53 protein-coding genes and 2 pseudogenes (1 of these 55 cut by a window edge) are annotated in these 56,964 nt (G+C 55.8%); 37 read left to right on the forward strand and 18 right to left on the reverse strand.

The features are described from left to right. Positions 1 to 606, reverse strand: a pseudogene (locus THISIDRAFT_RS04975) (IS5 family transposase); the annotation flags it as partial. Between the two features lie 169 nt (positions 607 to 775). Here THISIDRAFT_RS04975 and THISIDRAFT_RS04980 point away from each other — a divergent pair. The 10 genes and pseudogenes from THISIDRAFT_RS04980 to THISIDRAFT_RS05025 all read left to right on the forward strand — a co-directional run bounded on the left by THISIDRAFT_RS04980 (position 776) and on the right by THISIDRAFT_RS05025 (position 11,221). Next, positions 776 to 2,005 carry an iron-containing alcohol dehydrogenase gene (locus THISIDRAFT_RS04980; protein WP_006788381.1) on the forward strand — a complete coding sequence of 410 codons (1,230 nt, stop codon included), beginning with the start codon at positions 776 to 778 and terminating at the stop codon, positions 2,003 to 2,005. A 14-nt stretch (positions 2,006 to 2,019) separates the two neighbouring features. Continuing rightward, complete coding sequence (locus THISIDRAFT_RS04985; RefSeq protein ID WP_006788382.1) at positions 2,020 to 2,268, forward strand: hypothetical protein; 249 nt, start codon at positions 2,020 to 2,022, stop codon at positions 2,266 to 2,268. Positions 2,269 to 2,374: 106 nt separating this feature from the next. Then, a complete protein-coding gene (fusA, locus tag THISIDRAFT_RS04990) occupies positions 2,375 to 4,429 on the forward strand; it encodes an elongation factor G (protein WP_006788383.1) in 2,055 nt (684 codons plus the stop codon). A 123-nt stretch (positions 4,430 to 4,552) separates the two neighbouring features. Further along, complete coding sequence (locus tag THISIDRAFT_RS04995) at positions 4,553 to 5,587, forward strand: type IV pilus twitching motility protein PilT (protein WP_006788384.1); 1,035 nt, start codon at positions 4,553 to 4,555, stop codon at positions 5,585 to 5,587. A 277-nt stretch (positions 5,588 to 5,864) separates the two neighbouring features. Then, positions 5,865 to 6,596 carry a hypothetical protein gene (locus tag THISIDRAFT_RS05000; protein ID WP_006788385.1) on the forward strand — a complete coding sequence of 244 codons (732 nt, stop codon included), beginning with the start codon at positions 5,865 to 5,867 and terminating at the stop codon, positions 6,594 to 6,596. 188 nt (positions 6,597 to 6,784) lie between these two features. Beyond that, positions 6,785 to 7,105 (forward strand): tetratricopeptide repeat protein, encoded by a 321-nt coding sequence (locus THISIDRAFT_RS05005; protein ID WP_006788386.1) that lies wholly within the window; start codon positions 6,785 to 6,787, stop codon positions 7,103 to 7,105. A gap of 82 nt (positions 7,106 to 7,187) precedes the next feature. Then, positions 7,188 to 7,694: pseudogene (locus THISIDRAFT_RS05010) on the forward strand (IS607 family transposase); the annotation flags it as partial. 55 nt (positions 7,695 to 7,749) lie between these two features. Then, positions 7,750 to 8,850 carry an RNA-guided endonuclease InsQ/TnpB family protein gene (locus THISIDRAFT_RS05015; RefSeq protein ID WP_246585327.1) on the forward strand — a complete coding sequence of 367 codons (1,101 nt, stop codon included), beginning with the start codon at positions 7,750 to 7,752 and terminating at the stop codon, positions 8,848 to 8,850. A 31-nt stretch (positions 8,851 to 8,881) separates the two neighbouring features. Beyond that, positions 8,882 to 9,943 carry a glucokinase gene (gene glk / locus THISIDRAFT_RS05020; RefSeq protein ID WP_006788388.1) on the forward strand — a complete coding sequence of 354 codons (1,062 nt, stop codon included), beginning with the start codon at positions 8,882 to 8,884 and terminating at the stop codon, positions 9,941 to 9,943. 246 nt (positions 9,944 to 10,189) lie between these two features. Further along, on the forward strand, positions 10,190 to 11,221 hold the full coding sequence (locus THISIDRAFT_RS05025; RefSeq protein ID WP_006788389.1) for a Fe(3+) ABC transporter substrate-binding protein: 1,032 nt from the start codon (positions 10,190 to 10,192) through the stop codon (positions 11,219 to 11,221). A 135-nt stretch (positions 11,222 to 11,356) separates the two neighbouring features. Here the strand turns inward: THISIDRAFT_RS05025 and znuB are convergent, their stop codons facing one another. Continuing rightward, complete coding sequence (gene znuB / locus THISIDRAFT_RS05030) at positions 11,357 to 12,196, reverse strand: zinc ABC transporter permease subunit ZnuB (protein WP_006788390.1); 840 nt, start codon at positions 12,194 to 12,196, stop codon at positions 11,357 to 11,359. A 90-nt stretch (positions 12,197 to 12,286) separates the two neighbouring features. On the opposite strand from znuB, the gene THISIDRAFT_RS05035 reads away from it, so the two are divergent. Beyond that, positions 12,287 to 12,496 (forward strand): YjfB family protein, encoded by a 210-nt coding sequence (locus tag THISIDRAFT_RS05035; protein ID WP_006788391.1) that lies wholly within the window; start codon positions 12,287 to 12,289, stop codon positions 12,494 to 12,496. Between the two features lie 518 nt (positions 12,497 to 13,014). On the opposite strand, the gene THISIDRAFT_RS05040 is transcribed toward THISIDRAFT_RS05035, so the two are convergent. The 5 genes from THISIDRAFT_RS05040 to dxs form a co-directional block, all read right to left on the reverse strand. Further along, complete coding sequence (locus THISIDRAFT_RS05040; RefSeq protein ID WP_006786205.1) at positions 13,015 to 13,935, reverse strand: ADP-ribosylglycohydrolase family protein; 921 nt, start codon at positions 13,933 to 13,935, stop codon at positions 13,015 to 13,017. Positions 13,936 to 13,958: 23 nt separating this feature from the next. Next, entirely contained in the window at positions 13,959 to 14,783 is an 825-nt protein-coding gene (locus tag THISIDRAFT_RS05045; protein WP_217159103.1) for an endonuclease domain-containing protein, read from the reverse strand. A gap of 79 nt (positions 14,784 to 14,862) precedes the next feature. Beyond that, the gene (locus THISIDRAFT_RS05050) at positions 14,863 to 16,587 is read right to left on the reverse strand and encodes a proline--tRNA ligase (protein WP_006786203.1); all 1,725 of its coding nucleotides are present in this window, start codon (positions 16,585 to 16,587) and stop codon (positions 14,863 to 14,865) included. Between the two features lie 111 nt (positions 16,588 to 16,698). After that, entirely contained in the window at positions 16,699 to 17,532 is an 834-nt protein-coding gene (gene ppsR / locus THISIDRAFT_RS05055; protein WP_006786202.1) for a posphoenolpyruvate synthetase regulatory kinase/phosphorylase PpsR, read from the reverse strand. Then, on the reverse strand, positions 17,529 to 19,400 hold the full coding sequence (gene dxs, locus THISIDRAFT_RS05060) for a 1-deoxy-D-xylulose-5-phosphate synthase (protein ID WP_174269462.1): 1,872 nt from the start codon (positions 19,398 to 19,400) through the stop codon (positions 17,529 to 17,531). Before dxs ends, ppsR begins: the two co-directional genes overlap by 4 nt. A gap of 487 nt (positions 19,401 to 19,887) precedes the next feature. On the opposite strand from dxs, the gene yajC reads away from it, so the two are divergent. From yajC to queG, 9 genes are all read left to right on the forward strand, one after another. After that, the gene (yajC, locus tag THISIDRAFT_RS05065; protein WP_006786200.1) at positions 19,888 to 20,217 is read left to right on the forward strand and encodes a preprotein translocase subunit YajC; all 330 of its coding nucleotides are present in this window, start codon (positions 19,888 to 19,890) and stop codon (positions 20,215 to 20,217) included. Between the two features lie 33 nt (positions 20,218 to 20,250). Further along, positions 20,251 to 22,116: a protein translocase subunit SecD gene (gene secD / locus THISIDRAFT_RS05070; protein WP_006786199.1), complete on the forward strand. Its 1,866-nt coding sequence runs from the start codon at positions 20,251 to 20,253 to the stop codon at positions 22,114 to 22,116. 21 nt (positions 22,117 to 22,137) lie between these two features. After that, a complete protein-coding gene (gene secF / locus THISIDRAFT_RS05075; RefSeq protein ID WP_006786198.1) occupies positions 22,138 to 23,085 on the forward strand; it encodes a protein translocase subunit SecF in 948 nt (315 codons plus the stop codon). 76 nt (positions 23,086 to 23,161) lie between these two features. Next, positions 23,162 to 24,100 carry an HPr(Ser) kinase/phosphatase gene (hprK, locus tag THISIDRAFT_RS05080; protein ID WP_006786197.1) on the forward strand — a complete coding sequence of 313 codons (939 nt, stop codon included), beginning with the start codon at positions 23,162 to 23,164 and terminating at the stop codon, positions 24,098 to 24,100. A gap of 25 nt (positions 24,101 to 24,125) precedes the next feature. Further along, positions 24,126 to 24,986 carry an RNase adapter RapZ gene (rapZ, locus tag THISIDRAFT_RS05085; protein ID WP_040851329.1) on the forward strand — a complete coding sequence of 287 codons (861 nt, stop codon included), beginning with the start codon at positions 24,126 to 24,128 and terminating at the stop codon, positions 24,984 to 24,986. Between the two features lie 16 nt (positions 24,987 to 25,002). After that, on the forward strand, positions 25,003 to 25,398 hold the full coding sequence (locus THISIDRAFT_RS05090) for a PTS sugar transporter subunit IIA (protein WP_006786195.1): 396 nt from the start codon (positions 25,003 to 25,005) through the stop codon (positions 25,396 to 25,398). Positions 25,399 to 25,402: 4 nt separating this feature from the next. Continuing rightward, a complete protein-coding gene (locus THISIDRAFT_RS05095) occupies positions 25,403 to 25,672 on the forward strand; it encodes an HPr family phosphocarrier protein (RefSeq protein WP_006786194.1) in 270 nt (89 codons plus the stop codon). Further along, entirely contained in the window at positions 25,669 to 26,406 is a 738-nt protein-coding gene (locus tag THISIDRAFT_RS05100; RefSeq protein ID WP_006786193.1) for a hypothetical protein, read from the forward strand. The genes THISIDRAFT_RS05095 and THISIDRAFT_RS05100 overlap by 4 nt, the downstream gene beginning before the upstream one ends. Continuing rightward, a complete protein-coding gene (gene queG / locus THISIDRAFT_RS05105) occupies positions 26,348 to 27,442 on the forward strand; it encodes a tRNA epoxyqueuosine(34) reductase QueG (RefSeq protein WP_006786192.1) in 1,095 nt (364 codons plus the stop codon). The genes THISIDRAFT_RS05100 and queG overlap by 59 nt, the downstream gene beginning before the upstream one ends. Before the next feature lie 255 nt (positions 27,443 to 27,697). Here the strand turns inward: queG and THISIDRAFT_RS05110 are convergent, their stop codons facing one another. The 3 genes from THISIDRAFT_RS05110 to THISIDRAFT_RS05120 are packed head-to-tail and all read right to left on the reverse strand — an operon-like array spanning position 27,698 to position 30,507. After that, positions 27,698 to 29,086 carry an NAD(P)(+) transhydrogenase (Re/Si-specific) subunit beta gene (locus THISIDRAFT_RS05110; RefSeq protein ID WP_006786191.1) on the reverse strand — a complete coding sequence of 463 codons (1,389 nt, stop codon included), beginning with the start codon at positions 29,084 to 29,086 and terminating at the stop codon, positions 27,698 to 27,700. Further along, a complete protein-coding gene (locus THISIDRAFT_RS05115) occupies positions 29,087 to 29,380 on the reverse strand; it encodes an NAD(P) transhydrogenase subunit alpha part 2 (RefSeq protein WP_040851324.1) in 294 nt (97 codons plus the stop codon). Next, on the reverse strand, positions 29,377 to 30,507 hold the full coding sequence (locus THISIDRAFT_RS05120; protein WP_006786189.1) for a Re/Si-specific NAD(P)(+) transhydrogenase subunit alpha: 1,131 nt from the start codon (positions 30,505 to 30,507) through the stop codon (positions 29,377 to 29,379). The genes THISIDRAFT_RS05115 and THISIDRAFT_RS05120 overlap by 4 nt, the downstream gene beginning before the upstream one ends. Before the next feature lie 533 nt (positions 30,508 to 31,040). On the opposite strand from THISIDRAFT_RS05120, the gene flgB reads away from it, so the two are divergent. From flgB to flgF, 5 genes are all read left to right on the forward strand, one after another. After that, a complete protein-coding gene (gene flgB, locus THISIDRAFT_RS05125) occupies positions 31,041 to 31,439 on the forward strand; it encodes a flagellar basal body rod protein FlgB (RefSeq protein WP_006786188.1) in 399 nt (132 codons plus the stop codon). Between the two features lie 24 nt (positions 31,440 to 31,463). Then, positions 31,464 to 31,919 (forward strand): flagellar basal body rod protein FlgC, encoded by a 456-nt coding sequence (flgC, locus tag THISIDRAFT_RS05130; protein ID WP_006786187.1) that lies wholly within the window; start codon positions 31,464 to 31,466, stop codon positions 31,917 to 31,919. A gap of 27 nt (positions 31,920 to 31,946) precedes the next feature. Continuing rightward, positions 31,947 to 32,627: a flagellar hook assembly protein FlgD gene (locus THISIDRAFT_RS05135; RefSeq protein WP_006786186.1), complete on the forward strand. Its 681-nt coding sequence runs from the start codon at positions 31,947 to 31,949 to the stop codon at positions 32,625 to 32,627. A 148-nt stretch (positions 32,628 to 32,775) separates the two neighbouring features. After that, complete coding sequence (gene flgE / locus THISIDRAFT_RS05140) at positions 32,776 to 34,023, forward strand: flagellar hook protein FlgE (RefSeq protein ID WP_006786185.1); 1,248 nt, start codon at positions 32,776 to 32,778, stop codon at positions 34,021 to 34,023. 19 nt (positions 34,024 to 34,042) lie between these two features. Continuing rightward, positions 34,043 to 34,783, forward strand: coding sequence for a flagellar basal-body rod protein FlgF (gene flgF / locus THISIDRAFT_RS05145; RefSeq protein WP_006786184.1), 741 nt, complete (start codon positions 34,043 to 34,045; stop codon positions 34,781 to 34,783). Positions 34,784 to 34,904: 121 nt separating this feature from the next. Here flgF and THISIDRAFT_RS05150 read toward each other — a convergent pair whose 3' ends face one another. After that, positions 34,905 to 36,440, reverse strand: a complete 1,536-nt coding sequence (locus tag THISIDRAFT_RS05150; protein WP_006786183.1) for a methyltransferase regulatory domain-containing protein — start codon at positions 36,438 to 36,440, stop codon at positions 34,905 to 34,907. A gap of 667 nt (positions 36,441 to 37,107) precedes the next feature. Between THISIDRAFT_RS05150 and THISIDRAFT_RS05155 the strand changes: the two genes are divergently transcribed. From THISIDRAFT_RS05155 to tsaE, 10 genes are all read left to right on the forward strand, one after another. Continuing rightward, positions 37,108 to 37,863 (forward strand): LytR/AlgR family response regulator transcription factor, encoded by a 756-nt coding sequence (locus THISIDRAFT_RS05155; RefSeq protein ID WP_006786182.1) that lies wholly within the window; start codon positions 37,108 to 37,110, stop codon positions 37,861 to 37,863. Positions 37,864 to 37,999: 136 nt separating this feature from the next. Beyond that, positions 38,000 to 39,514 carry a threonine ammonia-lyase, biosynthetic gene (gene ilvA / locus THISIDRAFT_RS05160; RefSeq protein ID WP_040851380.1) on the forward strand — a complete coding sequence of 505 codons (1,515 nt, stop codon included), beginning with the start codon at positions 38,000 to 38,002 and terminating at the stop codon, positions 39,512 to 39,514. A 509-nt stretch (positions 39,515 to 40,023) separates the two neighbouring features. Further along, entirely contained in the window at positions 40,024 to 40,443 is a 420-nt protein-coding gene (locus THISIDRAFT_RS05165; protein WP_006786179.1) for a rubrerythrin family protein, read from the forward strand. A 23-nt stretch (positions 40,444 to 40,466) separates the two neighbouring features. Next, positions 40,467 to 40,976: a FixH family protein gene (locus THISIDRAFT_RS05170; RefSeq protein WP_006786178.1), complete on the forward strand. Its 510-nt coding sequence runs from the start codon at positions 40,467 to 40,469 to the stop codon at positions 40,974 to 40,976. Between the two features lie 53 nt (positions 40,977 to 41,029). Beyond that, the gene (locus THISIDRAFT_RS05175) at positions 41,030 to 41,488 is read left to right on the forward strand and encodes a YbjN domain-containing protein (protein ID WP_006786177.1); all 459 of its coding nucleotides are present in this window, start codon (positions 41,030 to 41,032) and stop codon (positions 41,486 to 41,488) included. A 73-nt stretch (positions 41,489 to 41,561) separates the two neighbouring features. Beyond that, positions 41,562 to 42,056, forward strand: coding sequence for a YfbM family protein (locus THISIDRAFT_RS05180; protein WP_006786176.1), 495 nt, complete (start codon positions 41,562 to 41,564; stop codon positions 42,054 to 42,056). A 127-nt stretch (positions 42,057 to 42,183) separates the two neighbouring features. Further along, complete coding sequence (locus THISIDRAFT_RS05185; RefSeq protein WP_006786175.1) at positions 42,184 to 42,582, forward strand: acyl-CoA thioesterase; 399 nt, start codon at positions 42,184 to 42,186, stop codon at positions 42,580 to 42,582. Between the two features lie 40 nt (positions 42,583 to 42,622). Further along, the gene (locus THISIDRAFT_RS05190) at positions 42,623 to 46,558 is read left to right on the forward strand and encodes a hybrid sensor histidine kinase/response regulator (RefSeq protein ID WP_159098493.1); all 3,936 of its coding nucleotides are present in this window, start codon (positions 42,623 to 42,625) and stop codon (positions 46,556 to 46,558) included. Beyond that, positions 46,555 to 46,767, forward strand: a complete 213-nt coding sequence (locus THISIDRAFT_RS05195; protein ID WP_006786173.1) for a helix-turn-helix domain-containing protein — start codon at positions 46,555 to 46,557, stop codon at positions 46,765 to 46,767. Before THISIDRAFT_RS05190 ends, THISIDRAFT_RS05195 begins: the two co-directional genes overlap by 4 nt. 2 nt (positions 46,768 to 46,769) lie before the next feature. Then, positions 46,770 to 47,237, forward strand: a complete 468-nt coding sequence (tsaE, locus tag THISIDRAFT_RS05200; RefSeq protein ID WP_040851321.1) for a tRNA (adenosine(37)-N6)-threonylcarbamoyltransferase complex ATPase subunit type 1 TsaE — start codon at positions 46,770 to 46,772, stop codon at positions 47,235 to 47,237. 4 nt (positions 47,238 to 47,241) lie between these two features. On the opposite strand, the gene THISIDRAFT_RS05205 is transcribed toward tsaE, so the two are convergent. The 3 genes from THISIDRAFT_RS05205 to THISIDRAFT_RS05215 form a co-directional block, all read right to left on the reverse strand. After that, entirely contained in the window at positions 47,242 to 47,544 is a 303-nt protein-coding gene (locus THISIDRAFT_RS05205; RefSeq protein ID WP_006786171.1) for a P-II family nitrogen regulator, read from the reverse strand. Continuing rightward, complete coding sequence (locus THISIDRAFT_RS05210; RefSeq protein ID WP_006786170.1) at positions 47,544 to 48,500, reverse strand: sodium-dependent bicarbonate transport family permease; 957 nt, start codon at positions 48,498 to 48,500, stop codon at positions 47,544 to 47,546. The genes THISIDRAFT_RS05205 and THISIDRAFT_RS05210 overlap by 1 nt, the downstream gene beginning before the upstream one ends. A gap of 72 nt (positions 48,501 to 48,572) precedes the next feature. Then, on the reverse strand, positions 48,573 to 52,091 hold the full coding sequence (locus THISIDRAFT_RS05215) for a response regulator (protein WP_159098492.1): 3,519 nt from the start codon (positions 52,089 to 52,091) through the stop codon (positions 48,573 to 48,575). Between the two features lie 495 nt (positions 52,092 to 52,586). Here THISIDRAFT_RS05215 and THISIDRAFT_RS05220 point away from each other — a divergent pair, with 495 nt between their 5' ends. Continuing rightward, a complete protein-coding gene (locus THISIDRAFT_RS05220) occupies positions 52,587 to 53,303 on the forward strand; it encodes an ADP-ribosylglycohydrolase family protein (protein WP_006786168.1) in 717 nt (238 codons plus the stop codon). Between the two features lie 276 nt (positions 53,304 to 53,579). Here THISIDRAFT_RS05220 and THISIDRAFT_RS05225 read toward each other — a convergent pair whose 3' ends face one another. From THISIDRAFT_RS05225 to THISIDRAFT_RS05240, 4 genes are all read right to left on the reverse strand, one after another. After that, a complete protein-coding gene (locus THISIDRAFT_RS05225; protein ID WP_006786167.1) occupies positions 53,580 to 54,911 on the reverse strand; it encodes a UDP-glucose dehydrogenase family protein in 1,332 nt (443 codons plus the stop codon). Between the two features lie 36 nt (positions 54,912 to 54,947). Next, positions 54,948 to 55,313, reverse strand: coding sequence for a helix-turn-helix domain-containing protein (locus THISIDRAFT_RS05230; protein ID WP_006786166.1), 366 nt, complete (start codon positions 55,311 to 55,313; stop codon positions 54,948 to 54,950). Further along, on the reverse strand, positions 55,294 to 55,521 hold the full coding sequence (locus THISIDRAFT_RS05235; RefSeq protein ID WP_006786165.1) for a type II toxin-antitoxin system Phd/YefM family antitoxin: 228 nt from the start codon (positions 55,519 to 55,521) through the stop codon (positions 55,294 to 55,296). Before THISIDRAFT_RS05235 ends, THISIDRAFT_RS05230 begins: the two co-directional genes overlap by 20 nt. A 110-nt stretch (positions 55,522 to 55,631) precedes the next feature. Then, on the reverse strand, positions 55,632 to 56,615 hold the full coding sequence (locus THISIDRAFT_RS05240; RefSeq protein ID WP_006786164.1) for a dihydroorotate dehydrogenase: 984 nt from the start codon (positions 56,613 to 56,615) through the stop codon (positions 55,632 to 55,634). Between THISIDRAFT_RS05240 and THISIDRAFT_RS05245 the strand changes: the two genes are divergently transcribed. Further along, positions 56,614 to 56,964: the 5' portion of a tRNA (cytidine(34)-2'-O)-methyltransferase gene (locus THISIDRAFT_RS05245; protein WP_040851319.1), read on the forward strand. It continues 126 nt past the right edge of the window; 351 of the gene's 477 nt are visible here — the first part of the coding sequence; its start codon is at positions 56,614 to 56,616; its stop codon lies off the right edge, out of view. The two genes, THISIDRAFT_RS05240 and THISIDRAFT_RS05245, sit on opposite strands and share 2 nt — an antisense overlap.

The following is a 56,964-nucleotide window of genomic DNA, read 5'->3' on the forward strand; positions in this document are numbered from 1 at the left end:
GAAACGAAAGCGCTGGGCAACCCAGTCAACCAGGCGTCCACTGTAGCCGCCGTCAACCCAGATCGTGCGCAGCTTTTGCAATGACCGGGGAGATGGCGCAGGAGTTGGCGCGCCCCATCACGGTCTTGCACGCTGGCGGCGGTGACAAGGACGGCCAGCACCAGCCCCAGGGTATCGACCAGAAGATGGCGTTTGCGGCCCTTGATCTTCTTGCCGGCGTCATAGCCGCGCTCGCCAGGAATCGCCGTGGTCTTGACGCTTTGGTTGTCCAGACACCCGGCGCTCGGATGCTTGTGACGCCCGTGGCGTTGCCGTAGCCGAGCGCGTAGCCTGTCATGAAGACGCTGCCAGGTTCCATCGCGCCGCCAGCGATTGAAGTCATAGTACACTGCCGACCAGGCAGGAAAGTCGCGCGGCAGCTGACGCCACTGGCAGCCCGTCTGCAGGATATAGAAGATCGCATTGATGACTTGGCGCATGCTGAGCTTACGAGGGCGCCCGACCGGGGCGCTCGGCAACAGCGGCTTGATCGCCTTCCAGGCGCCGTCGCTGAGGTGACTCGGGTAGCGTTTTTTTGCGAATCTTCTTGCTGCATTTCTGGGGCATGTGGGCCACTTCCTAGAAAAAATCGTAGGTTAAGCCATTACGCGATTAATTTCCAAACAGCCTCTTAGACTTAAAGCAGTAACGCATCGCCTTGGATTGGTGCAGTATAGTACATTGCAACCGCGTACCAGCGCGATAACCCGCGCCAATAGCAACCCAGGATAACCTTATGTCATTTGATCACGATGCATCAATGCCTAGGCAATTATTTAGCCATTTTGTGCTGCCGCAGATTGACTTTGGCAGCGGGGTGCGCCGGCTGATTGCATCACGGGCCCGTCGCTTCGGACCGCGTATTTTACTGATTACCGGCGCCCAGTCTTTGCAGCGTGGCCCATTTTGGCCGGAGATGCTGGCCCGCTTTGAGGCCGAAGGGCTGGAAGTGTTGATCCACGCGGTTGCCGATGAACCCTCGCCGCACGGGGTTGATGCGGTGGTTCGGGAGTATCACAGCGCAGGCATTGCGGCGGTGGTTGCCATTGGCGGTGGCAGTGCGCTGGATGCCGCCAAGGCCATTGCGGGCTTGTTGCCCAGCGGAGATTCTGTGCTGGAATATCTGGAAGGCGTTGGCCCGCAACGGCCTTATCATGGACCGGCGCTGCCCCTGATTGCCGCACCGACCACCGCCGGTACCGGCGCAGAGATGAGCAAAAACGCGGTGTTGAGTGTACGCGGTGGGGATGGCTATAAAAAATCCTTTCGCAGTGATTTGCTGATGGCGCGTCATGCGCTGATTGATCCGGATTTTCTGCAGCACTGCCCGCCTGAGGTCTTGGCGGGCAATGGCATGGATGCCTTGACACAATTACTCGAATCCTATGTTTCCCGGCGGGCCTATGCGCACACCGATGCCCTGGTACTGAGCGCGTTACACCGCCTGCGTGTGAGTCTGCTGCCGCTGGTGCAGGACTCTGGTAATGCCGAGGCGCGCTCCGGGATGGCTTACGCGGCGATGGTGTCGGGGATCACCCTGTCTCAGGTAGGGCTGGGCGTAGTACACGGGCTGGCCTCGCCGCTGGGGGCCTTTTTCCCGATTCCCCACGGCCTGGTCTGTGGTGCCCTGCTGGCCCCGGCCACGCACAGCAATATCGAGGCCTTGCGCCACGCTGAGCCTGGCAGCGCGGCCTTGCAGCGTTATGCCACCTTGGGACGGGTGCTGGCGGGTAACCCGGCGCTGGACGATAACGCCGCGCATGACGCCTTGATACAACAGCTGTATGCCTGGAGCAAGGCTCTGGGGCTGCCAACCCTGGGGGCTTTGGGGGTCACAGCGCAGGATTATGCGCGTATCATTGCCCACTGTCGCGGTTCCAGTATGCAGACCAATCCTATTCATCTCAGCGATGCACAGCTTGCCGAGCTGCTGGCACGCTGCCAAACCACCGCCTGGCTGGCCTGATTCGGAGTTTCCTCATGCCCATACGTTTTGAAGAACAAACGGCGATTCTGGAAGAATTTTGTACGGTTGAAGAGGCCGATACCCTGTTGGCCTGGCTGATGGAACACCCCGATGCACAAGTGGATCTGGCACCCTGCAAGCATCTGCACGCAGCTATTTTGCAGGTGCTGTTATCCTGCAAACCCACGCTGAAAAACCTGCCACAGGAGGATGGCGAGCTGCGCGCCTGGATGCAGACCCTGCGTGATAGCCCGCCGTCCTGATCACAGTCCGAACGTAGCGGCATCGTCCAGGTGCCGCACCCAAAAAAGCGACGGCTGGGAGCCGCCGCCACGATAATCCCTTTATTTTGTAAGGAGTTGACACACGATGGCACAGTATGGACCGCATGATATCCGCAACATTGCCCTGGTTGGTCCGGGCGGTAGCGGTAAAACCACGCTGATTGAGGCATTGCTGGTGCAGGCCGGGGCCTTGCCAGAGGCGGGCAGCATCGAAAAAGGCACGACGGTGTGCGATTTTGACCCGCTGGAAAAATCCATACAGCACTCGCTGGAACCGGCCATTGTCCACCTGGAAAACGCCGGTTGCCATATCCATCTCATTGATACCCCCGGAATGCCGGATTTTCTCGGGCGGGCGGTGAGTATCTTGCCCGCGATTGAAACCGTAGCGATTACCATTGAGCCGCAATATGGGGTAGATATCACCACCACGCGCTTGCTGGAGCGCGCCGATGATATGCGCGCCTGCCGCCTGGTGATTATCAACAAAATTGAGCAGCCGGGCATTGATTGGGAGGCGGTCATGAACCGCCTGCGCGACACCCTGGGGCCGGGCTGTCTGCCCATCAATCTGCCCGCAGATCAGGGACGCCGCGTGGTGGATTGTTACTTTGCCCCGGATACTGCGGCACAGACTGATTTTTCCTCGGTCAAAGCGGCGCATGATGCGCTGATTGATCAGGTGGTTGAGCTCGATGAGGCGCTGATGGAGCGCTATCTGGAGCAGGGCCAGGCGCTTGATCCACAGCAGTTGCATGATCCCTTTGAAGAAGCCCTGCGGCAGCGTCATTTGATACCGATCTGCTTTGTGTCGGCCAAAACCGGCGCGGGCCTTGCGCAGTTACTGCGCGTCTTTTGTGAGCTGATGCCCAATCCGGCCGAGGGCAATCCACCGCCCTTTGTCAAAGGCGAGGGCGAAACCGCCAAGCCGGTGATGGTGCTGCCCGACCCGCAACAGCACGTTGTGGCGCATGTTTTTAAGATCAGCTTTGACCCGTTTATCGGCAAACTGGGCATTTTTCGCATCCATCAGGGCACGATCACCCCCAATACCCAACTGTTTATCGGCGATGCCCGCAAACCGTTCAAGGTCTCGCATCTGTATCGGGTGCATGGCAAAGAACACAAAGAGATTCCCCTCGGCCTGCCCGGCGACATCTGCGCCGTGACCAAGGTCGATGAGCTGCACTTTGATGCGGTTTTGCATGATTCGCATGACGAGGATCATTTTCATCTGCGCTCTATCCGCTGTCCGGCGCCGATGTTTGGCCTGGCGGTTCAGGTCAAAAAACGCGGTGACGAACAAAAATTTTCCGATGCCATTCACAAAATCGCCGATGAAGACCCCTGTCTGGTCATTGAGCAGGCCAAGGATGCCAACGAAACCGTGCTGCGCGCCGTCGGGGAGCAACATTTGCGGGTGATTCTGGATAAGCTGCGTGAGCGCTATCATCTGGAGCTGGAGGTCCGGCCACCGCGCATCCCCTACCGCGAGACCATCACCCAGCCCGCCGAAGGCCATGCCCGCCATAAAAAACAAACCGGCGGCGCGGGCCAGTTTGGCGAGGTGTTTTTGCGCATCGAACCGCTGCCACGCGGCGAGGGCTTTGTGTTTGGTAACGCCGTTGTCGGCGGGGCCATCCCCGGACAGTTCATTCCGGCGGTGGAAAAAGGCGTGCGTCAGGTGCTGGAAAGCGGCGCCATCGCCGGTTATCCGCTGCAAGACCTTAAAGTGACCGTGTATGACGGCAAATATCACGCGGTTGATTCCAAGGAAATCGCCTTTATCGCCGCTGCCCGCAAGGCTTTTCTGGATGCCATCCACAAAGCCAAAGGAGTGTTACTGGAGCCGGTGGTAAATATCCAGATCAAAACCCCCAGTTCCGCTGTGGGCAGTATCACCGGCGATTTGGCCAATCTGCGTGGGCGCATCAATGGCACCAGCGTATTGCCGGATGGGCGTTCTATCATTGACGGGCAAGTGCCGCTCAGTGAGCTGGATAATTACCAGTCCAAGCTCAAATCCGTCACCGGCGGCGAGGGTTCTTACACCATGGAATTCAGTCATTACGAGGCCGTCCCGGCGCGTATCCAGCAAGAACTGATCGCTGCCTTCAAACCCAAAGACGACGAGGATTAAATCCGGCCCTGCCCCGCCGTATTATGGCCGCTGGCCTTATGCCCAAGACCTGTGACAGGCCAGCGGGTGGGTGCTATATTGACGGCGCTGTACGTGCCTTCATCTTAAATCGCGGGGATTTTTATGGACATTGCTCAACTGTTGACTTTTAGCGTCAAAAACGGCGCTTCTGACTTGCACCTATCCGCCGGGCTGCCGCCGATGATCCGCGTGGATGGCGACGTGCGGCGCATCAATGTGCCCGCGATGGAACACAAAGCGGTGCATGGCATGATCTATGACATCATGAACGATAAACAGCGCAAGGATTATGAAGAATTTTGGGAAACCGACTTTTCTTTTGAAATCCCGGGGCTGGCGCGCTTTCGTGTGAATGCCTTCAATCACAACCGGGGGGCCGGGGCGGTCTTTCGTACCATTCCCACCAAAATCCTCACCCTTGAAGAACTCAAATGCCCCAAGATCTTTGCACGCATTGCCGAATATCCACGCGGCATTGTATTGGTGACCGGGCCGACCGGCTCGGGTAAATCCACCACCCTGGCGGCGATGGTCCATCACAAAAACGAAAATGAATACGGCCACATCCTCACCGTAGAAGACCCCATCGAATTTGTTCATGAATCCAAACGCTGCCTGATCAATCAGCGCGAGGTGCATCGTGACACCCTGGGTTTTAATGAGGCACTGCGCTCGGCCCTGCGTGAAGACCCTGACACCATCCTGGTCGGGGAAATGCGCGACCTGGAAACCATCCGCCTGGCCTTAAGTGCGGCAGAAACCGGGCATTTAGTGTTTGGCACCCTGCATACCAGCTCGGCGGCCAAAACCATTGACCGCGTGGTGGATGTCTTTCCTGCGGCTGAAAAAGACATGATCCGCGCCATGTTGTCTGAATCCTTGCGGGCGGTGATTTCCCAGACCTTGCTCAAGCGCATTGGCGGCGGGCGTGTCGCTGCCCATGAAATCATGCTCGGCACCCCGGCCATCCGTAATCTCATTCGTGAAAACAAGATTGCCCAGATGTACTCGGCGATTCAGACCAGTCAGGGTGTGGGGATGCAAACCCTGGATATGTCGCTCAAAGAGCTGCTCAGCAAGGGCCTGGTTGGCAAAGAAGAAGCCCGTCGTAAAGCCACCAACCCCGATGCCCTGTAGTCAATAATCCACTTTTTATCATGCGCTGGGCGGTCCGCACCCACACAACAGGCACTGGCCTGACCAATGCCTGTTTGTATCTTGCCGTTTTCCCGATGGATACACAGCAAGGCCCTCTTTTCCCAGTAATTCATAATTAAGAATATGCTTATTTTATTTAGCAATAAATTGATTTAAGCTTCAGCGTTATGCACATTTGGCGGACCTATCACTGAAGTGATACCGTGCATCCCCCAACATCCTCACGATTTCAGGCTGCAAAAAGGTATTTTTTAGAATGCATACAACATGGCTCAATCTGCCGGGATTGCACGTCCCGCTCAAGGCATTATTTACCGGTTATCTGATCGTTGTCGGCTTTGGTTTTTTAGCCGCCGGCACACAGATTTTGCTCACGCATGGCATGGCCGATGGCAAGCTGGGGCTATCGATGAACGATATTGTCTACAGTTTTTACGGCAATCGTGAAAATTCCCGCCTGGAAGCCAAGCTCAGGGGCTCCATGAGCGACAAAGCCACGCCCGAGGAAAATGAGATCATGATCCAATGGGCACGACGCGGCGCGCCTTTCAGCGAATGGGAAGGCACCATCAAGCCCATTGTGGATGCCAAATGTGCGGCCTGTCATACCAACATCCCCACCCTGCCCAATGTCACCCTCTTTGAAGTCATGCAAGAATCAGCCGAGGTGGATAAAGGCCCTTCCATTGAACACCTGACGCGGGTTTCACATATCCATCTGTTCGGCATGTCCTTTATCTTCTTTTTCATCGGCCTGATTTTCTCCATGGCCGTTGGATTTAAACCCTGGATCAAAGGGCTCATCATCTTCATCCCGTTTTTCTCGCTGGCGCTGGATGTTGCCGGCTGGTGGCTGACCAAATTCAACCCCGGATTTGCCTGGATGATCCTGGTCGCTGGCCTTGGCTATGGTTCCACCGTGGCCATCATGTTGCTGACTTCGCTGTATCAGATGTGGCTGATGCCCTTAGCCCGTCGCCCTGCATAAGCGCGCTATAGCTACCTGCTTTTATCCACATGATGCGCCATATTCACTGTAACATGGCGCATCGTGTGCCATCCATTCCCCATAAAACACCGCGAAGCCTGCGGCTTCGTGCCAAGCCAGTGCCTGGTGCTCCCGCAACGCTTAAATCGTGTGATATTTAAATCCTGTGATATCAAGAGGGCTTTGCTATGGCGACCATTGCCGTGCTGGAGGATTTATTAACCCGAGGACAAGACAATGCCCTGTTGCGTTTTTCGCTGGGCAATGCTTATTTGCAAGCCAATGACGCCGCACAGGCAATCGTGCATTTGCGTCAGGCTCTGGTTTATGATCCGGACTATTCTGCTGCCTGGAAGCTGCTTGGCAAAGCCTTGACGCTGGATGGACAGACCGCCGAGGCCCTCAGCGCCTATACCCAGGGTATTGAGGTTGCCGCCCGACGCGGCGATAAACAGGCCGAAAAGGAAATGCAGGTGTTTAAAAAACGCCTGGAGCAGCACGCCGATTAAGCGGATCATTTCTCATGGAGTTGACATCTAGGCTTTATTATACTAACTTTTGCTTACATTCTTAAGTAAACGCGGAGCACACATGCCCAGGTATGTTCCATCCAGAGAAGCCGCTAAAATACTCGGACTCCATGCAAACACACTTAGAAAATATGCCGATGAAGGGCGAATCGCCACTTACCGAACTGCCAGTGGGCAGCGAAGGTTTGATGTCGACTCCTATCTTGGCGCCGCCGTTGAAGCCAAGCCAGTTATCATTGGCTATTGCCGAGTGTCTTCACCTGCCCAAAAGCCAGACCTTGAGCGACAAGCCCAATACCTGCGTGAGTGCTACCCAGGTGTCGAGATCATCCAAGATGTCGGCTCCGCCCTCAACTATCAGCGTAAAGGGCTTAAATCCTTACTGGGACGATGCCTGCGAGGCGAGAAGCTCACAGTTGTGGTTGCCCACAAAGACCGACTCGTTCGTTTCGGATTTGAACTCATTGCGTGGATTATCCGCGAGTGCGGCAGTGAACTCGTGGTTCTCAGTGGAGATAAAAGAGAACCCGAACGTGAACTCGCCGAAGATTTACTGGCCATCGTTCATGTCTTCGCTTGCAGGCGCTACGGGCGAAGAAATTACCAGAGCAAAAAGAATCAAGATGCGGCCAACGCGGTCGCAAGCGAAGCTGCTGAACTCGTGGTTGGGCGTCTATCGGTTCGTCTACAACGAGACAATTTGGCTACTGAATCTGCGGATCGTCCATCCGAACTTCATGGCCATCAAGAAGTACCTGATCCCCCATCTCGCTGAGGAATACCCCTGGACAAAGGAGTGTCCGAGAGCGATTCGTGATGGTGCAGTTGCAGAAGCCTGCCAGACCGTGCAGCAGGCGATTGCGAAATTCAAGCGCACGGGCGAGGTCAGCCGGTGTCGCTACAAATCGCGTAAAGATGCGCAACAGTCATTCTTTCTCAGGAATGATCAGTGGTCAAAAGATCGGCGCGGGTTCAACGTTAGGGCCTTGGGCGACATGAAGTTCGCAGAGGCACTACCGATGAATCTGCGTGATGGTCGTGTCATAAAGTTTGCCAACAAGTGGTATGTCTCCCTCCCGGTTCTAAAAGAACCAGATGCAGCCGAGAACCAAGGCCGTCTGGTTGCCCTTGACCCCGGTGTGAGAACCTTCCAGACATTCTTTAGCGACCTTCACGTTGGTCATCTAGGGCAAGACGATTTCCAGAGGATTGTGCGCCTAGCGCATCATCTGGATCTGGACCGTCTCTTGTCTCGTCGCGATAAAGCGGAAGGGAAGCGCAAACGTCTGTCTTTTACGAAAGCGGCGGATGCTATCCGATTGAAGATCAAGCACCTGATCGACGAACTCCATTGGAAAGTCGCTCGTTTTCTAACGGACAACTTTGATGTCATCCTTCTGCCAACATTTGAAACAAAGCAGATGACGTCAAAGGCTGGGCGAAAGCTCCGCCGCAAGTCTGTCCGCAGCCTCCTCTCGTTCGCGCACTATCGGTTCGGCCAACGGCTAGAGCAGAAGTGCATCGAACGCGGGAAGAAGCTGGTGCGCGTCTGTGAGGCGTACACATCAAAGACAGCGAGCTGGTCAGGTGAGATCATCAACATCGGTTCTGCGAAGGTCATTCGCTCAAACGGCATTGAAATGGAACGCGACGAGAATGGCGCCCGTGGGATTTTCCTGCGGGCTTTGGTGGATTCACCCATCCTCATCGAGGGTGCGCGTTAGCGTATGTTAACGAAACAGAATCAGCGTATCGATGCACACAGCCTGTTCAGATCAATATATCCTCGCCGGCGATATCGGCGGCACCAAAAGCCTGTTGCTCTTGGCACAGCTTGACGGCAAGCGCCTAAAACCGCTGTATCAGCGGCGCTATCTCAGTGCGGCCTATGCCGATATCCATACCATGCTGGATGATTTTTGCACCCGGGCGGGTCTGAGCGCGCCGCCGCACATCGCCTGTCTGGCACTGGCCGGGCCGGTGGAATCGCTGGAGGAGGATGACACACAGGCGCAATTGACGAACCTGCCGTGGTGTTTACAAGGCAGCGTCATCGCGCAGCAATCCGGTATTGCCAAGGTGGTGCTGCTCAATGACTTTGCCGCCATTGCGCATGCCCTGGATGCGCTGGAAGAGGAGCAGCACTGTACCTTGCAATCGGGCAAGCCCCCGCTGCGCGGTACGCGGCTTATTCTGGGCGCGGGAACCGGGCTTGGGGTCTGCATTGTGCCACCCGGCTGCGCCCGTCAGGCCTTATCCACCGAAAGCGGTCATGCCGGTTTTGCCCCCGCCGATGCCCAGCAGCAGCGGCTATGGTCATATATCTTCGCTCAGGAGGGCCGCTGTACCCGCGAACATGTGCTCAGCGGACAGGGCATTGTGCGCATTGCACAATTTTTGCGGACGCAGGGTGAATCCGCCAGTCCCGCCTTGGAGGCGGCATTGGCGCAGTCCTCGGCAGATCCGGCGGCGGTGCTCAGCGAATTTGCCCTGCAGCATCAGGAGCGACTGGCCTATAAAAGTCTGGCCTTGTTTGCGCGGATTTACGGCAGTCTGGCTGGTGATCTGGCGCTATCCTGCCTGCCCTTTGGTGGGGTATATATCGCCGGGGGGATTGCCCCCAAAATCCTGCCCCTGTTGCAGGAAGACAACCGCTTCATCCAGGCCTTTGCCGACAAACCACCGATGACCCACCTGCTGACCCAGATGCCGGTTGCCGTCATTCTGGATACCGCCATCGGCCTGCGCGGCGCGGCCCACTTCGCCGCCAATCTGAGCCGCAATGCCTCCGGAAATGCCGAACTGCGCCCGACATAAACCAACTTTACCGTTAAAGCCCTCATGGCAAACCCGCAGCGACCGCACGCATGGCGCTCTGCGCTGTGCGTGAATTGTCAGTGCAAGATGTACATCTCTAATGCAAATAGTTATTGTTTGTGTTTCTTTTTGATGTATACTGGCACCCATGTTTTTACAGGTAATACACAGGTTTTCGATCTGTGCATTATTGGGCTAGGCGGGTGTTTGCAGCACTTGCCATTTATTGACTGAGGTGATTGAAGCATGTCTGTTTCTTTGTCCCGATTTTTCATTCCTGGCCTGCTGCTGGCAGGCTTGGCCTTTCCAGTCTCAGCCTCTGCCGATGGCGAGGTCAATCTGTATTCCGCCCGTCAGGAAAACCTGATCAAGCCGCTGCTTGATGAATTTACCCAGGAAACCGGGATTCGCGTCAATCTGGTCACGGCGCGGGCTGATGCCCTGTTGCAGCGACTGCGCAGCGAGGGCCGCAATAGTCCGGCGGATGTGTTGATCACGGTGGATGCCGGCAATCTGCACAGTGCCAAAGAGGCCGGCGTGTTACAGCCCATTAGCTCTGAGATCCTGACGCGGGATATTCCGGAAACCTACCGTGACCCGCAAGGTTACTGGGTTGGTTTGTCACAGCGGGCGCGTCCCATCATGTACGCCAAGGATCGGGTAGACCCCAGCAGCCTCTCAAGCTATGAGGCGCTGACCGGTGAGGCGTGGCGTGGACGCATCTGCATTCGCTCCTCCGATAATGTTTATAACCAGTCGATGCTGGCCTCGATGATTGCCACCCAAGGGGAAGAGGCGACGCAGAACTGGGCCAATGCCTTTGTCAAAAATTTTGCCCGTCCGCCGGTGGGTGGGGATCGTGACCAGATCAGTGCCGTTGCGGCGGGTCAATGTGATATTGCCATCGCCAATACCTACTATCTGGCCTTGATGCTTAATTCAGAAGATGCTGCCGAACGCACCGCCGCCGAGAAAGTTGGTGTTTTCTGGCCTAATCAGGCAGATCGCGGGGTACATGTCAACATCAGCGGCGCTGGCGTGACCGCACATGCCCGTAACAAAGACAATGCCATCCGTTTGCTGGAGTTTTTGGTCAGTGATCAGGCGCAGCAATGGTATGCCCAGGCCAATCAGGAATACCCCGTCAAGCCTGGCGTTAGCTGGAGCGAAACCCTGCAAGGCTTTGGTGAATACCAAGCGGATAGCGTGAACATGACGCTTTTGGGTGAATACAACGCCCCGGCTGTGCGCATCATGGACCGGGCGGGTTGGCGCTGATCTTTGTCGCAACAATATAGCGACCTATAACAAACACATAGCGCCCACCGTCACGGTGTCGCTGCAACCGTGTCATGCAAGCCTGTGCAAGGATTTGCATGGCACGATGCCCCGAGAAGCTTATAAGCCAGCGTGTTATTTGAAGAAGCGCCTTGCTGACCTAACGGCATAGGGCCACAACCCCCATACAAGATGGATCGCACCAAACAACACTGCCGCCATCACCACAATAGATGGGCCGGTGGGCGTATCCCAACGTAAAGAGCCCCCCAAGCCCCCCACAACCGCCAAACACCCAAAGCCCGCCGCAAACCACGCCATTTGTTCCGGGGTACTCGCAAGGCGCCGCGCCGTAGCCGCCGGGATGATCATCAAGGAGGTAATCAGCAACACCCCGACGACTTTCATGGCCACCGCAATTACCACCGCAATCAATAGCATAAACAGCATACTGACCAGAGTAGCTGGCACACCCTCCACCCGCGCTAGATCCTCATGCACAGTCATCGCCAGCAACGGTCGCCATAAAAAGCCCAAAATCACCAACGCCAACAAACCGCCCCCCAGAATCCAGCCAAGATCGTCATACGAAATAGCCAGAATATCGCCAAACAGGTAAGCCATCAGATCAATGCGTATCCCTTCCAGAAAGGCCACCGCAACCATCCCTAACGATAGCGTGCTATGCGCCAGAATACCCAGCAGCGTATCCGATGCCAGACGTTGCTGATGCTGCAAAAACACCAGCAGCAGGGCCAGCCCCAGGCAAACCGCAATCACACTCAGATTGAGATTGAGACTCAATAAAAAGCCCAGCGCGACCCCTAACAGCGCCGAATGCGCCAAAGTATCGCCGAAATAGGCCATACGCCGCCAAACCACAAAGGTTCCAAGCGGCCCTGCAACTATTGCAACCAGCACGCCTCCAATAAAGGCGCGTATAATAAAATCGTCCACATTAACGGATTCAATCATGAGGGGGCGAGCATCTTAGCGTACCGCCATCTGTGCGGGCAACCTTGATACACTGACCTGATCTTTGATTTTGAACACTCGGAGGATATTATGGATGTGAATGCCATTGCCAGCCTGGCAACGCAGCTTTCCCAGCAAAAACTGGCTCAACAACTCGATATCGCTGTCATCAAAAAAACGCTGGAGGTCCAGGAACAAAGCCTGGACAGCTTGCTTGGCACGATGAATGTCGCTCTGGAAGCCCCACCGTCAACCCAACTCCCGGCTAACCTGGGAAATTACATCAATACCACCGCCTAAAGGCACCCCGTGCCCTCATCAGTTTCTCCGCGAGAAACCCCGCCGTTCAGGGCGGGGAAGTATAGCGCACGGCGCGGGAATCTCCCTTGCGGAGATTCGCATAGCGCCGCTATACTGGCCATGTTCTATAAACCTACGGTCGGGCGGACCGAAAGTAACGCCTGTCAGATACGAGAATGTGAGTCCTGGGGAGCACCTGCCTGCGCCGCGCCTGCCTGCCGCGACGCGCGCGGCGCAGGCAGGTGCGTCGCGGCAGGCAGGTGGGTTGGTTCGCCACCGTAAAAGCTCCCGCGTGGAGCTTAGCGGCGATAACCAAGCCTTCTCCTTGGGCGGTCTCGGGGCAGGAACCCACCGAAGCGTGTGTTGTATGTGCATTGTGCAACCTCGCCGTAGGAATCCTCTTCCTTCAGGGAGAGGAGGACGTCAACGTCAAAACAACTGCATACGCCTAAATTTGAAGATTTAGCCCGCCGAATGTCCTGAGCAAAAATAGCGCCGGAGTGTATCCGGCGCTATTTTTATGGAAATACCGTGTTGATGTAGGCGATGGGCTTTAGAAGGTCCAGCCTTGATACTAATTCAGGGGGCGGGGTCATACCGTTTAACACGGCAAGGCCACCGGCAATGGCGCCTACGGTATCAGAGTCACCGGCTATCACCACGGCGTTACTGATCATTTGCATAAAATCACGGGCATGCAAGACTGACCCGACGGCCAAGGCCAAGGCTTCCTCTGCGACCCAACCGTCGTGATTTCTTTTGTAGGCCGCATAGTCATGCGGGGTGTCTACCGCTGTCAAATGCTCAAGAAATTCCTCTGACACACCATAATCACGCGAGCGTGCCAGCGCTTCACGATATGCCTCATAAAAGGTACAGCCTTCAAGCACTAACCAGTGAATAATGCAACAGACTTCGCTGGCATAACGGGCGAATGGATGATCATGCGTGACTTTCGCATCCGTCCCAGCCCATGCGACCACCTTATCCATATCCCAGCCAAGCGATTTTCCATAGTACGGGATCGGCGTGCAACGCATCACCGTACCGTTGCCTTTGGAGTTGTTGTTTTCATGTGGGCTACGCGCTTTTGCGGCAGACGCCATGCAGGTATTTCCGGGCGCCCGGGCGATGTACATTTCTATAAAACGCATCAACCCGGTTTCTGCCTTCGCCTGTAGGTCTGTCGGTGCGGGGCTTGTCTGCGTCTGAAACCATTGATGATAGCCCTGCCACAAACAACGCCCCAATATCAATGACTCCGCCAGAAACAAGGTCATTTGGGTGTCGTCAGACACGACCAAGGTATCTTTAGCATCCACCATTGCCTGTAAATCACTGAGCCTTGGATTGGACATAAATTCCAACGGGTAGCCAAGGGCATCGCCAACCGCTACCCCTTGGATAACCTCACTGAACGACACTTGCGTTAGTTTCATACGATTTGCTGCAATGTTATATTTTAATTTAAGTTTTTTTCTAAACCACCTAAGCGGCTGATATTTTGTTTGATTATCGGAATGCAGTATTTATTCATTTCATTTTTAACCTGATATGTGTTAAAACGCAACACGCGCCAGCCTTCCGTGGATATTTCGTTGTCACGGATATTATCTAGCCGGGCTTGTTCTTTATTGCAATGCCAGGTATCACCATCGGTTTCAAGATTTAGCTTGCCCTGATTGCAATACACTGCGAAATCCAAAAAATAACCAGTGTTTTTAATTTTAATCCATTCTTGTCTTTCCGCATTGATTTCCCAGCGTTTAAGTGCCGCCCAAAGACGGTCTTCAAGCGGGCTTCCGTCATATAGGTCATTAATTTCTGAGGCACTTATGAATTTTTTCCATGTTGTAGGGATAAAGATTATGCGCCGCCAGCGGCGACTGAAAATAGGGTTTTCAAGCGTCTGCAATGGCTTGATATTTAATTTATAATATAATTTTTTTTGTTTGCTGTTTGGTGGCTCATCAGGGAATAGATCCCAGCGCCTGGCTTCCTGAATGTCAATGACTTCGGCGTAATATCTGACGGCGTAAGCATGTTTTCCAAATACTTTTGTTTGGTAAAACGCTAACCACCGAGGTGGCCAACGCCCTTTAAGTAATTTATTCACGCTGGCAACAGGGATACGATACCAGTGCTGTTCATAAAGTATATTTAAATCATCTTTATTATTAAGAATAGCGACAAGAACTTCGCCTTGCATCGTTTTTATCTCCTCTTCCTTTTTATCCTGAAAACCGCTAAAGCTTAACTCGCTCGGCATCTGCCGGTTTACTGTCATGGAATGCCGAGCAGGAGGTGGCGGCGGCTTCTAGCCGTCGCTTCTTTTAAGCGACACCTGGAAGGTGTCGCCACACTTTCTAGGCCGTTTTACCCAGTTGCTCCAATATAAACGCTTCAAGATTTTCGACCGGGATGTTTTGCGATTCGCTGGCGGTGCGTGCCTGATATTCAACTTCGCCTTTATCCAGTCCGCGTTCGCCGATGACGATGCGATGGGGGATGCCGATCAGTTCCATATCGGCAAACATGACGCCGGGGCGGGCGTTGCGGTCGTCATATAAGACCTCAATGCCTAATTCGCTAAAGCGTTGATACAGGCGTTCGGCGGCCTCGGCAACGGCGGCGGATTTATGTGCGTTGATGGGGCATAAGGCGAGCTGAAACGGGGCGATGGCCAGTGGCCAGACGATGCCTCGGGGGTCGTGGTTTTGTTCAATGGCGGCGGCGACTACCCGTGATACGCCAATGCCATAGCAGCCCATCGTCATGATGATTTCCTGGCCTTGTTCATCGAGTACGCCGGCCTGCATGGCGCGACTGTATTTGTCGCCGAGCTGGAAAATATGACCGACCTCAATGCCGCGCTTGATTTCTAGCTGGCCTTGGCCGTCGGGGCTGGGGTCACCGGCAGTGACATTGCGCAGATCGGCCACCGGCGGGGCGGGTACGTCGCGTTCCCAGTTGATGCCGAAGTAGTGTTTGCCCTCCATATTGGCACCCGCTGCAAAATCAGCCAGGACGGCCACGCTACGATCCATGATGCAGGGGATATTCAGCCCCACCGGCCCCAGGGAGCCGGGTCCGGCACCGATAACGGCGCGGATTTGTTCTTCACTGGCCATGCGCAGCGGGCTGGCGACCTCGGGCAGTTTTTCTGCCTTGATGGCATTGAGTTCATGATCGCCGCGTATCAATAAGGCCACCAGCGGGGCCTTGCAGCCCTCGGCGGCTTCAACGACCAGGGTTTTCAGGGTGCGCTCGATGGGCAGGCCAAATTGGTTCACCAGATCGCTGATGCTTTTGGCGTTCGGCGTGTCGGTGAGGGTGAGCGGCTGTGAAGGTGCGGGACGCGGGTTTTGTGGGACCAGGGCTTCGGCCAGTTCCACATTGGCGGCGTAATCGCTTTGGTCGGAAAAGGCGATGGCGTCTTCACCGGAATCGGCCAGCACATGAAATTCATGCGAGGCGCTGCCGCCGATGCTGCCGGTATCGGCCTCGACGGCGCGAAAATGCAGGCCACAGCGGCGAAAGATGTTGCTGTAGGCGGTGTACATCTGCTGATAGGTGTGTACCAGACTTTCCCGGTCGGCGTGGAAGGAGTAGGCGTCCTTCATGAGAAATTCACGCGCCCGCATGATGCCAAAGCGTGGGCGGATTTCATCGCGGAATTTGGTTTGAATCTGATAGTAATTGACCGGTAATTGCCGATAACTGCGCACTTCGCGGCGCACCAGGTCGGTGATCACCTCTTCATGGGTGGGGCCAACGCAAAATTCACGGGCGTGGCGGTCGCGCAGCCGTAACAGCTCCGGGCCGTATTGTTCCCAGCGCCCGGATTCTTGCCATAATTCAGCGGGTTGTACGGCGGGCATCAGAACCTCCAGGGCTCCGGCGCGGTTCATTTCCTCGCGCACGATGGCCTCGACCTTGCGCAAAACACGCAGGCCAATCGGCATCCAGGTATACAAACCCGAGGCCAGGCGGCGGATATAGCCCGCCCGCAGCATCAGTTGGTGGCTGATGATTTCGGCATCGGCGGGGGTTTCTTTGAGGGTGGCAAGTGGAAATTGAGACAGACGCATGGTGTGGTGAGTCCAGGGTAGCAGCGATTGAGCAAAGGTCGTGTGGGTGCGCCCAGGCGGCGCGGTTCAGGGGATGGCATCGGGCGGATGCCATCACGGTTTAAGCGGTTTTTAATAAATTCGGCGGACTACGGCGGCCTGTTGAATGATCTGTGCCGAGATTTCCTCAACAGACATCTGGGTGACATTTAAAAAGGGGATGCGCTCGCGGCGAAACAGCCGTTCTGCGGCACTGACTTCATCATTGACCTGATCTGTGCTGGCGTAGCGGCTGTTGGGGCGACGTTCCTGACGAATCTGTTGCAGGCGTTCGGCATCAATGGTCAGACCGAAGAGTTTGGTGCGGAAAGGTTCCAGCTGCGCGGGCAGGCGCTTGCTGTCAAAATCCTCATCGGCCAGCGGATAATTGGCGGCGGCGATCCCAAATTGCAGGGCCAGATACAGACAGGTCGGGGTTTTGCCGGTGCGCGACACGCCCATGAGGATGATGTCGGCCTGCGGATAGTCGCGAATCGCCGCACCATCGTCATTGTGCAGGGCAAAATGCAAGGCATCAATGCGCTGTGAATAGACGTGCAGATCACCGATGCCGTGAGAGCGCCCCGCCACCTGCGAGGCAGAAAGGCCCAGCGCCTGTTCCAGCGGGCCGGTAAAGGCTTCAAAAAAATCAAAGATCTCGCCATGACAGTGTTTGAGCCGATCGCGCAAAGCCCGATCCACCAGGGTGATGAACACCAGCGGCTTGCTGCCTTCCCGGCGGGCGGTTTCGTTGATGCGCACAATCACCTGATCGATTTTTTCAGGGGTGTTGAGAAAGGGCAGATTGGAGATATTGAAATGCACCCCGTCAAAGCGGGTCAGCAGGGTATGACCCAAGGTCTCGGCGGTGATGCCGGTGCCATCAGACAGATAAAACACCGAGCGGCTGGGAAGTGCTGCACTCATAGACCAAGCTTTTCCAGACGGGTGCGAATGGCCTGCTCAATGCCTGCAACATCCAGCCCGGCATCCTGGAGCAATTCTTCACGGCTGCCGTGCTCCTGAAAGCGATTGGGCAGCCCCAGCAATAACAGCGGCGTGGTCTGCGCATGGTGCGCCAGACATTCAGCCACAGCACTGCCTGCACCGCCAGCAATCACATTGTCTTCCACGGTCACCAGCAGCTCATGCGAGGCGGCCAGTTCCAGCACGAGGTTTTCATCCAGCGGTGCCACAAAGCGCATATTGACCACGGTGGCATCCAGGGTTTCCGCCACGGCGCTGGCCTCAATCAGCGGCGCACCAAAGGCGAGAATGGCGATTTTGCGGCCCTGTCGGCGGATTTCTGCCCGTCCCAGGGGCAAAGTTTCCAGGCCGGGCGTCATTGCAGTCCCTGGGCCACAGCCACGCGGATAGCGCACTGCCGCCGGTTGGTTCAGGGCAAAGCCGGTGGATAACATCTGGCGACACTCGTTTTCATCCGCCGGGGCCATGATCACCAGATTGGGCACACAGCGCATGAAGCTCAAATCCAGATTCCCGGCATGAGTGGCGCCGTCTGGCCCGACCACCCCGGCGCGATCAATGGCCAGCAATACCGGCAGATTCTGCAGGGCAATATCATGTACCAGCTGATCATAGGCGCGCTGCAAAAAGCTTGAATAAATCGCCACCACTGGCTTCAGACCCTCGCAGGCCATGCCGGCAGCCAGGGTCAGGGCGTGCTGTTCGGCAATGCCCACATCGTGATAACGCTCCGGGAAGCGCTGGGAAAAGGCCACCATGCCAGAGCCTTCACGCATCGCCGGGGTGATGCCCACCAGACGCATATCCGCCTGTGCCTGATCACACAGCCACTGCCCAAATACCTCGGTATAGTTCGGGCGTACCGGTTTGGCCTGGGGGTCAATGCCAACGTCTGGGTTGAATTTACCCACGCCATGATAGGTGCAGGGATCTTTTTCGGCAGGGGTATAGCCTTTGCCTTTTTGCGTGACCACATGCAACAGGCGCGGCCCCTTGAGGGAATGCAGATTACGCAGCATCTTGAGCAGCCCGTCGAGGTCGTGTCCATCAATCGGGCCGTAATAATTAAAGCCCAATTCCTCAAACAGGGTGCCCGGCACAATCATCCCTTTGACATGCTCCTCGGCGCGGCGCATGAATTCACGCATCGGCGGCATGTGGTTAAGCACCCGTTTACTGCCCTCGCGCACATTGGAATAAATCGGCCCGGATAACAAGCGGGCGAGATAATTATTCATCGCGCCGACATTGGGCGAGATCGACATCTCGTTATCATTGAGAATCACGAGAATATCGCTTTTATTGCCACCGGCATGATTGAGCGCCTCAAAGGCCATGCCCGCCGTCATGGCACCATCGCCGATAATCGCGACACTGCGTCGGGCCTCGCCTTTTTGGCGCGCTGCCAGGGCCATCCCAAGCGCTGCGCTGATGGAGGTGCTGGAATGCCCCACGCCGAAGCTGTCATATTCGCTTTCCTCACGCTTGGGAAAGCCCGATAACCCGCCCCGGCTGCGCAGGGTGTGCATCTTGGTCTTGCGTCCGGTGAGGATTTTGTGGGCATAGCTTTGATGCCCCACATCCCACACCAGGCGGTCGTAAGGCGTATCAAAGAGATAATGCAGGGCAATGGTGAGTTCTACTGTCCCAAGATTGGCCGCCAGATGGCCGCCAGTGCGTGCCACTGACTCCAGCAGAAACTGGCGCAATTCGCACGCCAGTGCAGGCAATTCATGTTCAGACAGCGTGCGTAAATCCTGGGGCGTATGGATACGATCAAGTATGGGATGAGCAGTTGCAAGCATGATGTTGTCAGATCGAGTGGCTAAATCTTGATTATCCGGCCTGTCTTTAGGCTATGCAACCTCTTATTGATGTACAGCAATTCTAAATTCAAGCCTGCTATGTCATCAGGGTCTAGTGAAAGCCCCATGCCCCACAGCGCGTGGGCGGTGTTGAGTTCACCGCAGTGACGAATCGCTCGAAAGCCCCTGATCGCTCAAGGGGCTTAAAATTTGGAATTGCTGGCAACACAGGCTGGTCATGTAGAACGCTGTGTTTTGTGCGATAATGCGCCCCTTGTTTTGAAGGCCGGATCGGCATCTGTTTTTTAAGCGGTATCTGGAAGATGCCGCTACGTGCTTGTATTGGATGGTTATTTTCACACGCGGACACAGGGCCGTTTTTGCGGTTTGGCGTACTGCGTATCGATTATCTATGTAGCGGCATCATCTTGATGCCGTGCTAAAAAAGCGACGGCTAGAAGCCGCCGCCACAACTATTGATGGGGGTTTTATGAATTTTTTGATTTCGGACGCATGGGCGCAGGCTGAGGGTCAGGCAGGCAGTGGTTTGATTGAATTTATCGTGATGATCGTGATCTTTTTCGCGATCATGTATTTTCTGATTATTCGCCCTCAGTCCAAGCGCGCCAAGGAACACAAGGCCATGGTCGATGCCTTGGGCAAAGGCGATGAGGTGGTCACCAATGGCGGTTTGCTGGGCAAAGTGACCGAACTCGATGATGCCTTTATCAAGATTGAGGTGGCCGAAGGCACGGTGGTGAGCATTCAGCGTCATGCGGTGGCGGCGGTGATGCCCAAGGGTACGATGAAGGCCCTGTAATCAACGGCTCGATCAATCAATTTCGGTGTTTGCATGATTAACCAGTATCCTCTGTGGAAGTACCTGCTCATTGTTATCGTGATTGCGGTGGGTGTGGTGTATTCCTTGCCTAATCTTTTTCCTGAAGATCCCGCAGTACAGATTTCCAACCCGGCGACCGGTGTAGTGGATGACATCACACGCGGGCAGATCAATGCGGTGCTCTCCGGCCAGGGGCTTAATCCCAAGGCGGTGGAATTTGACGGCACACAGAGCTTGCTGCGTTTTGATAACACCGAAGATCAATTGCAGGCAGCGGATGTTTTGCGCACCGCCCTGGGCACCTCGCATGTGGTGGCCTTGAATCTGGCCCCGGCTACGCCGGGCTGGCTGCGGGCCATCAATGCCCGACCGATGTCTCTGGGGCTGGATCTGCGCGGGGGTGTGCATTTTCTCATGGAAGTGGATATGGCGGCGGTGGCCGGCCAGGCGCATGAGCGCTATACCGGTGAGTTTCGCACACTCTTGCGCGATGCCCGTATCCGTTATTTAAGCGTGGAGCGTATCAGTGACGGAGTGGCGGTGCGCCTGCGTGATGCCGAGTCACGCGATGAGGCTTTGCGTCTGTTGCGCCGCGATTATCGCGGTGATCTGGAGTTTTTCAGCACGCAAACGGGTGAAAGCTATCTGATTGAAGCGCGCCTGTCCGCCGATCATCTGACCGATTTGCGGCGCATGGCCCTGCAGCAAAATATCAGTACCCTGCGCAATCGCGTCGATGAGCTGGGGGTTGCAGAGCCCTTGATCCAGCAGCAGGGTGAGGATCGCATCGTGGTACAGCTGCCGGGGGTACAGGATACTGCCCGCGCCAAGGAGGTGATCGGGGCCACGGCGACCCTGGAATTTCGCATGGTCGATGAGCAAAACGATGCGCTGGAGGCGCAAAGCAGTGGACGCATTCCGCCGACCTCGCGTCTGTATCGTGAGCGTGATGGTTCGCCGATTCTGCTGCAACGCCGGGTGATGCTGACCGGCGATTATATTACCGACGCCAGTTCCGGGATTGCCCAGGACAGCGGCAGTCCGGCGGTGTTTATCAATCTGGATGCGCAAGGGGCGCGGATTTTTAGCCGGGCCACCGGGGAAAATGTTGGCCGCCTGATGGCGGTGGTGTTTATTGAGACGAAAGTCGAGCGGGTTGAGGAAAATGGCCAGTTGGTGATCCGCACCCAGCGGGTTGAGGAGGTCATCAATGTGGCGCGGATTCAGGAGCAACTCGGGCGCCGCTTCCAGATTACCGGACTGGAAAGTACCCGTGAGGCGCGCAACCTGGCCTTGTTACTGCGTGCCGGTGCCTTGGCGGCACCGATGATGATTGTCGAGGAACGCACCATTGGCCCGAGTCTGGGACGCGACAATATTGAGCGTGGCTTTAATTCAGTGGTCATCGGTTTTGTGCTGGTGCTGATTTTCATGGCGCTTTATTACCGGGTCTTTGGTCTGATTGCCAGCTTTGCTCTGACCCTGAACCTGGTATTGATTGTCGCTGTATTGTCGCTGCTGCAAGCCACCCTGACGTTGCCCGGGATTGCCGGGATGGTACTCACTGTGGGGATGGCGGTGGATGCCAATGTGTTGATTTTTGAACGTATTCGCGAAGAATTACGCAATGGCAATTCGCCCCAGGCGGCAATTCAGGCGGGCTATGAACGTGCTTTCTCGACCATTGCCGATGCCAATATCACCACCCTGATTGCAGCGATTGTGCTGTTTATTTTTGGCACCGGTCCGATCAAAGGTTTTGCCGTTACCCTGTCTATTGGTATCGTGGTGTCGATGTTCACCGCCATCATGGTGACCCGTGCCATTGTCAATCTAAGCTATGGACGCCAGAAACGGCTCAAAAAGCTTGCCATCTAACCCGAGCACTCGCCCACTGCTATGCTGAATTTTAAAGACGCCCAGATCAATTTCATGAAACAGCGCAAGCTGGCGCTGATCATTTCGCTGACCTTGATCATCGCCTCGCTGCTGACGCTGTATTTTCGCGGCCTCAACTTCGGGATTGACTTCACCGGCGGCACCCTGATTGAGGTGCATTATCCTGAGCCGGTCGGTCTGGAGATTGTGCGCCCGACACTGGAGACGCACGGCTATGAACGCGCCATTGTGCAGCATTTTGGCACCTCGCAGGATGTGCTGATCCGCATCGCCCCGCGTGAGGATGAAGATAGCGCGCTGTTGTCCAACGAGATCTTTCGCATTTTGCAGGCAGATTTTGCCGGGGTGCTGGAATTGCGCCGGGTGGAATTTGTCGGCCCGCAGGTCGGTGAGGAACTGCGCGAGCAGGGCGGATTGGCGATGCTTTATGCCCTGTTTGGCATTTTGATCTATATCGCCTTGCGCTTTGAGTGGCGCTTTTCGGTGGGGGCGGTGCTGGCGTTGATGCATGATGTGATTATCACGCTGGGGATTTTCTCGTTATTGCAGCTGGATTTTGATCTGGGGGTCTTGGCGGCCTTGCTGGCGGTCATCGGCTATTCGCTCAATGACACGATTGTGGTCTATGACCGCATCCGCGAAAATTTCCGCAAATTGCGCAAAGAAAGCGCCATGCAGGTGATGAATCTGTCCATCAATCACACCCTATCGCGTACCATCATCACTGGCGTTACCACCTTGCTGGTGTTGCTGGCGCTGTTTTTCCTCGGCGGCAGCGTGCTGCAAAACTTTGCCTTGGCCCTGATCATTGGTATTGTGGTAGGTACTTACTCCTCTATCTATATCGCCGGTGCCCTGGCATTGATGATGGGCGTGGATCGCAGCGTCATGTTGCCGGTGAAAAAAGAAGGCGCTTCACAGCCCTCCCTGGATGAACAACAGCCCTAAAAACACCTTCCTGCAGCTACCGCAAATGCCGTGCACAGGTGCGGCATTTGCGTCATAACCCTAAAGACTGTGCACCTTGGCTGAATATCTTTCGGTACGTTGCATTGTAGAAGCGCTGCACAAGCGTCTGGGGCTGGGCTGGCTGGCGGGCCGCAGCGGTCAGACGCGCCGCATCCGCGCCCAAAGCAATGACCCCGGTTCGCGCTCTTTAGTCGGGCATCTGAACCTGATCCATCCCAACCAGATTCAGGTGCTTGGCAACGCCGAGCTGCATTACCTCAATACCCTGCGCAAGCATTCCCGTCATGATGTCCTGGAGCAGCTTTTTTGCAACCAGACAGTAATGCTGATTATCTGCGATGATCAGTGCCCCTCGCATGGTCTTGTCACGCTGGCCGATAAAACGCACCTACCTTTGTTGCAAAGCGCCTTGCCCAGCCATGAACTGATCAGCTGCCTGCGCTACTTTTTCAGCAATCGCCTGGCTGAAACCACGGTGGTGCATGGGGTATTTATGGAGGTCATCGGCGCGGGTTTACTGATTACCGGACAAAGTGGTATAGGTAAAAGCGAGCTGGCCCTGGAATTAATCAGCCGGGGGCATCGACTGGTTGCCGATGATGCGCCCAATTTTGCCCGCATCACCCCGGAGACATTGCGGGGTAGCTGTCCGCATATTCTTGAGGATTTTCTTGAGGTACGTGGTCTGGGGGTGTTAAATATCCGCGCCCTGTTTGGTGACAGCGCCATCAAATCCAGCAAGTATTTGCACCTGATCATTGATTTATGTGCGCAAGATCAACTCACCGTGGATGCCTTGGACCGCCTCAACGGGATATGCTACACCCGCACCATTCTGGGGCTGGACATTCCGGTGATTGCCTTGCCGGTAGCCCCAGGACGCAATCTTGCGGTCATGGTGGAAACGGCGGTGCGCAATCACTTGTTGCGCATGAAGGGGTATTATGCCGGAGATGATCTGGCCGCCCGCCAACGCCGCGCCATGCAAGCCTAAGCCAAACCCCCAACATGGGTTCGCCATGCGACTTATCATCATCAGTGGTTTATCCGGTTCAGGGAAGAGCGTGGCCTTACATACCCTGGAAGATGCCGGCTATTATTGTGTGGACAACCTGCATCCGGGGCTGCTTGCGGCCTTCGTTACGCAGCTTGCGGGCGAGCGTGCCCGCGTGTATGACAAGGCCGCCGTGGGCATTGATGCCCGCTGCGGTGTCGAAATCCTGGATCACTTTGATACAACACTGCAAGAAATCCAGGCGCTGGGGGTGGCGGTACAGATCATTTTCCTGCATGCCGAGACCGATATCCTGCTGCGCCGCTTCAGCGAGACCCGGCGCAAACATCCTCTGACCCGTGGGGGTCTGCCGCTGGTTGAGGCGATTGCACTAGAAAACCGTCTGCTGGCCAATATTGCCGTGCGGGCCGATCTGCGCATCGACACCACGCGCCTGAATGTGCATCAGCTCAGTCAGTTATTGCGCGAGCGCCTGCAACACAATGATCTGGATCGTCTGTCTTTGCTGTTTCAATCCTTTGGCTTTAAACACGGTACGCCGCTTGATTCTGACTTTGTCTTTGACGTGCGCTGTCTGCCCAATCCCTACTGGGAGCCGCAGCTGCGCAGTCTCACCGGCAAAGATCAGGCGGTCATCGCGTATCTGCAAAACCATCCGCTGGTGGATACCCTGTATCACTCACTACAGCATTTTTTACAAACCTGGCTTGCCCACTTCGAGCAAGACAGGCGTAGCTATGTCACGGTCTCGATTGGATGTACCGGGGGGCAGCATCGTTCGGTCTATATTACCGAGCGCCTCAGTGCCCATTTTCATACACTACGCGGTGGCAATGTCTGTACCCGTCATCGCGAACTATCCTGAAAAACGGTGTATTCTTATGTCCGTTGGACTGATTTTGGTGACCCACAACAGCATTGGCGAACACCTGCTGGCCACCGCCTGCTCCATGTTGGGCCGCTTGCCGCTGGAAACGGCGGCCCTGGCCGTTTCGCAAGCTGATAGCACCGATGAATTGACGCAGCGCCTGCTGGCCCTCTATCAGGGCCTGGACGCCCCCGACGGGGTGCTGGTGCTGACCGATATGTACGGCTCCACCCCCAGCAATATCGCCAATACCTTGCTCAGTCAAGGCAGGGTGCAGGTGGTCGCCGGAGTAAATCTGCCGATGTTGATCCGCATTCTTAACTATCCATCCCTGAGTCTTCCGGAACTGGCTGACAAAGCCATCAGCGGTGGCCATGATGGCATTTTGTTATGCGAGGCGGGTACCTAAGCGCATGAGCAAACGCAGCGTCGATATTGTCAACAAACTGGGCATGCATGCCCGCGCCGCCGCTAAATTTGTCAATCTGGCCAGTGGCTTTCGCTGTCAGATTGAGCTGGAAAAAGGCAGTCGCCGGGTCAATGGCAAAAGTATCATGGGGGTGATGATGCTCGCCGCCAGCAAAGGCTCCAAAATCCAGATCATCGCCCAGGGGGAGGATGCCGAGGCGGCACTGGATGCCCTGGAATCACTGATCCAAAACCGCTTCGGTGAGCCGGAATGACTCCCAAGGCCGCTGCTGACGAGGCCGCGCGACCGCCGTCCCAAGGCTGGCGCCATTTCATCATCCACCACGATCAAAGCCTGCTGTTTGCGCTGACCTATATCGCCCTGACCATCAGCCTAAGCCTGTTTATCAGCTATTTCTGGCTGTTGGTCATTGTCGGCGTGCATATCCTGCTTGAATACCTGAAAAAGACCTATCTGCACTATCCCGCAGGCACCCAGCGTCTGGTCTGGACCTTATGGGATGTGAAATACGATCTGATACTGGTGTTCATGGCTTTGGTCATCACCGGCTACAGCGGCACCAGTGTTGGCATCGCCGGCGCCCAAAGCCTTGGCAAGGCCGGTGCCATCGGCACACGTCTGGCCTGGAGTGGACGCTTTCTGCAAAAGCTGGGCGCCTTGAAACAACCCTTGGTAAAACTCTTGTTTTCGGTGCGGGTAGCCCTGTTTCGTCGTGCCGATATGCTGCGCCAAGCCAGCCGGGGCGTGATCATCGCCGCCACCCTGGCCACCCGCACCGCCCAGCACCGCGAAGCGATACCTCACACCCCACCGACGCAACTTCCCTGGCACCTGCCTCTGAGCAAAGGCGACTGGTTTGCCCTGGTGCTGCTTGGGGTCAATCTCAGCGTGTTACTACTGGCCCCCTGGATCACTGACCACACCGGCTATGCGGCCCTGTTTGCCGCCATCGCCAGCCAACTGCACCCCTGGCCCTTTGGACCTTAACACGCTCTGGCACGAGATTGAGCGCTGGGCCAATGGCTTAGGCTTTGCCAAGGTCGGTGTCGCCGATATTGATCTCAAAGCCCACGAACCACACCTGCAGCGCTGGCTTGAGGCCGGCTATCACGGTGAAATGGAGTATATGGCGCGCCACGGACTGCGCCGCGCCCGCCCGACGGAACTGCTCCCCGGCACCGTGCGCGTCCTGTGCGCCCGCATGGCCTACCACCCCCCCCAGGCACGCCCTGCCGCTGAGGTTTTGGCCGATCCCCAACGCGCCTATCTGTCGCGCTACGCCCTGGGGCGCGATTATCACAAGGTCATGCGTACCCGCCTGCAACACCTGGCCCGTCAGATAGAAACCGCCAGCGGACCCTTCGGCTACCGCGTGTTTTGTGACAGTGCCCCGGTGCTGGAAAAAGCCTTGGCTCAACAGGCAGGGCTGGGCTGGGTCGGCAAACACAGCAATCTGCTGGCTGCTGATGCCGGTTCATGGTTTTTTCTCGGCGAAATCTACACCGACCTGCCGTTTCCCTGCAGCCGTCCCGTCGCAGCGCAGTGCGGTGCCTGTGCGGCCTGTATGCACGCCTGCCCCACCCAGGCGATTATCGCCCCCTACATCGTCGATGCCCGGCGCTGCATCTCCTACCTGACCATCGAACACCCCGGTAGCATCCCCATCCGTTTGCGGCCTTTACTGGGTAACCGCATTTACGGCTGTGACAGCTGCCAACTGGCCTGTCCCTGGAACCGCCTGGCCTCGCCCACGCCCCTTGCAGACTTTCATATACGCCACGCACTCGATAATCCTGCGCTCCTGGAACTGTTTGCCTGGGATGAGGCCACCTTCCTGGCGCGCACTGAAGGCAGCGTCATCCGCCGCATCGGCTACCCCCGCTGGCAGCGCAACCTCGCCGTCGCCCTCGGCAATGCCCCGCCCTCTCCCGCTATTCACCGCGCCCTGCAAATACGCTACCCGCACGCCGACGAACTCGTCCGCGAACACATTCGCTGGGCTCTCACTCGTCACGGTGATTAGCCCACTACGCTCTGGTTTTGCGGGTAGATTACATCAAAGATGGTGGGGGGATTCTTATCCCTACAGTCATGAAGTTTTTGGTGGATTGGACGGTTACCTGTCCAATCGCTATGGAGATGGCGCTGTTTTGGATGTATTGGAGGGATGCGTAAAAATCACTTACCGGGAGCGCGTCGCCTCAGCGGTGCTGCTGCGCTGCGTGGTTTAACGGCGATGCACCGCTGGTGCGCCGCGCTCCCAGTGAAGTGAAGTCGCTTAGCCGATTTCTTTGATGCCGGAAATCAGTTCTGCGGCGGCTTTTTGTCCGTCGCCGTAGAGCATCCGGGTGTTATCGGCATAGAACAGATGGTTTTCGATGCCGGAGAAGCCTGCCCCTTTGCCGCGCTTGATGACAATGACGTTTTTCGCGTAATCGGCATTGAGAATCGGCATGCCGTAGATCGGGCTTTCCGGGTTGCTGCGGGCAATCGGATTCACCACGTCGTTGGCTCCAATGACCAAGGCCACATCGGCGGTTTTGAATTCATTATTGATCTCGTCAAGATCATAAATGATGTCATACGGCACGCCGGCCTCGGCCAACAGCACGTTCATGTGTCCGGGCATACGTCCGGCAACCGGATGAATGGCGAACTTGACGGTTACGCCGCGCTCCTGCAACAGCTGGGTCAGTTCCCAGATTTTGTGCTGCGCTTGCGCCACGGCCATGCCATAGCCCGGAATGATAATGACCTTTTCGGCAAAAGCCATCATCACCGCCGCATCGGCGCCTTCGATTTCCTTCATGCTGCCGGTGACTTCCGCGTCCTGACCTTCACTTGCCGCGCCAAATTGACTGAACAAGACATTGCTGATCGGGCGATTCATCGCCTTGGCCATCAGCTGGGTGAGCAGGGTACCGGCTGCGCCCACAACGATCCCGGCAATCATCATCGCCGGATTGTCCAGCACAAAGCCCTTAAAGCCCACCGCCAGCCCAGTCAGGGCGTTATACAAGGAGATCACCACCGGCATATCCGCGCCGCCGATGGGCAAGGTCATCAGTACGCCAAAGACCAGCGCCAGCACAAAGAAGGCCAGCAGAACCCAGACATTGACATCGCCACCCGAGGCCAGAATCCAGCCACCCAGCAGCAAGGTCAGGGCAAACACGCCCAGATTGACCGCTTGCTGCGCTCCGAAGCGGAAGGTTTTTTTCATGATGCCTTGCAGCTTGGCAAAGGCGATCAGTGAGCCGGAAAACGCCACCGCACCGATCAAGCCGCCTAGCACCGCCAGACTCTGCACGATCAGGGACATTTCGCCGGGTTTGAGCTGCATCAGGGTAATCGCGGCAATCCCGGCAGCGGCACCGCCGCCCATGCCGTTATACAGCGCAATCATCTGCGGCATATCGGTCATCGGCACCCGCTTGCCAGACCACCAGGCCAGCCCGCCGCCCAGACCGATGGCAAGCACGATCAAAATATAGTTCGTCAGTCCCTGAATCTCGGGATGCACGAAGGTGACCAGCGTTGCCACCACCATGCCCACGCCGGCCCAGATAATGCCGCGTCGCGCCGTGACCGGCGAGGCCATCTGCTTGAGGCCGATGATAAACAGTACCGCCGCCGCAAAATAGGCGAGATTGATCACAAAGCCCATTTATCGGCCTCCCTTGCTGCTTTTGAACATTTCCAGCATCCGCTCGGTCACCACATAGCCACCGACGGCGTTGCCCGCCCCCAACACCACGGCGATAAAGCCGATCACCTGTTCGGTGGGGGTTTGCGCATGGCCTAAAGCGACCATCGTGCCGACCAGGACAATGCCATGCACAAAGTTAGAACCTGACATCAAGGGCGTGTGCAAAATCACCGGCACCTTGGCGATCACCTCGTACCCGGTAAAGGCAGCGAGCATAAAAATATACAGGGCAACAAAACCTTCAATCATCAGGAGGCTCCTTCAATCAGGCTACGAGTAGGGGCGTGCTTGATCTCACCAGCGTGAGTCAAGGCACTTTGCGCGATTACTTCATCATTCCAGTCCGGGCTGAATGCGCCCTCGCTGAACATGGGGGTCAAGAAATTCAGCAGGTTTTTGGCATACATCTCACTGGCGTGCAAGGCCACCTGCGAGGGAATATTCAGCGGCCCATGAATCACCACCCGGCCATGCACATAAGTCTCGCCCGGACGGGTCAGTTCACAGTTACCGCCGCCTTCAGCCGCCAGATCGACAATCACCGCGCCCGGCTTCATGCCCTCGACCATCGCCGCCGGAATCAGCTTGGGCGAGGGTTTGCCTGGAATGGCGGCGGTGGTGATCAACACATCGGCCTGACTGATAAACTTGGCTAAAGCCGCCTGCTGGGTCTGTTTTTCTTCCTCGGTCAGTTCACGCGCATAACCGCCTTCCCCTTCAGCCTTGACGCCGAGATCGAGAAACTTGGCACCGAGCGATTCTACCTGCTCCTTGGTGGCCGAGCGCACATCATAGGCCTCCACCATCGCACCCAAACGGCGGGCGGTGGCAATGGCCTGCAAACCGGCAACGCCCGCGCCAATGACCAATACCTTGGAGGGGCGAATCGTCCCGGCGGCGGTGGTCAGCATCGGGAAAAAGCGACAGGCCAGATCTGCGCCCATGATGGCCGCCTTATAGCCGGCAATCGCGGCCTGCGACGACAGCGCATCCATACTCTGCGCCCGCGAGATGCGCGGAATCAGCTCCATGGCAAAACTGGTGATGTTTTTCGCCTGCATCGCCTTGACCAGGCCCGGCTGTTTGTGCGCGTGGAAAAAGCCGACCACCACTGCGCCCTCGCGCATCTGGGCGACTTCATCCTCTGTAGGCGGTGCCACCTTGAGCACCACATCCGCCTCGGCATACAAGGCGCTGGCACTTTCTACAACCCGACATCCGGCATAGGCCTCATCGGGAAAATGCGCAGCCCGACCTGCCTCAGTCTCCAGCAAGACCTCCAGGCCCAGTTTCTGCAAACGTGCAGCAACGCCGGGATCCAGCGCGACCCGGCGTTCACCTGCCGCAATCTCTTTGGGTACGGCCAGTTTGATTGGCATACATTGACTCCATCATTTTTGATCTTTTTAGGCGCTGGCCGAAAATAAATCGACCCGTATACAAAGGATTGCTGCGTGCCTGTCATCTCGCCCAAGACGCGCAGCGCAGAGCCGTTATGACCTTTGGCAGCAAACCCCGCAAACCGGGTATTTATTGGCAGACATCGCCTTTTAAGGGGTGGGGATTTTCGCAACCATCCGGCTAGCCGTATGGTTGACAAAACTGCTAATTATATCGAAGTGAAATAAAATTAGGTGAAAAATCAAAAAATCATTGATTATTTTAATTATTTTTAACACAGGCCCGGTATTGTAGCCTCCAAGGCCCGCACACCTTAACAAAGGCCCGGGCAGCTTGCCAGACGGCAAAGACGCAGCGGCAAAACGGCGCCCTCTTGCCGCCTGCAAGAGGCAAGGACGCAGGCTTTACGCCGTTTATCGGCGCTAAAATATTGTTTTTCTTAAAGCTGTGCAAAAAGGCACGCTCATTGCTTATGCAAAGATATCTACCGTATTTTTTGAGGGTTGCCCCAATGTCCATCTCCATTAACAAAGCCATCGGCATCCACGATCAGGCCCTGGCCGTCCGGGCGCGGCGGCTGGAAGTGCTGGCCTCGAACATGGCCAATGCAGACACGCCCAATTACAAGGCGCGTGATATTGATTTTCGCGCCGCCCTCACCGAGGCCGAAGACCTGCGCCTGCGGGTAGACTTATCACGCACCCACGAGCGGCATCTGGACGGCGATAAAGAACCACGTTTTGCCGATGCTCTGTACCGCGTCCCCAGTCAACCCTCGCTGGATGGTAACACCGTCGATCCCCAGCTGGAGCAGGCGGCCTTTACTGAAAATACCGTGCAATACCAAGCCAGCCTCGAATTTCTCAACCGCAAGATCACCGGCCTGCGTGGTGCCTTGCGTGGCGAATAATCTACATAACCGGAGCCTCCTGTCATGAGCACTTTATTTAAAGTTTTTGATGTATCGGGCTCTGCGCTCAGTGCGCAGTCGATCCGTCTGAACACCATTGCCAGTAACATGGCCAATGCCGAGGTTGCCAGCAATAGCGCTGAAACCGCCTATCGAGGCCGTCATCCGGTCTTTGGTGCCATGATTGGCAGCCTCGACAAGCCGCCAACCTATGCCAACATTCAGGCGCTGAATCAGGATTCCGCCACCAGTTTTGTCAAAGTGCTGGGCATTATCGAAAGACAGGCGCCGCCGCGCATGGAATATTCTCCCAATCATCCTTTAGCGAATGAAGAAGGCTACATCTTTCGGTCAAACGTCAACGTGGTGGAAGAAATGGCCGACATGATCTCGGCATCGCGCAGTTACCAAAACAATGTCGAGGTCATGAACACCACCAAACAACTGTTGCAGCGCACGCTGCAAATGGGTCAAACCTGATGCGCCTGTATTGAGGAGATTTTCGCCATGAGCGCCATCGACACCAGTATGCTGGATCGGCTAGGGCTATCGCGCCCCGCAGAACCGCCCAAAGACAATAATCAGATGAATCAGGAAACCTTCCTGAATCTGATGATTACCCAATTAACGAATCAAGACCCCTTCGAGCCGATGGAAAGCGGCGCGTTTTTAGGGCAGATGGCCCAATTTGCCACCGTCAGCGGCATCGGTGAGCTGAAGGAATCCTTCATGCTGATGGCGCAATCCATGCAATCCAATCAGGCGCTGCAAGCCGCCAGTCTGGTGGATCGTGAGGTGATGGTGCCGGTTGAGCTGGCCACCTTGTCAGAAGACAACGAAATTCGCGGCTCGGTGGATGTGCCCTATTCCACCAGCAATCTCGAAGTGGGGGTTTATACCTTAAGCGGCGAACTGGTACGCACCATTGCCATGGGCTCGCAAACACCGGGAATGGCTAATTTCACCTGGGATGGGGTGAGTGATGCCGGAGTGCGCGCACCCGCCGGGGTGTATGAGTTCCGCGCCGTTGAGAAAAGCGAGCAAGGGACTGGCAGTGCCCTGGAGGTCTTCATGGCCTCACGCGTACAAAGTGTCAGCCTCGGTAATGGTCAACAAGGCGGTGGCCTAACCCTGATGGTTGAAGGACTGGGGGAAATTGATTTTGCCAAGGTCCGCCAAATTGCCTGATCACACGCCTGCGATACGCTGTCGTCTCGCGCCTGAGCGCAACGGCTATGCAGCGTATCCCGCGTGACACGGCATGATATTTGTAGTGATTTTCCAAATTTAGCCCTGTTTTCACAACACAACACCACAATAATAAGAGGAATCTGACATGCCTTTTAATATCGGTTTAACCGGCTTGAATGCCTCATCGGCCGATTTGCGAGTCACCGGGCACAATATCGCTAACTCCAGCACGGCAGGTTTTAAAGCCTCGCGGGCGGAATTTGCGGATGTATTTGCCTCGCAATGCGGTTCTACTAAAAGTATCGGTAGTGGAGTGCGGCTTGCGGCCACTGCCCAGCAATTCAAACAAGGCAATATTGAATTTACCGGCAACGCCCTGGATATGGCCATCAACGGCAAGGGCTTTTTTGTGATGGATTCCGGCAATGGCGTCACCTACACCCGCGCCGGGCAATTCCAGGTCAACCGTGAGGGGGATATCGTCAATGCCCAGGGCCTGCGTCTGCAAGGCTATCCCTATCAAGGCGTTGGCCCTAATGGCGAGCAGTTCAACACCGGCGCCTTTAGCAATATCCGTCTGGATACCTCGCCCTCTGACCCCGGCGCAACCACCAATATCATGACCCACCTGAATCTGCCAGCGAATGCACAACCTCCTGAAATCGATTGGGAAGATCCTGATCCAACGGCTGAGCCACCCGTAGGAATAGATCCGAACAGCTACAATCACAGCACCTCAACCACTATTTATGATTCCTTAGGGCAGTCGCACACAGCAACACTGTATTTTGTTAAAGGGGAGGATGAGTTGGCATGGACTGTACATACGGTAGTCAATGGCGAAAAGGTCAGCGAAAATGAATTAACATTTAATGCCTCTGGGACATTTGATGATCCAACAGCAGCAATCTTTGAGGACATTGAATTTACTCCAGAAAATGGCGCAGAAGCCATTACGTTTAATTTGGATTTTTCCAACACCACTCAATGGGGCGAGAAATTCAAGGTCGTTGATGCCAAACAAGACGGTTTCACCACCGGCCAGCTGTCCGGCATTGAGATTGATGGCAAAGGCGTGGTGTTTGCCCGCTTTACCAATGGCGAAAGCCGCCCGCTGGGGATGGTCGCTATGGCCACCTTTGAAAACCCGCAAGGTCTGAAACAGATTGGCGATAATCAGTGGGAAGCCACCTTTGCCTCGGGTGATCCGGTGTATGGCGTGGCGCAAAACGGTAAATTCGGTGACATCGTTTCTGGTGGCTTTGAGGCCTCCAACGTCGATCTGGCGGAACAACTGGTGCATCTGATTGTTGCCCAGCGCAACTTCCAGGCCAATGCGCAGGTGATCCAGGCCGCCGATACCGTCACCCAAACCATCATCAACATCCGCTAACCATAAGGAGTAGCATCTCATGGACCGCATGCTGTATATCGCAATGTCTGGGGCCAGGGAGAACATGCATGCCCAGGCCGTTAACGCCCACAATATCGCCAACGTCAGTACTGTGGGATTTAAGGCCACCCTGGATGCCTACACCAATCACCCGGTACACGGGCCGGTCTATGACTCGCGGGTTTATACCCAGGCCCAGAGTCTTAGTACCGACTTCAGCCCTGGCCCCATGCTGACCACCGGGCGCGATCTTGATGTCGCCATCCAGGGCGATGGCTGGATTGCCGTACAAACCCCCGAAGGCGGCGAGGGTTACACCCGCGCCGGCGACCTGCAAGTCGATGCCTTTGGCCTGCTCACCACCGGCACCGGTTTGCCGGTGATGGGCGAAGCCGGGCCGATTGCCATTCCACCGGATCAGCAGTTTGAGGTTGGCAATGATGGCACCATCACCATTCGTCCCATGGGCGGCGATGCCAATGCGCTGATCGTCATTGACCGGATCAAACTGGTCAATCCCGATATCACCGAGCTGGAACGCGGCGATGATAACCTCATGCGCCGCGCCGATGGTGGGGTCGAGCCTGCAGATGCCAACGTGCGCCTGGTCAGTGGCGTACTGGAAGGCAGCAACGTCAGCACGGCGGCCTCGCTGGTGAAAATGATCGAAACCTCGCGCCAGTTTGAAATGCAGATCAAGATGATGAAAACCGCCGAAGAAATCGACCAAAGCACCGCCAAATTACTTGCTTTATCGTAATTCAACGCCTCTACAAACCAACAAAACAACGGCTCTCCCTGCCAACGTGGCGTTTCACCACACGCGGGGAGGAGCCGGCACCCGCTTTAACAGCGTTAAAACCAACGTCATCTAAGGCCACTCAGGCAATCTGCAAGGCCTTGAGGATCAGCAGCTGCTGTTCAGCAAAGACTTGGGCCTGTGCCGTGAGTTCGGTCAGGTTATCCTCAGGATTCTCCAGCGTTTTACCTTCCTTGATCAGTCGCTGTCCCTGCATATTGAGAACCTCCCAGACAAACTGTGCCCAATCCTGCGGTTGTTTATGTCCTTGTTCACGGGCCAGCAAAAAAAGCTGCTGAAAACGCGGGACGCTGATACCACCGCCGGTGACCGGGCTGGCTAAATGACTCAAGTCATTGCTGCTGCGAGCCTTCATCATCAGGTGGCGATTGAGTCGCTCGGTACGCTTGCGCGCCTTGCTGATCGCGCCATCCTCCTGCGCGGGCAGTAAAGCGCCTGTAGCACTGAGAACCAGCGCTGCCTGAAGTACCTGAGGGAAACTGATGCCCGTCTCCTGAAGTGCCTTTTCCAGTTGTCCCAGCGAATGAGGCCGATAATCCGCTAATTGATCCAGGAAGGGCTGGTACACACTCTCCTGCAAGGTTGCCTCTCCCAGACTACCGTTTACCTTCAGGCTGACATCGGCACGTGGCTGCACCAATATCACCCGCTGTTCCCGCAGCGCCTCGGCCTGCTCCAGAGCGGTCATTTTGCGCGCCCCCTTGACCCAATAGTCACGGCGAAACTGCTGATTGACGCAAAAATCCCGGACCGTCTGGCGAAACATGGGATCGGGAATACCATTCAGCAGCGCCTGCTGATCTGCTGTAAGATTAACCACGTCGATGGCATCCAGCGCATGGGCAGAACACGCCCATTGCAGCTTGGCAGGCGCCAGCCAGTCGGCCATGCTGGCAAACGCCATCGGTTGCCAGTCGCGGTTGAAGTATTCATGCGCCAGATAGTGACGGTTCTGCCCTTTGATCTTATCAATGCGCTCGGCAATCTGCGGATTGGCGCGAGCATAGCTTGGATTCGTCGCGAGCAGCTGTTCGGCAAAGGCCAGCGCACTGTCAATGCGGTTAACAATTCCCGCCCCATCAGCGCCCAGTACTTCGGCATGTTCAGTGAGCAGGTCACGCATAGGCACCATCGCCGCCCAGCCAGGCTGGGTGTTATAACTGATATACAGTACCCCACTGACCTTGAGCTTGCGCCGTAAAAAATCCACGATCACCGTGCGATTTTCATCAGATATCCAGCTCCAGATGCCGTGCAGGCCAATATAATCAAAATCGGGCAAATCATCGCGCGCGCAGAACTGCGCAAAGGCTTCATCCGTCAACTGCGCCCCGGCCCCCGCCACCTGAGCCAGTTCCTGCGCAAAACCGGCTTGAGACGGATTGAAGTCAGTGCCGTGCCACTGCGTCACACTGGCGGCTGCGTGCAGATTCACGCTCAGCCCTTGGCCAAATCCCAGCTCACAGGCGGCACCCACCTCTGGGGGTACCAGGCCCGCATTAAGAAAGGTCAAACGCAAACGCAAGGGGTTTAGTTCCGTGTAGTAACCGAACGTGTAGCCAACATCGGCCACATAACCAGCGGTCCAATCAGTCATGCAAGCTTACCTTTTGAATTGAAAAAATAAATCGGATTACATATAGCAGTTTAACGACGAAAAACATCCCCAGTCTATCCAAAATCAATCGCACTTGAGCAAATCATTGCTTGGCTTGCCGAGCACAGCGCGGCGCTCCCATGATATTGACGCTCGTGCATTGATTGATTAGTGTGAGAATCCCATGCTTGACCCGTCGAGGCGAAGGATAATCATCGGTTAATGCACAACACCCCTGCGACAGTTAAAGCTGAAGGATTCCCGTTCTTGCGACGCCACTGCTTTCACGGTGGTTTTGCGTACCGGTATGCGCGCGCTTTAGGAGCAAAAAACAGTTCTTGATTTTTTCTTCATTGTTTATCAGAATTCTCCATTGTAGATAGGTTATCTACAAGCGCGAAGGTTTCGCGTTCTATGGTCGGGGTCGAAGTCGAATCGCAAAGTTGTTCTCTGTTCAGGATGAACGCCGAGGTCACTTTTATGGCGCAAGCTGGGTTTCGACGGCTGAAACCGCCCATGTTGCCGGTGTTGACCGGCCATTCGGTTGGGACTGCTCAACCAGGACTCCAGTTGCTCGCCCGCAAGGGTGTTATCAACGGAGAGCGAAGTGCCTAAAAATCGCATAAGCAACTTTGTTTAGGTTTTTAGGAACAGCAGGTTTAAGATCATGCGCATCGTGGTTGTTGATGATGAGCCGCTTGCCCGCGAACGCCTTGTCTCATTGGTGAATGCCATCGAAGGTTGCGAGGTGTGCGGTGTGGCTGAAAATGGCATACAGGCGATCACACAACTGGAGCAGTGTTTGCCGGATATCCTTTTGATGGATATCCGGATGCCCGGCATGGATGGGCTGGAAGCGGCTCGGCATATCGCCACCCTGGAAACCCCGCCCGCGATTATTTTTACCACGGCTTATGAAGAATATGCCATCAAGGCCTTTGAGGCCCATGCGGTTGGTTATCTGCTCAAACCCGTGCGGGCCGAGCATTTGCAGACCGCCTTGCAGGCCGCGCAACGCATCAATCGAATGCAAATCCATGCGCTTCATCAGGCCAGCGGAGAGGCGGTTGCCCGTGCGCATCTCTGTATCCAGCAGCCGGGGCGTACCCAGCTGATTGCGGTTGAAGATATTTTCTATTTTCAGGCTCAGCAAAAATACATCGCCGTCTGTCACCGCAACGGCGCGGCTTTGCTTGAGGAACCCTTAAAACATCTGGAGCAGGAATTCAGGGCGCAGTTTCTACGGGTGCATCGCAATGCCTTGGCGGCAAAACGCCATTTAATCGGTATAAAAAAGACACCCCAAGGTCATTTTGAGGCCGTTTTAAAAGGCTGTCATCAGCCCCTGGAAATCAGCCGCCGTCATGTCGCTGCGGTCAGGAATTTTATGGATGCGGTAGCCCGCGAGCGGCAATCACATTGACGTGGGGCTTGGTTGCACACCGCTGTCCAGGATCATCCTCAACCGCCCCAGGGCATTGTGTGGCACGATGGGCCTGAGCCGCTTGGGACGCTATTTTTCTCTTGTATCCTGCGCGACTCGCTTGTATCTTGCCGCCATGAGCTATCCCTATCTTGAAAAAATTCTAACGGCCCGGGTGTATGATGTGGCGCGTGAGACGCCGCTGGATCTGATGCGCACCTTGTCGCGGCGGTTTCACAATACGATCCTGCTCAAGCGCGAGGATTTGCAGCCGGTGTTTTCATTTAAGCTGCGCGGTGCCTATAACAAATTGTTTGGCCTGTCGGAGGCAGAAAAGGCGCAAGGCGTGATTGCCGCCTCGGCGGGGAATCATGCCCAGGGGGTGGCGCTGGCTTCGCAGCGTCTGGGCATCAAGGCGGTGATTGTGATGCCGGTGACCACGCCCCGAATCAAGGTGGATGCGGTGCGGGCCTTTGGAGCCAAGGCGGTGCTGCACGGTGATTCTTATGATGATGCGTATCAACACACTCTGGGATTGATAGAAAAACACGGCTATACCTTCATCCATCCCTTTGATGATCCTGAGGTGATTGCCGGTCAGGGGACGGTGGCGATGGAGCTGTTGCGCCAGCATCCTGATCCCATCGAGGCGGTGTTTATTTGTGTCGGCGGGGGTGGTCTGATCGCGGGGATGGCGTCTTATATCAAGGCGCTGCGCCCAGAGATTAAAGTGATTGGGGTTGAACCGGATGATGCCCCCTCAATGCACGAGGCCCTGCAGAAGCGGCGGCGCGTGGTGCTCGACCAGGTGGGGATTTTTGCCGATGGGGTGGCGGTGCGTCAGGTCGGCAAGGAGACGTATCGACTGGCGCGCCAGTTCGTTGATGAGGTGTTGTTGGTCAGTACTGACGAGATCTGCGCCGCGATTAAGGACATCTTCGACGATACCCGCGTGATGGCGGAACCGGCAGGGGCGCTGGGGGTGGCGGGCATCAAAAAATACATTGAGCGCGAAGGGGTGCAGGGGCGCAATCTGGCCACGGTACTGAGCGGCGCCAATATGAATTTTGACCGCCTGCGTTATGTGGCTGAACGCGCCGAGATCGGCGAACGCCGCGAGGCACTGTTTGCGGCCACGATCCCGGAACGTCCGGGGAGCTTTCGCGCCTTTTGTCGGGCGATTGGCAAGCGCGGGATTACTGAATTCAATTACCGCTATGCCGATGATGCCCTGGCGCATGTCTTTGTCGGCATTCAGCTCAGCGAGGGCGATAAAGAGCGCGAAACCTTGCTGAAAGAGTTGCGCGCCAAGGAATATCCGATTGTTGATCTGTCGGATAACGAGATGGCAAAAAGCCATCTGCGCCACATGGTCGGCGGTCATGCGCGCCAGCTGCAAGATGAGATTGTCTATCGCTTTGAATTTCCCGAACGCCCTGGGGCTTTGTTAAATTTCCTTAACAAGATGGGGCAAAACTGGAATATCAGCCTGTTTCATTACCGTAATCACGGCGCGGCCTATGGGCGGGTGCTCGTGGGTGTACAGGTTCCCGGCGGCGATCACAGCCATTTTCGTGAATTTCTCAATGAATTGGGCTATCCCTTCTGGGAAGAAACCGACAACCCGGTGTATCAGTTGTTCCTGGGGTAGAGAGGCGTGTTGGGCGCATCCCGAAAAACTCCCCTCCTTGTTTTTTTAAACCGTACTCGGATATGTCGGTTTTTCGCAGGTCTGTTAATCACGGCTGTCGTCATATTGGCCTTGCCGTGGCTATGAATGCTACTGTTTGAGTGGAATTTCTGGCCTGAATTCAATCTTGGGCGCCCCCATATCTCATATCGTGGTGTGGAGGCGTGGAGTGAGCTGGGACAGCTGTTGATGTTCAGTTTTCACATCCTGTCTGTCAACTACCCCGGCCTAAAGGTTGGAGCTTGCCCTGCCTGCAGCGACGCACGCGGCACAGACAGGCGGGAGCCGGTTGTACACATTGGCGAGGGGAGCGACGATACCGCAAGGCGTTGTCCGTCACCAGGCCCTTACGGGCATAGCCTCACGGCCCGGCAGGTGGAAGGCCTGCACCTAACTATTTCCGGCGGCTGCGAGGTCGTAGCCGCTATCCCTCCCCGGCCTGAAGGCCGGGGTTTCTCGCGGAGAAACTGATGAAGCTGAAAGGTAGCCAGACTGAGGCCTGTTTGCATGAAGCCTTTGCCCGTGAGGCCAAAGCCAACCGCCGTTATCTGTATTTTGCCGCCAAGGCGGATGTGGAGGGCTATAGCGATGTGGCCACGGTGTTTCGCTCCACGGCAGAGGGCGAAACCGGCCATGCCCACGGGCATCTTGAATACCTGGAGGCCTCGGGTGACCCGGAAACCGGCCTGTCCTTTGGCAGCACCGTGGACAATCTCAAAAGCGCCATTGCCAGCGAAACCTATGAATACAGCGAGATGTATCAGCGCATGGCGCAGATTGCCCGTGATGAGGGCTTTAGTGAGATTGCTGACTGGTTTGATACCCTGGCCAAGGCGGAGCGCTCCCATGCCAACCGCTTTCAAAAGGCCCTGGATAGTTTAACGGCTTGATTTTAAACGGTGGTGATCCTGCGATGCGCTATCCCCAAGAAGACGATAAACCCTGGTATCGCCAATTCTGGCCGTGGTTTGTACTGACCCCGCCGTTGTTTGGCGTATTGCTCGGGCTGGCCTTGGTCAGCGCCGCGCTGCATGAACCCGATGGCTTGGTGGTGGATGATTATTATCAGCACGGCCGCACCATTAACAAAATCCTGGAACGCGAGCAGTTTGCCCAAATGCTCGGCCTATCGGCGGCGCTGTCGTGGGATGAACACGATGTGCAGTTACAGCTTTACGCCAGCGCCCCCTTGCCTGCCCAACCGCTCAAACTCAGCTTTCTGCACCCCACGCGGGCACAGCAGGATGTCATCTTGTGGCTGGAATATGATCCCGTGCAGCAGGTCTATCACGCCAGCCATGCAGCGCCGTTAAGCCCGGTCACCTGGCATGTGCGCCTGGAGCCACACGACATGACATGGCGTCTGCGCGCCCGCTTGCCGCATTCCACACAACAGCAGCTCACGCTGTTAAGTCAGGATTGAGGCAAGAAGCGAAGCAATGATCCCTTTGAATTTCTACTGAACAGGTACGCATAATGAAACAAATACAGCATTTGATGTGGATAGGCCTGTTATTATCCGTGATGGTGCTCACCGCCCAGGCCGCAGATCAGCAGCCGATCATTGAGCGGATCACCTCTGCCGACATGAAAGCACTATTACAGGCAGAAGGGCTTGTTGGTGTAACCATTGACGAAGATGATGATCTGCTGGTCAAGATGAACGGCTTTACCATCATTGTTTTTGTGCGGGGTAATGATTACCGCATGATCCAGTATCGCTTTTTTATTACCGAAAGTAGCGCCACCGTAGATGATATGAATCGCTGGAATGCTGAAAAGCTATTCGCCAGAGCGTATATAGACAGTGATGGCGACCCGGTATTGGAAATGGATGTCGATCTGGAAGGCGGCGTGACCATTGCCCGGATTAAGGACTCAATCCGTACCTTCTCGCAACTGCAAATCGCTTTTTTGAAAGCATTCAGTGCTTAGCTTGCACATCCCATACCGAAAACAGCATTGGCACGGATGAACCACATCAAGCCTTTTGCACGCGGAGGGAGTTATGAGCATTACCGCTGTATTGGTGGCGATTGCGCCCACGGAGCTGGCCAAACTGTCCGATCTTCACGCCATTGGCCGTTTTTTTCTCAATCAGATGGCGCAGGAGGATTCGCCCCGGGTTTTGGATCTGGATAAGTCCTGGCAGGGTTTGCATTATTTGCTCACGGGCTCGGCCTATGAAGGTGAGGCGCCGTACAGTCTACCGATTCTGGGCGGTGCCGAGGTTGGCCCGGAGCTGGCTTACGATGCGGTACGTTGTCTGGTGGCCGAAGAGGTGCAAACGGTTGCTGAGGCGCTGGCGGCGCTGGATGTTGCAACCCTGCAAGCCCGCTATGACCCGGCGGCTTTGGAGGCTGCCGAGATCTACCCGCCGGGGATATGGCTTCGTGAAGGTGCGCAAGGCTTTGCCTATCTGGCCGAGTATTATGGGCGTTTGCAGGCGTTTTATCAGCAAAGCGCGCAGCGCGGTGATGCCATGTTACTGGCTTTGGTTTGAGCAGCGGCGTGCGTGTGCGATGCGGTGGCCATTGGTCGCACACCTGCCGCAAACGCGATAAAATGCACGCCCTCAACGCCAGCGGAGCCATCCTTCATGTCATGTGTCAACACACCGTATATCCCTTATGCCCATTGAACGTCCTGTCCCCTTACCCGAGGAATATGAGCTGACTTACCGTGTGGCCGCCATGCCCGCCGATACCAATTATCACGGTGATATCTTTGGTGGCTGGATCATGTCGCAGGTAGATATTGCCGGTTCTGTGCTGGCGGTGCGCGAGGCGCGAGGACGGGTCGCTACGGTGGCGGTCAAGGAGTTTCGTTTTATCGAGCGGGTGCTAGTCGGGGATCTGGTCAGCTGCTATACCGCAATCTCCCGCCTTGGGCATTCCTCCATTACCGTCAAGGTTGAGGTGTATGCCTCGCGCCAATTTGATGACCCTGCGGTGCATCGCGTGGCAGAGGCCGTATTGGTCTATGTGGCCCTTGATCACGAAGGGCGTCCCCGTCCCGTTAAACGCTAGACCTTTGTTGGGTTTATGATTCTTGCTCATGAGACCTCCATTGTTAGCATCCCGTCGCGCCAGTCTCATGCTGTCTTTGCTCTTGCCGATCATTTTTGCGGTATTGGGCGCTTTTAGCATTTCACTGTGGTCGCTGAGCCTGTTAAAACAGGAAAGCCAGCAACGCACCCAGGAAACCTCGTCTGAGTTGTTTTTCCTGCTGGACACATCTCGTCTGAGTCTAAAAATCAGTGAACACCATCGCTTGCTGGCGTCGTTGTTTCATCGCATACGTCACCAGGAAATAAATCCCGATGAAGTATATGTGTTGCATCTTGAAAATCTCTCGCGCCTGAGTGATTTTCGCCTGCATGTGGAAAGTTTTTTGGATCATGCGCATCTGTGGGGGATCACTCAGGCAAATGTCACTGGCTTTCAGGAAAATTTTGATAATTATCATGCCATGATGGCGCTGGCAACGAATTATCTGCAAGATGGCGGCCATACAGACCAGGCGGATGCGCATTTTCAGCAGGCCCAGCAGTATTTTGTCGCCTATTCCAAGGATCACTTGCAACTGACGCACTATCTCAGCAGTCGGGCGCTAAAAAATACCCATGAAAATCTGGAGGCCTACGGCCTTGCCTTTCAGCAGTTGTTATGGATCAACCTGATCGGGATGGTCTTGATTCTGACGCTGGCGCTGGTGAGTGGGCGCTTTTTTAACCAGCGCCTGCGCACCCTGGCTGATGCCATGTCGATGCTCACCCATTATCAGCATATTCCGCCGGAGTTGCCTGAGGTTGAGCGGATTCGGCATACGCCGGGCGGTGAGCTGCGCAATATGGCCGAGGCGGTGCTGGCGTATCGCACGGCGATCATCGACCGCTTTATCACCACCGCCGATCTGCTGCATTATCAAAATCACTTGCAGGATCTGGTGGAACAGCGCACCGAGGCGCTGCGCCTGAGCAATCAGCGGCTGTCCCAGGCGCAGCGTATTGCCGGGATGGGGCATTGGGAATGGCGGATTGCCGATAATGTGCTGTATTGCTCGGAGGAATTGCAGCGGATGCTGGGCAATGTCTGTGAGGGCACCTTTAAGGACTATGTGCAGTTTCTGTCAGCCGTCCATCCCCATGATTTTTTCAACGTTGAAACACACATAAACAAGGCAATGCATCTGCGCGATTATCAATATGATATCGAGCATCGCTTTGTGCGCCCGGATGGCAGCGTCATTTATGTGCAGCACAGCGGTCTGGCTATCCGCGATGAGGCCGGACAGGTCAGCAAGATGGCCGGGATTATTTTAGACATTAGCCCACGCAAGCAGGCACAAGAGGCCTTGCAGAAAAGCCATGAGCAGTATCTGCTGGCGGTGAATGGCAGTCGTGATGGGATCTGGGATTGGGATATTCCAAACAATACCTTGTATTTATCGCCCAAATGGAAAGAACAGCTGGGCTATGCGGATCATGAATTTCCCAATGCCTTTTCTGCCGTGCGCGCCCATATGCATCTGCACGATGAGCCACGCGTGATGGCCTATCTCAATGACTACCTGCAAAACCAGGTGGATGCGTATGAGATCGAGTTTCGCCTCAAGCACAAGCAAGGTCATTATATCTGGGTCTTGGCGCGGGGCGAGGCGCTACGCGATGCCAACGATACGCCTTATCGCATGGCCGGCTCACATACCGACATCACCGGCCTGAAAAAAACCGAAGAGGATCTGCGTCTGGCCAAGGAACAGGCCGAGGTGGCCAACAAGGTGAAATCAGAATTTCTGGCCAATATCAGCCATGAGATTCGCACCCCGATGAATGCCATTATCGGGCTCAGCCGTCTGGGCATGGATAGCAGGCTTGATGCGCTGCAGCAGACCTATCTGCATGAAATCAACGCCTCGGCCGAGACCTTGCTGTGTCTGATGGATGATGTGCTGGATTTTTCCCGGATTGAGGCGGGCCAACTCACACTGGAGCCGACCCTCTTTAATTTGGAGGATGTTCTTGACGATCTTTGGACACTGATTCGGGCCAAGATACGCGGTAAAAACCTGGATTTACTGTTTGCCCGTAACCCGCAGGTGCCACATCAGTTGCAGGGTGATCCCTTGCGTCTCAAGCAGATTTTGAACAATCTCCTTGGCAATGCGATTAAATTCACCGAACAGGGCGAAATTTTGCTGGCTATTGATGTCATACACACCGAGGCTGAGCTGATCTGGCTTGAGTTCAGTGTGCGCGACACCGGCATCGGCATTCTGCCGGAACAGCAAAAAGAGCTGTTCACCCCGTTTTGCCAGGCAGACAATTCCAGCACCCGCCGCTTTGGCGGCTCCGGACTGGGCTTGAGTATTTGCAAGCGCCTGGTGGATCTGATGCAAGGCGATATTGAGGTGTCCAGCCAACCCGGCCAAGGTAGCTGCTTTTGCTTTCGTATCCCCTTGGGTCTGACGGCGCAAACGGCGGATGAGGTCTGGAATCTGGCGCCGGCATTGCAGGGCCTGGCGGTACTGGTGGTCGATGACAACCCTCGCGCCCGTGACATTTTCAAGATGTATCTGGAGGAGTTTGCCTTGCATCCGGTGCTGGTGGATTCCGCCCAGAGGGCACTGGAAACCCTGCAGGATCGGAGTCAGCCATTCGCGCTGATCCTCATTGACGCCAAACTGCCAAACGATGCCGCTCTGACACTGATTGACACCCTATTGCGCACACCGCCAGTGCATCCGCTGCCGCAGATCATCCTCATTGCCCCACATCCCTCCGAGGACGTGCCAGCGGACCTTGCACCGCTTCCCGCGTATACCGTACTGGCGCAGCCAGTCACTCCTTCACGCTTATTTGATGCCATCATGACCTCACTTAATGACCCGGCCCATGTGGCAGCACCGCACCGCCAGCCCACGCAGCCAGATCCGCACGATCTGCAGGCCATTGCCGGAGCACGCATCCTCCTGGTTGAGGATAATCAGACCAATCAAATGGTGGCGTGCGCGGCGCTGCGACGTGCCAATTTTGTGGTCGATATCGCCAATAATGGCGAAGAGGCGCTGGCCCAGCTTGAACAAAGTCGCTATGACTGTGTGTTGATGGATATTCAGATGCCGCGCATGGATGGGCTGGAAACCACCCGGCGGATTCGTGCGGATGCGCGTTTTACCCATTTGCCCATTGTGGCGATGACCGCCCACACCCTGGAGGAAAACAAACAGGCAGCCCGCGCCGCCGGGATGAATGATCATCTCGCCAAACCGATTGATTTTGCGCAGATGTTGCGCACCTTATGTCATTGGATTACGCCAGAGGCATTCGGTCATACGCCGCTTCGCCCGAAACCGCCCCCTGAAGAACAGGCCGCAAAGCCCAAAGAAGATCAGGCGCTGGAGCGTGCTCTGCATAGCCTAGCGGCGCTGGATACGATGGCCGCGCTTAACCGCATGGGGCAGGATCACAAAGCCTATGCGGCGGTATTGCAAAAATTTGCGCAAAATCAGGCAAATAGCCTTGCCCAGATCAGACAGGCGATCCATGCGGCAGATGAGCAAACGGCGCTGCAACAGGCCCACACCCTCAAAGGCGTGGCGGGTAATATTGGCGCCAACGCATTGCAAGACCACGCAAAACACCTCGAAAGCGCACTGCAAAGCCAAGACCCGACGCAGATTCAAACCTGTCTGCAGGCGGCCCAGGCGGCATTGGATGAAGTATTGGCGGCGATTCAAACTCTGCCAACGCACGAGCCCGCGAAAAAAGACCCCGCCGCCCGGCTCAGCCCAACGGCACGACTGGCGCATCTCAATCTGCTCAAAGTCCTATTGCAGCAATACGACACTCAGGCCATGACAGAGCTGGACGCGCTCCTGCAAGGAATTGATGACCCCTCGCTTGAAACTGAACTGGAAAATATCCAGCAGCTGCTTGCAAAATATGATTTTGAACACGCCCTGCAGCAGCTCAAGCAACTCCTGGATGCCCTGGATGCATGAGCATGATTAGACATCGCTTTTATTCTTATCCCCGTCACAAGCAGGAAAACAGCCTGCTGCGCTGGATCGGCTGTCAACGATTTGTCTGCAATGCCAAGGCCAGGCCTGCGTCAAGTGTCTTCAAAGATAGCACCATCCGTCCACACTCCGAGGAAACGCAGGCCGAGTTAGCGTTATGGAATGCTACACCTGCACAGGCGATTTTTTAGCGATGGTAGTACATCTGGAGGATGAAGCAGCGACAGAGCGGTTGGGGGCAGCGTTGGCGATGATCTGCCCGCCGGGTGCTTTGATCTATCTGCACGGCGATCTTGGCGCAGGTAAAACCACCCTCGCGCGTGCATTTCTGCGCGCCTTCGGGGTCAGCGGCCCGATCAAAAGCCCGACCTACACCTTGCTGGAACCGTATCAAACCGCCAGCCAGCAGCTGTTCCACTTTGATCTGTATCGCCTTGGCGACCCGGAAGAACTGGAATATCTAGGCCTGCGCGAATGCCTTGATGGACACGCCATCACGCTCATCGAATGGCCGGAACGCGGCCACGGCATCCTCCCCCCCGCCGACCTAAGTCTCACCCTCACCCAGCATCCTCAACAAGGCCGCATCGCCTTGCTTGAAGCGCCATCCACACACACCATGCAAGAACTCACCGTCCTGGCAAAGCAAATCGCTATGTAGAATTTTAAAATTTCTCCGGGCGCAGGACAGTCACGTCGCTGACAAATAGAATCATGGCGTAGTCGTTGTAGTAATTGGCTTGCAGATGGGCGGTAATGGCCTCAGCGGTGACTTCGTTGCAAACCACTTCCACACGGATGTTGCTGCTGGCATCCCAGGCCGAGCTGCGGATGCCGCGATGGCCTTTGCCGCGGGCGTCGCTGAGGGTGTAGCCCTGTGCGCCGAGGCGATCCAGGTCTTTGAGCAAGACATTTTCCAGGGCGGCTTCGGTGATGATGGTTAATAATTTGCGCGTGCAGGGTGACATCAGCGGGGTGCTCCCAGTAGGCTATACGTCCAGACAGCGAAGGTGTAATACAGCGGAATACCTACCAACACATTAAACGGAAAGCTGACCCCCAGCGCGGCCGCCAGCGATAAGGCGGGATTGGCCTGGGGAACGGAAATACGCATCGCCGCTGGTACGGCGATATAGGATGCACTGGCGGCAAGAATCGCCAGCATGGCCGTCCCGCCCACGGAAAAGCCCATCGCATAGCCAAAGGCAATGCCAATCCAGGCCGACACCAGCGGCATTCCGATCCCAAACAGGATCAAAAACAGCCCATAACGCCGCAGGCTGCCAAACTGAGCGGCGGTAATCAGTCCCATTTCCAGCAAAAACAGGGCGAGGATGCCGTAAAACAGATCAAAAAACAGCGGTGCAATGGATTGAATCCCTTGCGGACCGGCAATCCAGCCGATCAGCAAACCGCCCACCAGCAGCACAATTCCCTTGCCTAAAAACACCTCGTGCGCCAAGGCGCCCAGCGGCATTTTGCTGCGCAGACCGCGTGCCAGCACAATGCCTACCAGAATCGCCGGAATCTCCAAAACCGCCAGTAACAGCGGCATGTGCGCCTCAAAGCTGATCTGCTGGCTGGCAAAATACACCACCGCAACCGCATAAGTGGCCACGCTGACCGAGCCGTAATGGGCGGCGATGGAGGCCGCATCCTCGCGCTTAAAGTGCCCCACATAGCGCAATACCGGGTAAGCCAGCAGCGGCAGTATAAGCCCCATGAGCATCACCCAGAACATCTGCGGCAAGAGCACAATCAAGGGCTGCTTGGCCAGTTCAATGCCGCCTTTCATGCCGATGGCCAGTAACAACACCATACTGACCAGATCATAAACCGCGCTGGGCAGGCGCAGCTCCGAGCGTAGCAAACCGGCACTCAGGCCCAGGATGAAAAATAAAACAATGGGATCAAGGCTTGTCAAAGCAGAAAACTCCGCAGCAGGGGGCTAGGCAGATCGGGCTGTATTTGTTTGTTTAAGGACTGAGCAAATCCCTTAGGCGGATGTCGCTGCGGGCGGGATGTTTAGCTGTTGGCATAGTTGCGCCAGAGATTGTCCCGCCTGCTCAAAATCATATTCTTCCAGCCGTTGGCGGATGGCCTGCAAAGCGCTGCTGAGTTCAGGGTCGTTAATGCGGGCGAGCAGTTCATCAATATCATCCAGACAACGGGTGTCATACTGTGCCATAGTGCGGCTTAGCTCATCAAGATAGACGCGCACGGCAGCCGGGTCGAGCGTTTCGCCGGTGGCCTTGGGGTGGGCGGGCGAAGCGGCGGTGTCAAATACCTGCCCGATAATGCGCAGGGTGTGCGCCAAAACGCGCGCAAACAGGGCATATTGTTGCTCAATCCAGTCCAGCCGCTCACCGGCCAGGGCAGTTTCGAGTTTTTCGGCGACGGCCTGTAATTCCAGGGCGCCGATATTGGCGGCTACGCCTTTAACGCTATGCGCCAGATTATGTGCTGCGGCCAGATCACCCGACTGCAGATAATCACTCAGGCGCGTGGCGGTGTGTTGATGATAGCTGCTGAATTTTTGCAAGACCGCACGATAGGCATGGATATCCTCACCCATGCGTGCCAGGGCGGCCTGGGTATCAAAGCCGCGCAGGGCGGCAAACACCGAATAGGGTCGCTCGATGGTGAGTGGGTGTTGCGGATGCACCAAAATATCGGGTAACCAGCGTTTGATCGCCGCCTCCAGCGCATCGCGGGACAAGGGTTTGGGCAGATAATCATTCATCCCGCAGGCCAGGCATTTTTCCCGATCGCCCTGCATGGCATTGGCCGTCATGGCAATGATCGGTACCTGCACATTCAGCGCGCTGCGGGCTTGCGAGCGCAGCTTGCGGGTTGCGGCAAAGCCATCCAGCACCGGCATCTGCACATCCATAAACACCAGATCGTAGGTGGCCATTGCCAGGGCCTGCAGCGCCTGTTCGCCATTTTCTGCCAGATCGGCGCTGAGCCCAAGCCGTTGCAAGGCGCCCAGCGCGACTTCCTGATTCACCGGATCATCCTCAACCAGTAAAATCCGCGCCTGCCATTGCGCAAACAAAGGCTGCTCGGCATACATGCGCTCCCGGGACGAATGGCGCGTCACCATCGTCTCGGCCTGGCGGGTGTGCTCATCCAGCACATTGCACAGCACATTATGCAAATCCTGCTGGCGCACCGGCTTGGGCAGGTAGGCATGAAAACCGCTGGCGGCATAGCGTTTCAAATCCCCCGGCACGGTCAGTGATGGCATGATCACACAGCGCAGCGCCGCCAATAGTTCATCGCTTTGAATCATCTGCCCCAGCTGCTCGCCATCCATGATGGGCATGGCCAGATCAATCAAGGCTACCTGGAAGGGATCGGGGGTTGTTGCCGCTTCGCGCAACATGACCAGGGCCTGCATCCCGTCACGCGCCTCACAGGGACGCATCCCCCAGCTGTGCAGCAAGGCCATGAGGATCTCGCAGTTGGTCGGATGATCATCCACCACCAGAATCCGCACCCCCTGCAGATCCGTATGCACGGGCAGATCAGGTATCGCGCTGGGCTGCGATGGTAACAGCGTGACCGTAAACCAAAACGTCGAACCCTGGCCCGCCTTGCTCTCTACGCCAATCTCACCGTGCATCAAACTGGTCAGGCGCTTGCAGATCGCCAGGCCCAGGCCAGTGCCGCCATATTGACGGGTGGTTGAGGCATCCAGTTGCGCAAAGCGTTCAAATAATAAGGCAAGGTCCTGCTGTGCAATGCCGATGCCGGTATCGGTAATCGCGCACTGCAACACCACCTGATCCTGTGCGCTATGCAGACAGCGCACCCGCACCACCACTTCGCCGCTGTGGGTAAACTTAACCGCATTGCTGCCCAGGTTATTCAGGATTTGCCGCAAACGCCCTGGATCACCGCGTAAATGAACCGGGGTATCCGGCTCCACCGCGCAGATAAATTCCAGCCCCTTTTGATGTGCCCGCCAGGCCAGCGTTGTGGCAAATTCATCCAGCAGATTGAGCAGATTAAAATCAATCTGCTCCAGATCAAGCTTGCCCGCCTCAATCTTGGAAAAATCCAAAATATCATTGATCAGACTGAGCAAAGATTCCGCGCTGGACAGCACAGATTCGGCATAATGGCGTTGCTGTGCGGTCAATTCGGTGTCCATCAACAAGCCAGTCATACCGATCACCCCATTCATCGGGGTGCGGATCTCATGACTCATATTCGCCAAAAACTCGCTTTTGGCACGATTGGCCACATCCGCATCAATGGCCAGATTGGTGGCCCGCTCCATCATCTCGTGGGCGTACTTGGTCGCTTCACGCAACTGCATATTGGTGGCCTGCAACATCGCCGTTGCCTGGTGACGAGCGCTGACATCGCGCTGCATGCTGGCATAGGCATAGGTCCCCTGATCTTCACCGCACAGTGGCACAATCTTGTATTCACAGGCAAAACGACTGCCATTTTTGCGCTGATGAAAGGCCTCCTTGGCATATTCTTCGCCACACGCAGCAATCTTTTGGGTGAGAATATTCGGTGACAAATCCTGTAACAACAGGCTCAAATGTCGCCCTAATAACTCCTGTGCGCGATAGCCATACAGCGTCTGGGTTTTCTGATTAACATAGGTGATCTTGAAATCCACATCCGTAATCACCACCGACTCAAAGTGATTCGCCACCACCGAACTCAATACCTGATGCTGCTGGCTGAGCTGCTTAAATTGCGTAATATCTTTCAAACAGGCAATCGCCCCCGCCTGCGCCCCGCTGGCATCGCGCAAGATCCGCGCATCCACCATCACACACACCCGCCGACCATTGCGGTGTATCAGCGCAACCTCATGTTGCGCGATCTCCCCGCGCCAATGCCGATGCCAATGGCGCTTAAGCTCAGGCAAAGACGGCGCATCCACAAACTCAAACAGCGCCCGCCCCTTAAGCTCTGCCGCTGTATATCCCAGCATTTCCGCCATCGCCGGGTTCACAAATACCGTCAGACCCTCCGTATCGACCTGCCACACCCCATCGCCCATGGCATCCACCAACACCCGATAATGCGCCTCATTTTCCCGCAGATTCACCCCATAATGCTTGCGTACGCTAATTTCCTGCAGCATCCCGCGCATCAGTAACGGTCGTTGTGCCGCATCGCGCTCACACACCACACCACGCACCATCACCCACACCCAATGTCCCTGCAGATGGTGCAAACGCAGCTCCACCGCATACACCGGCAAATCATCCTGCAAATGCCGCCGCAGCAACGCCACCATCCCGGTATAATCCGCCGCATGTACCTGCTGCTGCCAATGCTGCAGCGACCAACCCTGCAGCACATCCAGCGGATAACCCAGCAGCCGCGCTACCGGCTCAGAGACCACCATCTCAGCGCGGGCGATCTGCCAGACCCAGGTACCCACCCCCACCGCTGCCAACATCTCGGCCAGTTGATCACCCGCTGGCAACGCAGTCTGTGCCCGGCACAGACCGACATCAGTGACACGATACGCACTCATAACACCCTCACCCTGCGGTCTACATAGCATATGCACATGATTATCATTCAAGGTATCAACGCCATGCAACCGCACATCCCGATCATCGCTACCCATCACATTAAGGCTATTTAACAGCATTTTATATATAGATATGCAGTGCTGTACACCGCGTTCATTTTCTATCCCGGCACACAGTGTATTTTAGTTTTATTGCTTTAATGTTGCACTTGGGAGCAGCCCCGCCCCCGCTCGGCACGAAGGAAGTAGCGAAGGCATCTTGCGTTCGCCGGATTTGCGGCTGCCCATGATTGTATTTAAGGCTATTATTGCCCACTGACGCGGTGAATGCGATGATGCCTTTAGCGCAATCGACGACGCAGTATTTTCTTAATCAGGAGGGCAGGATATGTCAGCGCAAACGCTTTCCGAGCGCATGATGGGGTGTTTTATCGGTTTGGTGGTCGGCGATGCCTTTGGTGCGCCGTATGAATTTTTCCGCGCGGTAAGTTGGTCGTGCAAGAAAACTTTACCGAGATTCCCAACAGTAAATTGCAGATCAAAAAAGGCGAGTGGACGGATGATTCCGCGATGGCGCTGGCACTGGCGGATAGCCTGCTGAGCTGTCATGGTTTTGATCCGCGTGACCAGATGCAACGCTATCACCGCTGGACTTTTACCGATACGGGCTATTGCTCATCCCGACCGACCGCGTTTGGTTTTGGGCAAACCTTTCTCAAGGCGCTGCTGGATTCGGAAAAACACGACACGCCTTATCCCGGCAACATCAATCCCAGACGCCCTGGGAACGGTTCGCTGATGCGCCTGGCACCGATTCCGATCTATTTTTTCAATGATCTGGAGCAAACCGTGGAATATGCCGGGCTTTCAAGTCAGGTCACGCATGGGCATCCTGACTCGGTATATGGCACACGATTGTTTGCCCGCATCATCCATCACGCCCTCAAGGGGCAAGAAAAAGCCGAGCTTTTGCAGCAACCGCCAGAACCCGAGGCCCCCGAGCTTACACCTAGTCCATTCAGGCCATTGCCAGAGAAGTATCGCGACAAACCCATGGAGGCCATTGACGGTACCTTTTTTGCTGCACAATCCCTGGAAGCCGCGCTGTGGTGCTTTACCCAAACCGATACCTTTAAAGACGCCATCCGTCTTGCCGTGAGCCTCGGTGGTGATACTGACAGCACGGCCGCAGTCTGTGGTCAGGTGGCGTGAGCCTACTATGGCCTTGCCGCCATTCCCGATCTCTGGAAAGATGAAATCGTCAAAAAAGAGGAGCTTACACCTAGGTGTTTAAGGCCGCAGAGCGCCTGTGTCAGGCCGCCTGTCAGCGTGTGTGAGAGGGGTGTGGCGTGTTTTTTTGTGGGGTAGATATAAAAAAAGCTGCTTTCCTGTAGCGGCATCTGAGAGATGCCGCCGACTTCTTAGGTAGTGTCGTTACAAGAAGGCCTATCGGATAACATACCGCCATGACGACACCTAAGAAATCACTTAAATGGATTGGCCGCGACCGATGGCGTAGTAGTGAAAGCCCATGTCGTGCAGGCGTTTGGGGTCGTAGAGGTTGCGCCCGTCGAAGATTACTGGTTCGCGCAGGCGGGTTTTGATCTGTGCAAAATCGGGGCTGCGGAAGCTATTCCATTCCGTGACAATCACTAAGGCATCGGCGCCCTGCAAGGCGGCTTCAGGGTGTTCACACAGGTGTAAATCCGCCCGTTCGCCGTAGAGATGGGCGCATTCTTTCATGGCGACGGGATCGTAGGCGCGCACCTTGGCTCCACTGGCCCAGAGTGCCTCCATCAATACCCGGCTGGCAGCCTCGCGCATATCATCCGTGTTGGGCTTGAAGGCCAGTCCCCACAGGGCAAAGGTGCGCCCGTGCAGTTCGCCGTTGAAGTGTTGGTGGATTTTTTCAAACAGGCGCTGTTTTTGCCGCTGGTTAACGGCTTCCACGGCGTTGAGCAGCCGCGCTTCATAACCCACCTGTCGGGCGGTTTGCTCCAAGGCTTTGACATCCTTGGGAAAACAGGAGCCGCCATAGCCACAGCCAGGATAGATGAAGTGATAGCCGATGCGCGGATCGGAGCCGATGCCCTGGCGCACGGATTCAATATCGGCGCCGAGTTTTTCCGCCAGATTGGCCAGCTCGTTCATGAAACTGATTTTGGTGGCGAGCATGGCATTGGCTGCGTATTTGGTCAGCTCTGCCGAGCGCACATCCATCACCATCACCCGGTCATGATTGCGATTAAACGGCGCATACAGCGCCCGCATCAGTTCTGCGGTGCGCGGGTTGTCGGTGCCGACAATGATGCGATCAGGTTTCATAAAATCCTCAATCGCCGCGCCTTCTTTAAGAAATTCAGGGTTGGAAACCACATCGTAATCTACCGAAGCGTCCCGCCCGGCCAAGGTCTGTGCCATTTTAGCGCGTACCTGATCGGCAGTACCAACGGGCACCGTGGATTTATTGACGATGATGCGATAGTCCTGCACATGGGTGGCGATGCTCTCAGCCACAGCCAGCACATGGCGCAAATCGGCTGAGCCGTCTTCATCGGGCGGGGTTCCTACAGCGATAAACTGAAACAAACCGTGGGCCACGCCTTGGGCCGCATCGGTGGAAAAACTCAGGCGACCAGCGGCGGCATTGTCCTTGATCAGGGCCTCCAGCCCCGGCTCAAAAATCGGGATTTTGCCCTGCTTGAGCCCTTCGATTTTGGCGGTATCAATATCAATGCACAGCACATGATTACCGACCTGCGCCAGACAAGCCCCGGTCACTAAGCCAACATAGCCCGAACCGTAAATGGTGACGTTCATGGAATAGAAAATCCTGATGGTATAAATAGATAAATATCAATCGACATGCAGATCGTCCATATCACACCCCAGCACGGCGGCTAAACGGTGTAAAAGCTCGGCAGAGGGCGCGGCGGTGCGGTGTTCAATCATGGATAGCATTTTCCCGGTGCAGCCAACCTGCTCGGCCAGGGTCTGCACTGTGAAACCCCGATGCTCGCGCCATAGTATTAAGGGCGACTCACCCGCCAAGCGGCGTTCAATGAATTCAAGCGGCAATGTTTCCTTTGGATGTGCCGTTGCTTCGTTAAAATCGGCGAGGTCTTGCAAGGTTTCGAGCCGTTCAAGCAAGGCGTTCCATTCAGCAATGGGTACGACCGCAAAGACCGGCTGCCCTTCAAGTTCAATAATTTGTGCGCTCATTTCCTTCAAGCGGGGAAATCACATCTCCACGAATTTCCAGTTTGGGATGCAAACCAAACGGTGAGTCAATGCGTCCGCCAGAATACGGGCGTAACTCCGCAATCGGTTTGCCATCCTTAGTGATGACCCATGTTTCGCCGGAAGTGGCGACGGCATCCATGAGGCTCAGGCATTCGGCCTGGAATTTGGAGGCTTGGATTGTTTGCATGGGTGCGGTACACCTCTCTCGCGACATTGCCAAAGGCCAACGCGGTCTTGGATTATAAGCCCAGGATCATGATAATTTAATGAAATCACAGTCCCGGTGCTGGGCTGGCGTTATGCGCCACAACTGACCGGCGGGCGGGCTGGACTGTTGAGGGTCAGGCTGCCGGTGAGTTCGCTGACGTGGCGCAGTTGGTGGCGTGTGAGATAATCGCGGATGCCGTCGTTGATTTTGGCGCAGATTAACGGATCATAAAACAGGGCGGTGCCAATTCCCACAGCACTGGCCCCGGCAATCAGAAACTCCAGCGCATCGCGGGCATTGCTGACACCGCCCTGGCCGATGATCGGAATATTGTGTCGTTTGGCCACCTGATAAACCTGATGCACCTTTAATAAGGCCACAGGTTTGATCGCCGGTCCGGATAAACCGCCCTGATTATTGCCCAGCACCGGGCGGCGGGTTTCGGCATCAATGGCCATACCCATGAGGGTGTTCATTACCGACAGGCCATCCGTGCCTGCTTCAATGCAGCAGTGGGCGCTGTGGGCGATATCGGTCTGATTGGGGGAAAGTTTGGTGATCAGCGGTTTTTGGGTGACGGCCCGACAGGCAGCGACCACCCGTGCGGCCATGGCCGGGTCATTGCCAAAGGCGACGCCACCTTGTTTGACGTTGGGGCAGGAGATGTTGATCTCGATGGCATCAATTGGTGAATCCTCAAAGCGCTGCGTGACTTCGACATATTCTTCAACGGTGGAGCCAGAGACATTGGCAATAAAACGGGTTTCGCTAAAATCCAGGGTTGGCAAAATGTGTTTTACCACGTAGTCTACCCCCGGATTTTGCAGGCCAATGGCATTGAGCATCCCCATCGGGGTTTCACAGATGCGATGGGCCGGGTTGCCCAGCCGGGCCTGTCCGGTCGTCCCTTTCAGACACACCGCCCCGGTCTGGCGATGAGAAAAACCGGCCACCCGGGTATATTCCTCGGCAAAGCCGACACAGCCCGAAAGCAGCACCAGGGGGGTGGCAAATGATAGGCCACAAAAACGAATTGCCAGCTCATCATCGTGCGCAAGCATCTCAGCGGTCATGTTTCACATAGTCCTCGTTGAACCGAAAATCGCGCCCAATACGGGCAATATCATGCGCCTGTGCGCCAATACCGGGTGTCTGCTGCATCTGATCCAGCCTCTGGGCTTTAGCCTGGATGCGGCAAAATTGCGCCGGGCGGGTCTGGATTATCGTGACCAGGCCGGGGTGCAGGTGCATGATCACCTAGCGGCATTTTATCAGTGCGTGCAGCCCTTGCGGGTATTTACCTTAAGCACCAAAGGCTATGTGTATTATACCCAGGCCGCGTTTAAACCCGGCGATGCCTTGGTGTTTGGCTCTGAAACCGAGGGCTTGAGCGAGGCGGTGCGCCACAGTGTTCCGCCTGAC

Source organism: Thiorhodospira sibirica ATCC 700588, assembly GCF_000227725.2.
Classification (GTDB): Bacteria; Pseudomonadota; Gammaproteobacteria; order Ectothiorhodospirales; family Ectothiorhodospiraceae; genus Thiorhodospira; species Thiorhodospira sibirica.

Coding starts and splice junctions, on each gene's coding strand:
- THISIDRAFT_RS04980 (WP_006788381.1), top strand. CDS start 776: ATGTCATTTGATCACGATGCATCAATGCCTAGGCAATTATTTAGCCAT.
- THISIDRAFT_RS04985 (WP_006788382.1), top strand. CDS start 2,020: ATGCCCATACGTTTTGAAGAACAAACGGCGATTCTGGAAGAATTTTGT.
- fusA (WP_006788383.1), top strand. CDS start 2,375: ATGGCACAGTATGGACCGCATGATATCCGCAACATTGCCCTGGTTGGT.
- THISIDRAFT_RS04995 (WP_006788384.1), top strand. CDS start 4,553: ATGGACATTGCTCAACTGTTGACTTTTAGCGTCAAAAACGGCGCTTCT.
- THISIDRAFT_RS05000 (WP_006788385.1), top strand. CDS start 5,865: ATGCATACAACATGGCTCAATCTGCCGGGATTGCACGTCCCGCTCAAG.
- THISIDRAFT_RS05005 (WP_006788386.1), top strand. CDS start 6,785: ATGGCGACCATTGCCGTGCTGGAGGATTTATTAACCCGAGGACAAGAC.
- THISIDRAFT_RS05015 (WP_246585327.1), top strand. CDS start 7,750: ATGCGGCCAACGCGGTCGCAAGCGAAGCTGCTGAACTCGTGGTTGGGC.
- glk (WP_006788388.1), top strand. CDS start 8,882: ATGCACACAGCCTGTTCAGATCAATATATCCTCGCCGGCGATATCGGC.
- THISIDRAFT_RS05025 (WP_006788389.1), top strand. CDS start 10,190: ATGTCTGTTTCTTTGTCCCGATTTTTCATTCCTGGCCTGCTGCTGGCA.
- znuB (WP_006788390.1), bottom strand. CDS start 12,196: ATGATTGAATCCGTTAATGTGGACGATTTTATTATACGCGCCTTTATT.
- THISIDRAFT_RS05035 (WP_006788391.1), top strand. CDS start 12,287: ATGGATGTGAATGCCATTGCCAGCCTGGCAACGCAGCTTTCCCAGCAA.
- THISIDRAFT_RS05040 (WP_006786205.1), bottom strand. CDS start 13,935: ATGAAACTAACGCAAGTGTCGTTCAGTGAGGTTATCCAAGGGGTAGCG.
- THISIDRAFT_RS05045 (WP_217159103.1), bottom strand. CDS start 14,783: ATGACAGTAAACCGGCAGATGCCGAGCGAGTTAAGCTTTAGCGGTTTT.
- THISIDRAFT_RS05050 (WP_006786203.1), bottom strand. CDS start 16,587: ATGCGTCTGTCTCAATTTCCACTTGCCACCCTCAAAGAAACCCCCGCC.
- ppsR (WP_006786202.1), bottom strand. CDS start 17,532: ATGAGTGCAGCACTTCCCAGCCGCTCGGTGTTTTATCTGTCTGATGGC.
- yajC (WP_006786200.1), top strand. CDS start 19,888: ATGAATTTTTTGATTTCGGACGCATGGGCGCAGGCTGAGGGTCAGGCA.
- secD (WP_006786199.1), top strand. CDS start 20,251: ATGATTAACCAGTATCCTCTGTGGAAGTACCTGCTCATTGTTATCGTG.
- secF (WP_006786198.1), top strand. CDS start 22,138: ATGCTGAATTTTAAAGACGCCCAGATCAATTTCATGAAACAGCGCAAG.
- rapZ (WP_040851329.1), top strand. CDS start 24,126: ATGCGACTTATCATCATCAGTGGTTTATCCGGTTCAGGGAAGAGCGTG.
- THISIDRAFT_RS05090 (WP_006786195.1), top strand. CDS start 25,003: ATGTCCGTTGGACTGATTTTGGTGACCCACAACAGCATTGGCGAACAC.
- THISIDRAFT_RS05095 (WP_006786194.1), top strand. CDS start 25,403: ATGAGCAAACGCAGCGTCGATATTGTCAACAAACTGGGCATGCATGCC.
- THISIDRAFT_RS05100 (WP_006786193.1), top strand. CDS start 25,669: ATGACTCCCAAGGCCGCTGCTGACGAGGCCGCGCGACCGCCGTCCCAA.
- queG (WP_006786192.1), top strand. CDS start 26,348: ATGCGGCCCTGTTTGCCGCCATCGCCAGCCAACTGCACCCCTGGCCCT.
- THISIDRAFT_RS05110 (WP_006786191.1), bottom strand. CDS start 29,086: ATGGGCTTTGTGATCAATCTCGCCTATTTTGCGGCGGCGGTACTGTTT.
- THISIDRAFT_RS05120 (WP_006786189.1), bottom strand. CDS start 30,507: ATGCCAATCAAACTGGCCGTACCCAAAGAGATTGCGGCAGGTGAACGC.
- flgB (WP_006786188.1), top strand. CDS start 31,041: ATGTCCATCTCCATTAACAAAGCCATCGGCATCCACGATCAGGCCCTG.
- flgC (WP_006786187.1), top strand. CDS start 31,464: ATGAGCACTTTATTTAAAGTTTTTGATGTATCGGGCTCTGCGCTCAGT.
- THISIDRAFT_RS05135 (WP_006786186.1), top strand. CDS start 31,947: ATGAGCGCCATCGACACCAGTATGCTGGATCGGCTAGGGCTATCGCGC.
- flgE (WP_006786185.1), top strand. CDS start 32,776: ATGCCTTTTAATATCGGTTTAACCGGCTTGAATGCCTCATCGGCCGAT.
- flgF (WP_006786184.1), top strand. CDS start 34,043: ATGGACCGCATGCTGTATATCGCAATGTCTGGGGCCAGGGAGAACATG.
- THISIDRAFT_RS05150 (WP_006786183.1), bottom strand. CDS start 36,440: ATGACTGATTGGACCGCTGGTTATGTGGCCGATGTTGGCTACACGTTC.
- THISIDRAFT_RS05155 (WP_006786182.1), top strand. CDS start 37,108: ATGCGCATCGTGGTTGTTGATGATGAGCCGCTTGCCCGCGAACGCCTT.
- ilvA (WP_040851380.1), top strand. CDS start 38,000: ATGAGCTATCCCTATCTTGAAAAAATTCTAACGGCCCGGGTGTATGAT.
- THISIDRAFT_RS05165 (WP_006786179.1), top strand. CDS start 40,024: ATGAAGCTGAAAGGTAGCCAGACTGAGGCCTGTTTGCATGAAGCCTTT.
- THISIDRAFT_RS05170 (WP_006786178.1), top strand. CDS start 40,467: ATGCGCTATCCCCAAGAAGACGATAAACCCTGGTATCGCCAATTCTGG.
- THISIDRAFT_RS05175 (WP_006786177.1), top strand. CDS start 41,030: ATGAAACAAATACAGCATTTGATGTGGATAGGCCTGTTATTATCCGTG.
- THISIDRAFT_RS05180 (WP_006786176.1), top strand. CDS start 41,562: ATGAGCATTACCGCTGTATTGGTGGCGATTGCGCCCACGGAGCTGGCC.
- THISIDRAFT_RS05185 (WP_006786175.1), top strand. CDS start 42,184: ATGCCCATTGAACGTCCTGTCCCCTTACCCGAGGAATATGAGCTGACT.
- THISIDRAFT_RS05195 (WP_006786173.1), top strand. CDS start 46,555: ATGAGCATGATTAGACATCGCTTTTATTCTTATCCCCGTCACAAGCAG.
- tsaE (WP_040851321.1), top strand. CDS start 46,770: ATGGTAGTACATCTGGAGGATGAAGCAGCGACAGAGCGGTTGGGGGCA.
- THISIDRAFT_RS05205 (WP_006786171.1), bottom strand. CDS start 47,544: ATGTCACCCTGCACGCGCAAATTATTAACCATCATCACCGAAGCCGCC.
- THISIDRAFT_RS05215 (WP_159098492.1), bottom strand. CDS start 52,091: ATGAGTGCGTATCGTGTCACTGATGTCGGTCTGTGCCGGGCACAGACT.
- THISIDRAFT_RS05225 (WP_006786167.1), bottom strand. CDS start 54,911: ATGAACGTCACCATTTACGGTTCGGGCTATGTTGGCTTAGTGACCGGG.
- THISIDRAFT_RS05230 (WP_006786166.1), bottom strand. CDS start 55,313: ATGAGCGCACAAATTATTGAACTTGAAGGGCAGCCGGTCTTTGCGGTC.
- THISIDRAFT_RS05235 (WP_006786165.1), bottom strand. CDS start 55,521: ATGCAAACAATCCAAGCCTCCAAATTCCAGGCCGAATGCCTGAGCCTC.
- THISIDRAFT_RS05240 (WP_006786164.1), bottom strand. CDS start 56,615: ATGACCGCTGAGATGCTTGCGCACGATGATGAGCTGGCAATTCGTTTT.